The sequence below is a fragment of the Trichocoleus sp. FACHB-40 genome, from assembly GCF_014695915.1.
GTDB classification, from domain to species: Bacteria; Cyanobacteriota; Cyanobacteriia; order Cyanobacteriales; family FACHB-T130; genus Funiculus; species Funiculus sociatus.
Map to the genome: position 1 here is coordinate 287,721 of NZ_JACJPF010000098.1, position 54,787 is coordinate 342,507.

At 45.2% G+C, this 54,787-nt stretch carries 45 protein-coding genes and 1 riboswitch; of the genes, 26 read left to right on the forward strand and 19 right to left on the reverse strand.

The features are described from left to right. Nucleotides 1–250: 250 nt before the first annotated feature. The 3 genes from H6F63_RS22235 (at nucleotide 251) to H6F63_RS22245 (ending at nucleotide 5,451) form a co-directional block, all read left to right on the forward strand. A complete protein-coding gene (locus tag H6F63_RS22235) occupies nucleotides 251–3,274 on the forward strand; it encodes a tetratricopeptide repeat protein (protein ID WP_190639591.1) in 3,024 nt (1,007 codons plus the stop codon). Nucleotides 3,275–3,282: 8 nt separating this feature from the next. Further along, entirely contained in the window at nucleotides 3,283–4,755 is a 1,473-nt protein-coding gene (glcD, locus tag H6F63_RS22240) for a glycolate oxidase subunit GlcD (RefSeq protein ID WP_190639592.1), read from the forward strand. Between the two features lie 84 nt (nucleotides 4,756–4,839). Next, nucleotides 4,840–5,451 carry a hypothetical protein gene (locus H6F63_RS22245; protein WP_190639593.1) on the forward strand — a complete coding sequence of 204 codons (612 nt, stop codon included), beginning with the start codon at nucleotides 4,840–4,842 and terminating at the stop codon, nucleotides 5,449–5,451. A gap of 161 nt (nucleotides 5,452–5,612) precedes the next feature. On the opposite strand, the gene H6F63_RS22250 is transcribed toward H6F63_RS22245, so the two are convergent. The 3 genes from H6F63_RS22250 to H6F63_RS22260 all read right to left on the reverse strand — a co-directional run bounded on the left by H6F63_RS22250 (nucleotide 5,613) and on the right by H6F63_RS22260 (nucleotide 11,906). Further along, nucleotides 5,613–7,211 (reverse strand): ATP-binding protein, encoded by a 1,599-nt coding sequence (locus H6F63_RS22250; protein WP_190639594.1) that lies wholly within the window; start codon nucleotides 7,209–7,211, stop codon nucleotides 5,613–5,615. A 250-nt stretch (nucleotides 7,212–7,461) separates the two neighbouring features. Further along, complete coding sequence (locus tag H6F63_RS22255; protein ID WP_190639595.1) at nucleotides 7,462–8,910, reverse strand: ATPase domain-containing protein; 1,449 nt, start codon at nucleotides 8,908–8,910, stop codon at nucleotides 7,462–7,464. Between the two features lie 161 nt (nucleotides 8,911–9,071). Further along, on the reverse strand, nucleotides 9,072–11,906 hold the full coding sequence (locus H6F63_RS22260; protein WP_190639596.1) for an ATP-binding protein: 2,835 nt from the start codon (nucleotides 11,904–11,906) through the stop codon (nucleotides 9,072–9,074). 420 nt (nucleotides 11,907–12,326) lie between these two features. Here H6F63_RS22260 and dxs point away from each other — a divergent pair, with 420 nt between their 5' ends. Both dxs and mtnA read left to right on the forward strand, forming a co-directional pair. Next, nucleotides 12,327–14,234 (forward strand): 1-deoxy-D-xylulose-5-phosphate synthase, encoded by a 1,908-nt coding sequence (dxs, locus tag H6F63_RS22265; RefSeq protein ID WP_190417410.1) that lies wholly within the window; start codon nucleotides 12,327–12,329, stop codon nucleotides 14,232–14,234. A 127-nt stretch (nucleotides 14,235–14,361) separates the two neighbouring features. Beyond that, nucleotides 14,362–15,420, forward strand: a complete 1,059-nt coding sequence (gene mtnA, locus H6F63_RS22270) for an S-methyl-5-thioribose-1-phosphate isomerase (RefSeq protein ID WP_190639597.1) — start codon at nucleotides 14,362–14,364, stop codon at nucleotides 15,418–15,420. Nucleotides 15,421–16,000: 580 nt separating this feature from the next. Here the strand turns inward: mtnA and H6F63_RS22275 are convergent. Beyond that, nucleotides 16,001–17,011 (reverse strand): 1-acyl-sn-glycerol-3-phosphate acyltransferase, encoded by a 1,011-nt coding sequence (locus H6F63_RS22275; RefSeq protein WP_190639598.1) that lies wholly within the window; start codon nucleotides 17,009–17,011, stop codon nucleotides 16,001–16,003. Between the two features lie 800 nt (nucleotides 17,012–17,811). Here H6F63_RS22275 and H6F63_RS22280 point away from each other — a divergent pair. Then, nucleotides 17,812–19,761, forward strand: coding sequence for a patatin-like phospholipase family protein (locus tag H6F63_RS22280; RefSeq protein WP_190639599.1), 1,950 nt, complete (start codon nucleotides 17,812–17,814; stop codon nucleotides 19,759–19,761). Between the two features lie 175 nt (nucleotides 19,762–19,936). Next, the gene (locus H6F63_RS22285) at nucleotides 19,937–21,727 is read left to right on the forward strand and encodes an ABC transporter ATP-binding protein (RefSeq protein ID WP_190639600.1); all 1,791 of its coding nucleotides are present in this window, start codon (nucleotides 19,937–19,939) and stop codon (nucleotides 21,725–21,727) included. 66 nt (nucleotides 21,728–21,793) lie between these two features. Here the strand turns inward: H6F63_RS22285 and H6F63_RS22290 are convergent, their stop codons facing one another. Further along, complete coding sequence (locus H6F63_RS22290; protein WP_190435837.1) at nucleotides 21,794–22,168, reverse strand: cytochrome c; 375 nt, start codon at nucleotides 22,166–22,168, stop codon at nucleotides 21,794–21,796. Between the two features lie 287 nt (nucleotides 22,169–22,455). Here H6F63_RS22290 and petG point away from each other — a divergent pair, with 287 nt between their 5' ends. Continuing rightward, nucleotides 22,456–22,569, forward strand: a complete 114-nt coding sequence (petG, locus tag H6F63_RS22295) for a cytochrome b6-f complex subunit V (RefSeq protein ID WP_190417421.1) — start codon at nucleotides 22,456–22,458, stop codon at nucleotides 22,567–22,569. 37 nt (nucleotides 22,570–22,606) lie between these two features. Here petG and rsmD read toward each other — a convergent pair whose 3' ends face one another. Further along, the gene (gene rsmD / locus H6F63_RS22300) at nucleotides 22,607–23,161 is read right to left on the reverse strand and encodes a 16S rRNA (guanine(966)-N(2))-methyltransferase RsmD (RefSeq protein ID WP_190639601.1); all 555 of its coding nucleotides are present in this window, start codon (nucleotides 23,159–23,161) and stop codon (nucleotides 22,607–22,609) included. Nucleotides 23,162–23,366: 205 nt separating this feature from the next. Further along, complete coding sequence (hisH, locus tag H6F63_RS22305) at nucleotides 23,367–24,002, reverse strand: imidazole glycerol phosphate synthase subunit HisH (protein ID WP_190639602.1); 636 nt, start codon at nucleotides 24,000–24,002, stop codon at nucleotides 23,367–23,369. A gap of 195 nt (nucleotides 24,003–24,197) precedes the next feature. Between hisH and H6F63_RS22310 the strand changes: the two genes are divergently transcribed. From H6F63_RS22310 to H6F63_RS22345, 8 genes are all read left to right on the forward strand, one after another. Then, the gene (locus H6F63_RS22310; protein ID WP_190639603.1) at nucleotides 24,198–24,716 is read left to right on the forward strand and encodes a peptidase C15; all 519 of its coding nucleotides are present in this window, start codon (nucleotides 24,198–24,200) and stop codon (nucleotides 24,714–24,716) included. A 32-nt stretch (nucleotides 24,717–24,748) separates the two neighbouring features. After that, nucleotides 24,749–26,179 (forward strand): DUF3370 domain-containing protein, encoded by a 1,431-nt coding sequence (locus H6F63_RS22315; protein ID WP_190639604.1) that lies wholly within the window; start codon nucleotides 24,749–24,751, stop codon nucleotides 26,177–26,179. Nucleotides 26,180–26,380: 201 nt separating this feature from the next. Next, nucleotides 26,381–26,496: riboswitch (guanidine-I (ykkC/yxkD leader) on the forward strand. 88 nt (nucleotides 26,497–26,584) lie between these two features. Further along, nucleotides 26,585–27,790 carry an agmatinase gene (gene speB / locus H6F63_RS22320; protein WP_190417431.1) on the forward strand — a complete coding sequence of 402 codons (1,206 nt, stop codon included), beginning with the start codon at nucleotides 26,585–26,587 and terminating at the stop codon, nucleotides 27,788–27,790. A 3-nt stretch (nucleotides 27,791–27,793) separates the two neighbouring features. Further along, nucleotides 27,794–28,180 carry a hydrogenase maturation nickel metallochaperone HypA gene (gene hypA, locus H6F63_RS22325; protein WP_190639605.1) on the forward strand — a complete coding sequence of 129 codons (387 nt, stop codon included), beginning with the start codon at nucleotides 27,794–27,796 and terminating at the stop codon, nucleotides 28,178–28,180. After that, the gene (hypB, locus tag H6F63_RS22330) at nucleotides 28,164–28,874 is read left to right on the forward strand and encodes a hydrogenase nickel incorporation protein HypB (RefSeq protein WP_190639606.1); all 711 of its coding nucleotides are present in this window, start codon (nucleotides 28,164–28,166) and stop codon (nucleotides 28,872–28,874) included. Before hypA ends, hypB begins: the two co-directional genes overlap by 17 nt. A gap of 33 nt (nucleotides 28,875–28,907) precedes the next feature. Then, the gene (locus H6F63_RS22335; protein WP_190639607.1) at nucleotides 28,908–29,969 is read left to right on the forward strand and encodes an ABC transporter substrate-binding protein; all 1,062 of its coding nucleotides are present in this window, start codon (nucleotides 28,908–28,910) and stop codon (nucleotides 29,967–29,969) included. Nucleotides 29,970–30,120: 151 nt separating this feature from the next. Then, nucleotides 30,121–30,966 carry an ABC transporter permease gene (locus tag H6F63_RS22340; protein WP_190639608.1) on the forward strand — a complete coding sequence of 282 codons (846 nt, stop codon included), beginning with the start codon at nucleotides 30,121–30,123 and terminating at the stop codon, nucleotides 30,964–30,966. Between the two features lie 64 nt (nucleotides 30,967–31,030). After that, on the forward strand, nucleotides 31,031–31,801 hold the full coding sequence (locus H6F63_RS22345) for an ABC transporter ATP-binding protein (protein ID WP_190639609.1): 771 nt from the start codon (nucleotides 31,031–31,033) through the stop codon (nucleotides 31,799–31,801). A 94-nt stretch (nucleotides 31,802–31,895) separates the two neighbouring features. On the opposite strand, the gene H6F63_RS22350 is transcribed toward H6F63_RS22345, so the two are convergent. The 9 genes from H6F63_RS22350 to ahcY form a co-directional block, all read right to left on the reverse strand. Then, entirely contained in the window at nucleotides 31,896–33,083 is a 1,188-nt protein-coding gene (locus H6F63_RS22350) for an aspartate aminotransferase (protein ID WP_190639610.1), read from the reverse strand. 134 nt (nucleotides 33,084–33,217) lie between these two features. Beyond that, nucleotides 33,218–34,360, reverse strand: a complete 1,143-nt coding sequence (locus tag H6F63_RS22355) for an iron-containing alcohol dehydrogenase family protein (protein WP_190639611.1) — start codon at nucleotides 34,358–34,360, stop codon at nucleotides 33,218–33,220. A 140-nt stretch (nucleotides 34,361–34,500) separates the two neighbouring features. Then, a complete protein-coding gene (locus H6F63_RS22360) occupies nucleotides 34,501–35,019 on the reverse strand; it encodes a Ycf51 family protein (RefSeq protein WP_190639612.1) in 519 nt (172 codons plus the stop codon). 6 nt (nucleotides 35,020–35,025) lie between these two features. Continuing rightward, nucleotides 35,026–35,508 (reverse strand): Fe-S cluster assembly sulfur transfer protein SufU, encoded by a 483-nt coding sequence (gene sufU / locus H6F63_RS22365; RefSeq protein ID WP_190435797.1) that lies wholly within the window; start codon nucleotides 35,506–35,508, stop codon nucleotides 35,026–35,028. 102 nt (nucleotides 35,509–35,610) lie between these two features. Then, nucleotides 35,611–38,304, reverse strand: coding sequence for a CHAT domain-containing tetratricopeptide repeat protein (locus H6F63_RS22370; RefSeq protein ID WP_190639613.1), 2,694 nt, complete (start codon nucleotides 38,302–38,304; stop codon nucleotides 35,611–35,613). Between the two features lie 97 nt (nucleotides 38,305–38,401). After that, nucleotides 38,402–38,566 carry a hypothetical protein gene (locus tag H6F63_RS22375; protein WP_190639614.1) on the reverse strand — a complete coding sequence of 55 codons (165 nt, stop codon included), beginning with the start codon at nucleotides 38,564–38,566 and terminating at the stop codon, nucleotides 38,402–38,404. Between the two features lie 397 nt (nucleotides 38,567–38,963). Then, nucleotides 38,964–40,337, reverse strand: a complete 1,374-nt coding sequence (locus H6F63_RS22380) for a DUF3370 domain-containing protein (protein ID WP_190639615.1) — start codon at nucleotides 40,335–40,337, stop codon at nucleotides 38,964–38,966. Between the two features lie 250 nt (nucleotides 40,338–40,587). After that, complete coding sequence (locus H6F63_RS22385) at nucleotides 40,588–41,193, reverse strand: DedA family protein (protein ID WP_190435785.1); 606 nt, start codon at nucleotides 41,191–41,193, stop codon at nucleotides 40,588–40,590. 150 nt (nucleotides 41,194–41,343) lie between these two features. Continuing rightward, nucleotides 41,344–42,621 (reverse strand): adenosylhomocysteinase, encoded by a 1,278-nt coding sequence (gene ahcY / locus H6F63_RS22390; protein WP_190417457.1) that lies wholly within the window; start codon nucleotides 42,619–42,621, stop codon nucleotides 41,344–41,346. Nucleotides 42,622–42,882: 261 nt separating this feature from the next. Here ahcY and H6F63_RS22395 point away from each other — a divergent pair, with 261 nt between their 5' ends. The 4 genes from H6F63_RS22395 to H6F63_RS22410 all read left to right on the forward strand — a co-directional run bounded on the left by H6F63_RS22395 (nucleotide 42,883) and on the right by H6F63_RS22410 (nucleotide 46,042). Beyond that, nucleotides 42,883–44,538, forward strand: coding sequence for a mechanosensitive ion channel family protein (locus H6F63_RS22395; protein WP_190639616.1), 1,656 nt, complete (start codon nucleotides 42,883–42,885; stop codon nucleotides 44,536–44,538). A 241-nt stretch (nucleotides 44,539–44,779) separates the two neighbouring features. Further along, nucleotides 44,780–45,049: a hypothetical protein gene (locus H6F63_RS22400; protein ID WP_190639617.1), complete on the forward strand. Its 270-nt coding sequence runs from the start codon at nucleotides 44,780–44,782 to the stop codon at nucleotides 45,047–45,049. A gap of 91 nt (nucleotides 45,050–45,140) precedes the next feature. Further along, nucleotides 45,141–45,509 carry a hypothetical protein gene (locus H6F63_RS22405; RefSeq protein ID WP_190435773.1) on the forward strand — a complete coding sequence of 123 codons (369 nt, stop codon included), beginning with the start codon at nucleotides 45,141–45,143 and terminating at the stop codon, nucleotides 45,507–45,509. Between the two features lie 155 nt (nucleotides 45,510–45,664). Beyond that, a complete protein-coding gene (locus tag H6F63_RS22410; RefSeq protein ID WP_190639618.1) occupies nucleotides 45,665–46,042 on the forward strand; it encodes a hypothetical protein in 378 nt (125 codons plus the stop codon). A gap of 79 nt (nucleotides 46,043–46,121) precedes the next feature. On the opposite strand, the gene panB is transcribed toward H6F63_RS22410, so the two are convergent. The 3 genes from panB to H6F63_RS22425 all read right to left on the reverse strand — a co-directional run bounded on the left by panB (nucleotide 46,122) and on the right by H6F63_RS22425 (nucleotide 48,776). After that, complete coding sequence (gene panB, locus H6F63_RS22415; protein ID WP_190639619.1) at nucleotides 46,122–46,907, reverse strand: 3-methyl-2-oxobutanoate hydroxymethyltransferase; 786 nt, start codon at nucleotides 46,905–46,907, stop codon at nucleotides 46,122–46,124. A gap of 116 nt (nucleotides 46,908–47,023) precedes the next feature. Next, on the reverse strand, nucleotides 47,024–47,572 hold the full coding sequence (locus H6F63_RS22420) for a hypothetical protein (protein WP_190639620.1): 549 nt from the start codon (nucleotides 47,570–47,572) through the stop codon (nucleotides 47,024–47,026). 73 nt (nucleotides 47,573–47,645) lie between these two features. Next, nucleotides 47,646–48,776 (reverse strand): two-component regulator propeller domain-containing protein, encoded by a 1,131-nt coding sequence (locus H6F63_RS22425; protein ID WP_190639621.1) that lies wholly within the window; start codon nucleotides 48,774–48,776, stop codon nucleotides 47,646–47,648. Nucleotides 48,777–49,184: 408 nt separating this feature from the next. Between H6F63_RS22425 and H6F63_RS22430 the strand changes: the two genes are divergently transcribed. The 6 genes from H6F63_RS22430 to H6F63_RS22455 form a co-directional block, all read left to right on the forward strand. Further along, complete coding sequence (locus tag H6F63_RS22430) at nucleotides 49,185–50,615, forward strand: form I ribulose bisphosphate carboxylase large subunit (RefSeq protein ID WP_190417467.1); 1,431 nt, start codon at nucleotides 49,185–49,187, stop codon at nucleotides 50,613–50,615. A 137-nt stretch (nucleotides 50,616–50,752) separates the two neighbouring features. Next, entirely contained in the window at nucleotides 50,753–51,151 is a 399-nt protein-coding gene (locus tag H6F63_RS22435; protein WP_190639622.1) for a chaperonin family protein RbcX, read from the forward strand. 64 nt (nucleotides 51,152–51,215) lie between these two features. Then, complete coding sequence (locus tag H6F63_RS22440; RefSeq protein WP_190417469.1) at nucleotides 51,216–51,551, forward strand: ribulose bisphosphate carboxylase small subunit; 336 nt, start codon at nucleotides 51,216–51,218, stop codon at nucleotides 51,549–51,551. A gap of 280 nt (nucleotides 51,552–51,831) precedes the next feature. Beyond that, nucleotides 51,832–52,626, forward strand: coding sequence for a Uma2 family endonuclease (locus H6F63_RS22445; RefSeq protein ID WP_347276828.1), 795 nt, complete (start codon nucleotides 51,832–51,834; stop codon nucleotides 52,624–52,626). Between the two features lie 254 nt (nucleotides 52,627–52,880). After that, entirely contained in the window at nucleotides 52,881–54,371 is a 1,491-nt protein-coding gene (locus H6F63_RS22450) for a dynamin family protein (protein WP_190639623.1), read from the forward strand. A 39-nt stretch (nucleotides 54,372–54,410) separates the two neighbouring features. After that, nucleotides 54,411–54,787 (forward strand): helix-turn-helix domain-containing protein (locus tag H6F63_RS22455; RefSeq protein ID WP_190639624.1); only part of this gene is annotated, 377 nt, incomplete at its 3' end.

Below are 54,787 nucleotides of genomic sequence, written 5' to 3' on the forward strand. Positions count from 1 at the left end.
GTGCCGCAGCTGCTATAGAACTTTATGGTAAAATTTATTAAAATTGTGCCTAATATATTTATAATTAGCTATCGTAACTATACAATAATGCTAACCACCATAACCTACTTTATTTTTGTAGAATCTGTCTTAATATACAATAATTCTCTTATTGTGATTATTTTATAATTTAGTATCTAAAAAAGTATAATATGTATGGTTTATTTTAATTTATTTAAATAAATTTCAAGTAAGCAAGAGGAATTTGAACATGGATTATCAGAGATTTATCGACCAACTGCCTAACTTATATGAAAATTGGGGGGAAGACTCTGTTCGCCCCAAATCAGAACGATTTCAACAGGCACTAGATCAAGTTCAAGGGATGACGACAGCAAACGTGATGCAGTTGCTGAATTTTGCTGTGGAGTGCATGGAACCAGATGAAATATACTGCGAGGTTGGCAGTTATCAAGGTTCGACTTTAATTGGCGCACTCCTCAATCATTCAGAGCGAATGGCATACGCTGTAGACAATTTTGCTGAATTTGATCCAGTGGGTGAAAATCTGGAAAAATTAATTGATAATTTATCTAAGTTTAATCTTCAAGATCAAGTTTATTTCTGCAATCAAGACTTTGAAGAATTTTTATTAGAGCTTCGAGAAATCAAGCCAGAAGAGAAAATCGGCGTTTATTTGTATGACGGCGCTCACGACTATAGATCGCAATTATTAGGATTACTTCTAATTAAACCTTTTCTGGCTGAAAAAGCCCTGATTATTGTGGATGATAGTAACTGGGGAACAGTGCGTCAAGCTAATTGGGACTTTATGGCTGCTAATCCAGAATGCCAGCTATTACTAGATTTGCGGACAGCAGGAGACGGTTGTTACACTTTTTGGAATGGGATTCAGATTCTCAGTTGGGATTCAGCTAGAAAATTTAACTATCCCTGGTCTACTTTCACCCAATTGCGCCAAAAATCAGTTGTTCAGGCTATTTATAAATTACAGTTTATTGAACAAAAAGAAGAGGCGTTAGATCAGCTTTATCAAGAAGCTTTATCACTGCATCAGCAACGGCAATTTTCAACCGCAGTGAAAAAATATCGCGAGTTTTTACTGTGGCGTGATAGTGATACCCAGGCGTGGCTAAATTTGGGAATTATTTATTATGAAATGGAGCAATATCAAGACTCCATAGAATCAATTTTAACTTTACTAAATTTTGATAATTCTCAAGCTAAAGCTTACTATGTTTTAGGTCTCGCTTTGGAGAAAATTTATCAACCTAATCAGGCAATTTCGGCTTATAAAGAAGCGATCACGCTGGAACCACACCTGATTGAAGCTTACAACAATTTAGGTAATCTTCTCACTCAGTCGGGCGAAGTTGAGCAGGCCCAAGCAGTTTATCTTCAAGCGATCGCAGCTAACCCCAACCACTTCGGTAGCTACCTCAACTTGGGAAACCTCTTGATGGAACAAAACCTACTGACTCAAGCAATTGAGGCTTATCAAACAGCTCTGTCAATCAAGCCAAATGATACCGATATATTGAACAACTTGCAAATCGCATTGACAGCCCAAGCTAATCCAGCTGCGTTTCTTCTAAACTTGGGAAATAAATTTTATGAGTCAGGGAAATATGAGGAGGCGATTGAGCAATATCGAAGACTTGTAGAACTTCAAGCGGGAGAGGCAGAACTTTATTTTAATTTGAGCGAATGTTTTAGACATTTGAATCGAGTAGAAGAAGCTATCAATACGCTTCAAGAAGGTATTGTCATTCACCCGACGGCTGGCAAGCTTCACTTTTACCTAATAAAAATATTGCAAGAAAATGCCCGAATCAAAGAAGCCATATCAAGTGCTGAGATGGCATCGCGATTACTGCCTAATGAATATGTTTTTAAAATATTCAATAATTTAATATTACCAACTGTTTATAATACTCCAGAGGAAATCAGCTTTTATCGTCAGCGATTTACACAAGGCTTACAAAATTTAATTCAACAGACATCTCTAGAAACTCCTGAAGACAAAAAAAATGTTCTTGCAGGTATTGGTAGCGTCACAAATTTTCACTTAGCTTACCAGGCTCACAACGATCTGGAGTTGCAACGCCAGTATGGTAATTTAGTCCATCAAATTATGGCAGCAAACTATCCACGGTGGGTAGAGCCGCTATCTATGCCATCCCTGAAGGATAACAAAAAAATTCGTGTTGGCTATGTTTCAGGTTTTTTGCATAGTTGGAGTGGAACATTTTTGTCAACTGGCTATCTACGTCACTGCGATAAGGAAAATTTTGAAGTTTACTGTTACTACACAGGGAATGAGCCAGACGCTATTACGAAATTATTTCATAAATACAGTGATGTATTTCACCATATTCCCCATAATCTCGAAGCCGTCTGCGAACAAATTATTGCAGATAAAATACATATACTTGTTTTCCCAGAAATTGGGATGGATGCTCCAACGATGCCACTAGCTGGTTTGCGTCTTGCTCCTGTTCAATGTGTAGTTTGGGGACATCCAGTAACTACTGGCTTACCTACTATAGATTACTTTTTATCCAGCGATTTAATGGAACCGGATAATGGGCAAGAACATTATTCGGAAACTCTGATTCGTTTACCAAATATCGGAGTATCTTATCCAAAATCAGATATTTCTGGACTGACAAAAACACGAGCAGATTTTCCCCTACGGGATAATGCTGTCGTTTATTTATCTAGCCAAGCACCTTATAAATATTTGCCGCAACATGATTATATTTTTGCAGAAATTGCCCGTCGGGTTCCTCAAGCTCAGTTTATGTTTCTTCGTGCAGGTATTCCGCAGCAACGACTGCAACGAGCTTTTGCAGCAGTAGGTTTAAATAGTGAAGATTATTGCATTTTCTCACCTGTTTTACCTCGAAATGAGTATTTCATGCTGCTTTCAGTTTCAGATGTTTATCTTGATACTTTAGACTGGTCGGGAGGTAATACTACATTAGATGCGATCGCTTGCAATTTACCTGTCGTCACCTGTCCTGGAGAATTTATGCGAGGTCGTCATTCTTATGGCATTCTCAGAATGTTACGGGTAACAGAGACAATTGCTCAAACTGAAGCAGAATATATTGATATTGCTGTAAAGTTGGGTTTAGACCCAGTTTGGCGGCGCAACGTTGCAGAAAAAATTAAGGCTCGCCATGACTATCTTTATGACGACCAAACTTGTGTAGCAAGTCTTGAAGATTTTTATAAACAGGTTGTTCAAAAAGGACTTTCGCAAACGTAGAGAAACCCATGATAACCCAAGATAAACAACAGAAAAGCTGGCAACAAATTATTAAACAATTTGAAGCAGCCGTCGGCAAAAACGGTGTTATTCAACGCCGAGAAGAGTTGATTACCTACGAGTGCGATGGTTTAGCCAGCTATAAACAAAAACCCGCCCTGGTCGTGCTACCGCGAACTACAGAAGAAGTGGCGGCGGTGGTGAAAATATGCGATCGCTTCTCTCTCCCTTGGGTAGCACGCGGCGCAGGAACAGGACTTTCCGGTGGCGCATTACCCGTAGAAAATTGTGTGTTAATTGTAACCGCTCTTATGCGGAAAATACTAAGCATTGATTTGGACAATCAGCGAGTCGTCGTGCAGCCTGGAGTCATTAACAACTGGGTGACACAAGCCGTCAGCGGTGCCGGATTTTACTACGCTCCCGACCCCTCCAGCCAGATTGTCTGCTCCATTGGCGGCAACGTGGCGGAAAACTCCGGGGGTGTCCATTGCCTCAAGTACGGCGTTACCACCAACCACGTCTTGGGCTTAAAACTGGTGCTACCCGATGGCTCCATTGTAGATGTAGGGGGACAAATTCCGGAAATGCCTGGTTATGACATTACCGGGTTATTTGTTGGTTCTGAGGGAACGCTAGGAATTGCCACAGAAATTACTCTGAGAATTCTAAAAACACCCGAATCAATTTGCGTACTCTTAGCAGATTTCACCAGTGTTGAAGACGCTGGTGCAGCAGTGTCTGATATTATCAGCGCTGGAATTATTCCTGGTGGTATGGAAATCATGGATAACCTTAGCATCAACGCTGTAGAAGACGTTGTGGCAACAGGTTGTTATCCGAGAGATGCAGCGGCGATACTGTTAGTAGAAATAGACGGTTTAGAAGTAGAAGTTGCAGCCAATAAACACCGCATTGCTGAAATTTGTACCAAAAATGGGGCGCGTAACATTACCACAGCTAATGAACCCGAAATGCGTTTTAAACTATGGAAAGGACGTAAAGCAGCCTTCGCAGCAGCAGGCAAGCTCAGTCCCGATTATTATGTGCAAGATGGCGTAATTCCCCGCACTCAGATGCGATTTGTGCTGCAAGAAATTGAAGCGTTGAGTCAAAAATACGGCTATCGTATCGCTAATGTGTTTCATGCGGGAGACGGCAATCTTCATCCGCTGATTCTTTACGATAATTCCCAGCCAGGAGCGTTGGAAAAAGTGGAAGAATTAGGCGGAGAAATTCTCAAACTTTGCGTACAAGTGGGGGGGAGCCTTTCTGGAGAACACGGCATCGGTGCCGATAAAAAGTGCTATATGCCGCAAATGTTTACCGAAACAGATTTAGAAACGATGCAATTTGTGCGTCAAGTTTTTAATCCCAAAGGTTTAGCAAATCCAGGTAAAATATTCCCTACCCCACGTACTTGTGGCGAAGCTGCACACCCTCAGTCTCAAAAACAGTTTGAGTCAGTTGAGCTATTTTAATTCATTGGCAAAGAGCAAATGATTAGCTAAAGAATTTGGGGAAATATGCGATCGCGCTACGATCTAGAGCCAGAAAGATGCTTTATGCAATCTAGATGGGAGTCTTTACTACAACCGTTTCAGGCTGAACAAGAGGTTGGTCAGAAAGTGTTGCTTGACTTATTCCAGGCTTACTCTAGTGCTGGTAGATTTTATCATACGCTGGAGCATATAGAACAAGTTTTAGCAACAATTAACAATCTGCGCTCGCTATCCCAAAACTATGCAGCTATTGAATTTGCGGCTTGGTTTCACGATGCAATTTATAACCCTAAAGCTAACGATAATGAGGAAAAAAGTGCAGAATATGCAGTAAACATTTTAAAAGCACTACATATTCCCTCATCAACTATAGAGGCTGTATATTCCTTAATCATAAAAACAAAATATCACCAAGATATAGATAATATTGACAGCAAAATTTTTCTGGATGCAGACCTTTCTATATTAGGAGCATCTCCTTCTAAATACAAAATATATTCTCAATTAATTAGAAAAGAATATTTATGGCTCTCGCCAGGAAAATATCGAACGGGTAGGAAACAAGTATTGCAGAGCTTTTTAGAGCGAGAAAGAATATATTTTACTGAAAAAATGTTTTTTGCTTTAGAACAACAAGCTAGGCAAAATATTAAAGAAGAAATAGGATTCTTATGAAAATGTTATGGAAAGCGGTAAGAGCGATCGTTTAATCCGGGGAAGTTATCCTATCAAGGATGCTTCTGCTATTCAGCAAAATAAATGTCTGGAAATTTTGCTGAATCATGAGAGACAATTACCAGAATCCTATTCCTCATGTTCTAAAAGCCAATAGCTTTTTATAGCGTTGACACAATATCATTTGCGTCCATCAATACCGAGTTTTGTAATGGCAGAGTGACGGTAAAAGTCGTGCCTACCCCAATTTCACTGGTAACGGCAATATTGCCTCCTTGTAAATCTACGCACCTTTTGACAATCGCTAATCCTAGCCCAGTACCGGGAATATTTCTGACATTACTAGCTCGTTGGAATGATTCAAAAAGTTGCTGTTGATCTTCTGGCGAAATGCCAATACCTTCGTCTTGAATTTGGAAAATAGCCTGTTCATTCTGACACAGCAAGTTAAAACGAACAGTGCTGCCTTCAGGGGAATACTTAATCGCATTTGTAAGCAAATTAGTCAGGATGTGCCGCAGCAGGTTTTCGTCTAGGCAAACGCTTATACATTGACTTTGATTGACACAGGCTTCATTAGTGTGTTTTTCAAAGGTGATTATGTGTTTGCAACTTGTACTTAATTTGATTTCTTCTATTAAATTGCGGGTAAATTTTTCGAGATCGAGAGGTACTGGTTTGACTTCTAATCTTCTTTGATCGGAGCGACCGATTATCAAAACATTATCTAATAGCGCGGTCATGGTTTTGACATTTTTTTTGATTCGCTCAAAAAATTCGCGTTTTTTATCTACAGACCATTTGTCGCTATAATTTTCTAGGATTTGAGTCGCAGCTAGAATGGTGTTTAGTGGATTGCGAATCTCGTGGGATACCATTGCTACGAAACGGGATTTAAGTTCATTCAGCTCTCGTTCTTTTTCCAAGGTTTCGAGCATATCTTCTTCAGCGTGTTTGCGAATAGTTATGTCTCTTGAATTTACAACAATCCCAGTTAAAATAGTTTCAGTATTTGAAAAGGTACTTTTAGATTCCAGGTAATGCCAACTTCCATCTTGGTGACGAAAACGATATTCGGAGATTTGCGTTTCGCCGGGATTAGTTAAACTTGCCTTAAAAGCAGCGATCGCTTCTGTTAAATCATCAGGATGAATATAATCAAAAACATTTGTTCCTTCCAGCTCTTCTCTAGACAAACCTAAAACCATTTGACTTGAAGGACTGGCATAAGTGATGGTTCCATCCGCCTCTAAAACTTGAATTACATCTGAAGAATTTTGCACCAACGCCCGGAATTTGGCTTCACTTTGGGCCAGTGCTGCCTCTACTTGCTGACGGTGGGCAATTTCGCTTTGCAGTTCCTGATTCGCGGCTTTGAGATTCTGTGAATACTGACGACTTCGCAACAAAATTTCTACCCGCGCCTGCAATTCCACCTTTTCAATAGGTTTAGTAATCAAATCATCGATGGTTCGCCACAAATGTCGCGTTACCATCGTTACATCAGCGCGTGAAGTAATTAGGAGAAATGGGAGAAAGACAGGCTGCTGAAGCTCTCGTATTCGTTGCACCGATTCCCAGAATTGATTGAGCGATCGCCCACATATAATACATAAATCGAAAGATGGCGCTAGTAGAAAATCCGGCTCTTGCTTTGCGACTTTTAAATCCGGTGAAATTACCTCGTAGCGCATCGCCAGCCACTCCGACAGCAGGCGGCGGTTCTGTTTGTTTTCTACAAGCAGCAAAATCCGATCCATGATCATTCTCCCAACAGACTTTTAATAAATATAAAAAATTTTTTGATCGCCAGTGGTTTTACCTAGCATACTCCCCCCGCCTAAGCAATGCACTGTTGCCCAATAACAGCGCTTTGCTTAGGCGATATCAAAAAAGGATATTTGCCGATTCTACTGGTAGCGCCGATAGTCTGCTATCCTTCCTTAACCAAAAGTTGAGCCAACAGTTCTGTGTTGCGATGGTTGCGTCCGTTACATCAACTATTTTTCGTCATTCATTTTCCTGCTTACCGATAGACTCCGGCATACCGCTCAAGATTCCGCGCAGATTTGTCAGTGGCTTACCCACCTTGATGCCATAACGGGTCATCTCGATTTCGCGCATCGTCTTTTCAAAGTCAGACATCCGTTTCTTAAGCACCCCGATTGCCTTACGCAGCTGACCTTGAACCTCTATGTAGCGGAGGAAAATGATATTGTCTGCCATGTAGCTGATGCCAACATCCGTCGCCCGGAAGTCTCCGGTAATTGTTTCCAGTTCGTTGACTAGAATCACTGTCACACCCATGTTTTGCAAATACTTGCACAGAGAGTGCAGGTGGCTAATCAAATCTTCTCCCCGCAGGGAAAGCCGATAGCCAGCAACACTGTCAATCATCACAATCCGGGCTTTTTTCTGCTCTACCTCCTGACGCACCATGTTGGCGAACTCGTCGGGGCTGAAGTGCAGCGGCTCCACAGCAATGACTGAAAGGGTACCCAGATCGCTCATAGCATGAACCGGAATATTGACCGATTCACAGCGATGCAGCAAAATTTCCTCTGATTCCTCGAAGCAGTAGACGACAGAACGTTCACCTCTTCCCGCCGCTTCTTTCATGAACTGTAAACCAATGGTGGTTTTGCCGACACCAGTGGAGCCAGTAAAAATGGTGACAGTACCCCGCTCTATCCCGCCGTGCAGCAGTTCATCCAGTTCCGGTACGCCGGAGGGAATGCTTTGAACGGCAAATTCCCGTTTGTAAACTTCCGGCTGTAGACGGGGGGAGACTCCCATCCCTTTATTGGTTAGCCGCATCGAGTGCAAACCACTGTGGAAGTTAGAACCGCGAAACTTGGTGATGTTAAGGGTACGTCCCTCGGCATCGTGGTTGAGGTTAATTACCCCATCGCTGATAAATTGTAAGTCGTCGTCGGGTGCTGTCTCGCTGCCTTCGGAGGTAAAAATTACCGTTGTACCTTGTTGTAAAAGAAAGCGGATAAATGAAAGCACTTGCTTGCGGAACTGGAAGGCATCGGCTGACAAGTAGCGGAATTGGGTAATCGCATCCAGAACCACTCGTTTTGGTTTGAGGGTTTCTACAGATTCAATAATTTTTTGCGTGGTTGGTTCTCGTTCTACTTCAGCTGGCGAGAAGATGTCGTAGGTCTGAATTTGTGTGAAGAATTCAGAAGTGGGGCTGAGGTCGAGAAAGGTCATCCCTTTCATGTCAAAGCCAAGGCGATCGCCATTAGTGCCGATTTGCTCGGCGGATTCGCCCAGTGTGATGTAAAGAGTTTTTTCGCCATTGACTATGCCCGCGGCCAGAAAATGCAGTCCGAGCGTGGTCTTGCCGCTTCCGGGGCCGCCTCGCACTAGATAGGAGCAAGCTGGGACAAGACCGCCATGCAGAACCTCGTCTAAACCTGAAATGCCTGTGGATAGCCGATCTTGCAGCATTGATCTGTTTCTCTGGGGTTAGAATACTAATTTATTATTAGAAGCGATCGCGCCGTTTTTGTATATAAAATTCACACTAGGCTGCAAGTAGAACAATCACTCTGTCTTGATTTGTTAGTATGCGCCCTTAAACCTGCGCGATCGCTGCATGATTGCCTTTTTCATAATGGCAGCGTAACGATAAACGTGCTACCTACTCCGACTTCACTGTGAAAAGTAACTTTCCCCCCATGTAAGTCTACACACTGTTTGACAATTGACAATCCTAATCCTGTACCAGAAATATTCCTGACATTGCTACCCCGATGGAAGGAATCGAATAATTGTGCTTTGTCAGCTTCCGGAATACCAATGCCTTCATCTTTAATCCGGAAAATTGCTTCTGTTTGTCCGCAGATTAAGTCAAAATAAACCTTGCCGCCTTGGGGTGAATACTTCATGGCATTCGAGAGCAAATTGTTCAGAATGTACCGCAGCAGTTTTTCATCTAGACAGGTGGTATTGCAGTCCCCTTCACAGAGGAAATCGTTAGCAAACAGTGTCTGAAAGACAATCGCATACTTATGAACAGCAGTGAGTTCCATTTCTTCCACCAGCTCCCGACAAAATTGTTCCAGATCCATTGGTGCTGGGTTAAACTCTAGTTTCCCGGCTTCTGCTTTCCCGATCAGCAGTACGCCATCCAATAACTGAGTCATCTGATTGGTGGCTACTTCAATTCGATTAATATACATGCGTTTTTTCTCCTCAGTTGCAACTTGGCTGAACCTTTCGAGCAATTTGGCAGACATGAGGATGGTGGTTAGCGGGGTACGGAACTCATGGGATGCTGTGGTGATAAAGCGAGATTTCAGGTCGCCGAGTTGTCTTTCTTTTAAGAGTGCAGAACGAATTTCTTGTTCAGCGGTTTTGCGCTGAGTGATATCTTTGGCAATACCCACCATACGGTAAATTTCTCCAGCTTGGTTGCGAATCGGAAAACCACGATCCCAGATCCAGCGGATTGAGCCATCAGAACGCACCAGCCGATACTCGATGTTGTATTCTGTGTGAGAGTGTGTTGCCCAAGATGCGATCGCACTTTCCCTGTCTTCCGGATGAATTTTGTCTAACCAAGATTTAGGGTTCGCATACAAACTCTCGCGGCTACGTTCCCATATCTCCTCGTAAGCGGGACTAACATAGATGATTTCGCTCACATCGGGGTTGCTCATCCAAAATACTTCTTGGATATTTTCCGCCATCTGACGGAACCGTTCCTCGCTTTCCCGCAAAGCTTCTTCCGTGCGTTTATGTTCTGCGATCGCGATCGCTAATTGTTGGTTCGTGTGCAACAATTCTCCTGTGCGGTCAGTGACTCGTTTTTCCAGGGTTTCGTTGGCGATACAGATTTCGCGAAATTTCTCCTTGAGCGCGATCGCCATCAACTTGAAATTTCGCGAAAGCAAGTCTATCTCTATCACTGAACTAAAAGACCAATTGATTTTTTCTTGTTCTAATAATTTATCCGGTAAATTGCTAGTAACATAAGCTAAATTGAGGAGCGGGCTAACTAATCGCCGGCTTATTTTCACTGCCAATAGCAGTGTTAACCCGGAAATTAGTACCATGATAGTAAGGTCTTTAATATAAAAATTTTGCAGATAACTGACATGTGGTGCGGCGGGTAACTCCACAACTAAAGTCCAGGGTATGTTGCCGCTAATTAGAGTTTCCTGCACGAACAAAGATTTATACCAGCGTGTCAAAAGAGGCATATTTCCTTTGGCTGGTAGCCACTGATAAATAGTATCCGCTTTAAACTGGATTTCCCCCCTGCTGGTGTGGTCAAAAACTTGCATTGGCAACCGATCTGACTTAGTGCTGGCAACGATATTTCCTTGCTTATCAACCAGCGTGACTTGAATATCTTTATGAGCAGTATGCAATTGAAGTAGTTGGCTGATGTGACTCAAATTTAGAGAACCATAAGCGAAGCCTTCAGCTACATCGCCTATCACCACTGGTACGCTCAACTCAAGATGGGGAATCAGCAAAATCGGATCGATATGTACATTAATCTTTGAGGGTTGCAAAGTAGCCTTCGTTTGTTGCACAAGTGATTGATTAAGGACACCTACACCTATCTTTGAATTTTGATATTGATTAGTTGTTGGGTAAGAGGTAATGATAGTTTTAGAGGGATTAACCACATACAAATTATCGAAATCCGGAAACATTCGCTTCATGATTTTTGTGCTTTGCTGTAGCATATCTGATGCTTCCATATCAGACTCAAGAGCAATCTTTCCTAGTTCACTAAGCCCATTCAGATATTGGTATTGCCAATGTTGAATATCAGAAGCTATGTGTGCCGAAGTGGATTTGAGTTCGACTTGAATATTATTATCAATATCTCTGTAGACACGCTGTCCATCCAAGACCATGAGCATCAGCGCTGGCAAAAATACAAATGCAACTAACAAGTTAAATAAAGTTTGTTGGAGAGATATTTTATTGTTGACAGTTGGACGACCTACCCATTTATGAATTGGTAAATAAGCGATGATCAAACTGGCAAATAAGGCGTTAAAAACACCATTAACATAACTTTTAAGCACAATCAACAGTGTTTGAGTGGCATTTACGTGCATGATACCGAAATTAGTCAGCCACAAATAGGGCATACCAATCAGCAGCCAATAAATACCATCCAGCAGCACTATATTGTATTGCTTGCGGTGCCACAGCCAACCCACAAACATAGCTTCAAGAATCAAACTAATTGCAGCGTAGGGATTATGCCAGAGTAGAATTGTGTAACTGCTAGAAATAATGGCTGCGAGCGTTCCCCATATGGTGCCAAAAAAGCGCACCACGAGCAAAACGGCAATGCTACCGAACACACAATCTACCCCAAAAAAGAGAGGAACGCTGAAATAATTGCCTGCATATGCTGCTGCAATCAAAATAAAAAAAGCAATAATCGCTTTTTGCTTATGGTGAGATAGCGACATAAGTAATTAAAGTTTGTGAAGCTTTATGGGAGGTTAAATATATCTTTAAAACTGCCGACCTACTTTTGTTAGGTTAGGCTATGACAGGGGCTTGAAACATTAGTAAATACACTGATGACGGAAGGAAATAGCGCTACGCACCTACGCTGATAGCGATCGCTTCCTCAAAAAGCCCTCAAGGATCAACCCAGAAGGCACCTGTTCTCTTGGAACACCCGCATTACATGAAGGTGGATGAAGCACCGACCCGGCTGGGTAGACTATTTCGTTTTATACTTGCAGCATTTGATTTCCCCAAACTCGCTACAGGCTAGGATTTCGCAATCAAAAATCAAAAATCAAAAATGGTAATACCCCTAAATCCATTACAGTAAAAAAGATAAGTAAAAACCGATCCTTAAGCTTATAGGGAAACTTGGAATGCACCTGAGTGAAATAACCCATCCTAACCAGTTGCACGGTCTATCAATTCGTCAACTCCAGCAAATTGCGCGTCAAATCCGGGAAAAGCATCTCCAAACCGTAGCCACCAGCGGTGGACATTTGGGGCCAGGATTGGGTGTCGTGGAACTTACATTAGGGCTGTATCAAACTCTCGACTTAGACCGAGATAAAGTAGTCTGGGATGTCGGACACCAAGCCTATCCGCACAAAATAATTACCGGGCGGTACGACAACTTCCACACCCTGCGGCAAAAAGACGGTATTGCCGGTTATCTCAAGCGATGTGAAAGTAAATTCGATCACTTCGGTGCAGGTCACGCTTCGACCAGTATCTCAGCTGCCTTGGGCATGGCTGTAGCGCGAGACCTGAAAGGCGATAACTTCAAAGTCGTTGCCGTGATTGGCGATGGCGCACTTACTGGCGGTATGGCATTAGAAGCGATTAACCATGCCGGACATTTGCCGAAAACTAATTTGCTGGTAGTGCTGAATGATAACGAGATGTCAATTTCGCCCAATGTGGGCGCAATTCCCCGCTATCTCAACAAAATGCGCCTCAGCCCGCCGATGCAATTCCTCACAGACAACTTAGAGGAACAATTCAAACATATTCCCTTTGTCGGCGAATCCCTCTCCCCAGAACTGGAAAGGGTGAAAGAAGGAATGAAGCGGCTGGCAGTTCCCAAAGTAGGGGCAGTGTTTGAAGAACTTGGCTTTACCTACATGGGGCCAGTGGATGGTCATAACCTGGAGGAACTGATTGCCACCTTCAAGCAGGCACACAAAATGCCAGGGCCAGTGCTGGTTCATGTGGCAACCGTGAAAGGTAAAGGGTACGAAATAGCCGAGAAAGACCAAGTAGGCTACCACGCCCAAAGCCCTTTTAACCTTGCCACTGGCAAAGCTATCCCCTCCAGCAAACCAAAGCCTCCCGCCTACTCGAAAGTTTTTACCCACACGCTGGTGAAACTTGCCGAAAACAACCCGAAAATTGTTGGCATTACAGCGGCAATGGCAACAGGAACAGGTTTAGACAAACTCGCCAGCAAACTGCCCCAGCAATACATCGATGTTGGCATTGCGGAACAACACGCCGTCACCTTAGCGGCAGGAATGGCTTGCGAAGGGATGCGCCCTGTTGCTGCGATTTACTCAACCTTCCTGCAACGCGGCTACGACCAGATTGTTCACGATGTCTGCATTCAAAACCTGCCTGTCTTCTTCTGCCTCGACCGGGCAGGAATTGTCGGCGCTGATGGCCCCACCCACCAGGGGATGTATGACATCGCCTATCTGCGCTGCCTTCCCAACATAGTGTTGATGGCACCCAAAGATGAGGCAGAGTTGCAGCAAATGGTGGTGACGGGAGTAAATTATACCGATGGCCCGATTGCGATGCGCTATCCTCGCGGCAACGGCTACGGCGTTCCCTTGATGGAAGAAGGTTGGGAAGCTTTGCCCATCGGTAAGGGAGAAATTTTGCGGCAAGGGGATGATGTGCTGATGGTAGGCTATGGTTCAATGGTTTACCCAACCATGCAGGTAGCTCAAATTTTGAGCGAACATGGGATAGAAGCCACTGTGATCAATGCCCGTTTTGCTAAGCCTCTTGATACTGAGTTAATTTTGCCCCTTGCCAAGCAAATTGGTCGGGTTGTGACGCTGGAAGAAGGCTGCTTGATGGGCGGCTTTGGGAGCGCGATCGCGGAATCTCTCCTAGATAATAATGTCGTAGTGCCTGTGATGCGAATTGGCGTACCCGATGTCTTAGTAGACCACGCCACCCCAGATCAGTCTATGGCAGAATTGGGATTGACACCGCCGCAAATTGCCGAAAAAGTACGAAAATCTTTTAGTCCTCAACTGTCAGCAGTTGGCGGTTAAAAAGGTTTCTTAACGCAAAGGGAAGCGCAGAGTAAGGCAAAGATTCTTGACGTAGCTTTGCGATTACCTCAGTGACCCTTTGCGTTAAAATTTTGATTTTGCATCCCACACTAACTACCCAACTGATATGTCTATTACCAACCAAGTTTATCCGGTTATTTGGAACCAAGACCGCGTTTTATTAATCGACCAAAATCGCCTTCCCAACGAGTACACATTTGTGGAAATTACCTGCTCTGAGGATATGGGGCAGGCGATTAAAACTATGATTGTCAGAGGCGCACCTGCAATTGGTGTTGCTGCTGCTTATGGAATGTATTTGGGAGCAACGGAAATTCAAACCGAAAACCGGGATGAGTTTTTGACTAAGTTAGAGCAAATTGCTCAGATGTTGCGTCAAACTCGTCCAACTGCGGTTAATTTATTTTGGGCGATCGCGCGAATGATGAGAACCGCCTACGAGTCCATAGGAACCGTAGCAGAAATCAAAGCCATTTTACTAAAAACTGCTCAGACGATTAATTCCGAAGACTTGCAAACCTGTCAGGCAATTGGCGACAACGGTTTAAAAGTTTTACCCTCCAACCCTGATAAACTAACTATTCTTACCCATTGCAACGCCGGAGCATTGGCAACCGCAGGTTATGGCACGGCATTGGGCGTGGTGCGTTCTGCATGGCGCGAGGGGCGTTTGATGCGAGTCTTTGCCGATGAAACCCGCCCTCGTTTACAGGGTGCCAAACTCACCGCCTGGGAATGCGTCCAAGAAGGCATCCCCGTCACTGTCATTACTGATAGTATGGCGGCGCATTGTATGAAACAAGGTTTAATTCATGCTGTCGTCGTCGGTGCTGACAGAATTGCCGCTAATGGTGATGCGGCTAATAAAATTGGCACCTACAGTTTGGCATTGGTGGCTAAAGCTCACAACGTTCCTTTCTTTGTAGCAGCACCTCTTTCAACGATTGATTTTGAGTTATCTTCTGGCGAGGAAATCCCTATAGAGGAGCGCGATCCGGTTGAGATTTATAAAGTTGGGGATACCATTCTCACCCCCGCAGGCGTAGAGTTTTATAATCCCGCTTTTGATGTCACTCCTGCTGAATTAATTTCGGCAATTATTACAGAACATGGTGCAGTTGCCCCCGCTGAGTTAAAACATTTTCGGGAAAAGCAATTGGTTTAGAAAAAAGTTAGGAATTATGAGTGATATTTAATCCGATTACGCATAATTAAAAGTCACCCTACCCCGTTCTTGGCCTGTCGAAAGCAGCCACCTGAGTTTGGGGATGGGGTTCTTTTATTATGGGCAATTAGACGGATTTGATATGAAAAGTTGTAGGTTAGCTTTTATCGCTCAACTCAACAAAGGGATAAAACGTTTGGGTAACACTAAACCTCTTGCATAAATGCCTTGAACTAAAGTTCAGGCTTAAAGCTAAAACCCGTTAAAACGGGTTGAAAATCTTTGCCAGTTAGCTTTAGCTAACTTTCGCTTTCAGCCCGAAATTTATTGCAGGGCTGACTTTTGCAAGAGGTCTACTCACCTCAACCCAACTTCTACTATAGCAATCCTATTTAAGTTGTGAACGAGTATTCGCTCTGGTGTAGGGAAACGGCAGTGCCGTTTCCCTACAGGGTTTCACGAATCATTTAGGATTGCTATAGACTTATCAATTCCTTAGTAAATGTTTTAACCTATTAAAACGGGTTAAAGTTTTAAGCCGGAAACTTATTTCAAGGCAATGAATGCTGACCGTTCAAAATTACACTTCTGCTAAAAGTTTATTAATTTGACTTTGCATTTTTTCTTGTAATAGTTGTGCTTGTCGATAAGCAACTGTTCTCCCTTCTCTTACGGAAGCTTCTGGTTCTGGAGTATCTTCTATTGACCAAGTTTTATACATAGGTTGAACATAATAACGCAACTTGGTTCTCATCGCCCAAACGCCCATTGATGGGAAGAGAATGAAGGCAAACATTAAAAAAGAAATAGGCAAGAAAGGTAGGTAGAAAACTCTGGCTAACCTTTTAAGATTAACAGCCCAAGGATGTAAAGATTCATTACCAATACAAACAACTGGCAGAACTGGAATTTGGTAGCGATCGCTCAATCTAATAAAACTGGGATGAAACGTTTCTAGCTGATAGCGCTTTCGCCAACCTTTCCCAGGCCCGCGCAAACCCTCCGGCGCATAAAGTAAAATTGTGTTCTGGGCAATTGCCGCTTCAAAATCATCAGCTTGGGCTTTTACACCACCTAGAACGTTTGACCATCCGGGAGGTAGCCACCAAATCACCCAAGGATGCTCAAATAAGGATATACCCGCAAGCGATCGCATACTCCATCCCCGTGTCTGACTCAAGAGCGTACCTAATACTAGGATGTCCCAAGGGAAGGACATCCCAGCATGGTTCATCGCTACAATTAATGGGCCTGTCTGAGGCAAATTCTTTAGTTCTTGTAGCTCTCCTTGAAAATAGTATTTCACAATAGGAGCGAGAACTTCATCTCGAAAAGCTTGCTGATAGTTTGGGTCGAACTGCCCTTTTTCAAAGCGCGGAGAACGACAACCAAGACGTAACCAACGAATCAGCAACGCTAGATAAAATCCCCCAGGAATCAGAAATAATCCATACTCCAACCAATTCCAACCATCAGGATCTACATGATAGTGTTGCCAGTGACGGTTGAATAAAATCAGCCAGCCTGGAGGATACCACAGACAAAACCAATCGAACCAATTCCATCGATAATCTTGAGAACACTTAGCCATGCCATCCTCAATCTTGACCTTTTCGACATACAGCAGCGAGTCATGCTCTTAGCAAGTATACGTCTGTTGAGAAGATTCGCTATTCAACCAATCTCTGTTTTCTATATTTTTGCAAAACTAATCTGATTCCAGACAGTAAATCGACAAAAAGTTGAAAACCTTTTACACAACAGGTAATTCTAAGAATAAACAAATTTAGACTATAGATAGGCTTAGAGTAAATGTACACTTGGCAGGAATTTTTCACTATGTCTGTAGAAGCTTGACAAGGAAAGCTATCGCTAGCGCCAATAGGCGACGAAATCGCTGACAAAATATTTTTAAAAGCTCAATCCAGCTTACAGCTGTGCTAGAACCATGTTAGCGATAAGTTTGGTAAATACGGATACCAAACCAAATTTCCAGCGACTAACACATTCGGCTTATCGGCAAATAGCCATTCCCAATGCTGTTAGATAACTACAATCTAGCGAAATTGCTTAGTGTTATCTTACATGGGTTTTCCGTCAGCGTCGGGGTAGGTTAGCTCTGGCTCAACGTAACTTTGTATTTAAGATATTACTGTCGCCGCAGTGAGGAGATATTTATTTACTGAGTTTCTTCCCTTGGGGGGATGTTTTTCTATAAAAAAGTAACTTTAATTTGCCAAATATATTAAGCGATCGCTACTTTACCTGATCAACATTATTGCCAAATATAACGAAATAATAATTCTTCCGGAAGCGCAAGCAACCATAAAGGAGAGCGCATTTTACAACATCATTATTTTGTACCCTTAAATTTAGTACAAGGATAAAAACATGACAACAACCCCCAAACTCATCACCCTCAACTGCTCTGGTGGTATATCATTAGGCGCTTATATGGCAGGAGTTTTCTATGAGCTGACCAAAGAAGCAGTCCAGCCTGAACCTAAAGTCATCATTGATATTATCACAGGCTCCTCAGCGGGGGCAATGTCGGGCGCGATCGCTGCCTACTGTCTACTAAATGGAAACGTAGCGCCACCATCTAAATACATAAACTTGGAAAAAATTACCGATGAAGCTCATAAAAGCCCGTTATATCAAGCCTGGGTTGAACAAGCTGATATTGAACAAATAGACAGCTTTGCTGTGATGCTATCTAGTTTCAAAGATGGATATAAAGCTACTATAGAAAGTTTCGTAAATAGCTTTGAATCTACTTTGGAAAAATATAAGGTTAGCTCTAGCCCAATTAGGAGAGCTATTTTTAAATTGTTCAAAAAATCTCAATCCTCAGAATCTACTCCCCAACAAAAACGCAATAGAACAAACTTGAGTGTTCTATCTGGAGAAGCAATAAAGAAAATTGCTCAACTTGTGATAGATCCGCCGCAAATAACAGATAATACAAAGCCCTTAGCATTGTTGATGACGCTGACAAACTTACAGGGGCTTCTGGAGAAAGTAACTCTTGCAGACTCGCAGGGTTTGGTTGAGCAAGAAATAGAAGCGATCGCTAGTTCTGAAACTCGTCAATTTCTTTTTCATTCTAAACTCGACCAACAAAAGATGAATAAGATGTGGGAGAAAGCCGTCATAGGTGGTAGAGCTTCTGGTGCTTTTCCTCTCGCTTTTCCTCCGATTTGGGATCATTCGGATATTACTAGCCTCAATCTGAAAAATCTCAGCGATGATTACTTTGCAACTCTTAATCCTAAAATTCTGAAAAAAGAAGGATTAGGAGCTATACCAAGAACCGAAAACAGTGATACAGACTTAATGTTTTTGTACACCGACGGCGGTATTTTAGATGGGTTACCAATTTTAAAAGGAATTGACCTTGAACATGATTTACGTTTAAGAAAGATACATAATAACGGTAACTCGCGTCAACAGTTCCGTCAGGAATTTACGGCACAACAATCCTCAAGCAATACAGAAAGGTTGCACGTTTATATTCGTCCAATTCCTGTGGAGAACTTAAAAAGTGACGAAAGACTAACACAAGGATACTTCCCGATGCTGGAAGTTGGCATAAAGGGGTTAACATTGCCAAAAGCAGAACACGACTCAATGCGGCTCAAAGAAATTCAAAAACGGAATGAGTTAGTGCAAGCAAAGCAGGAATTGCTAGAAAAGCTCCAATATCAGGGTGTTGAGAATATAACCCAGATTAAGGAAAAGCTAGAGGAAGCGATACCTTATCGACACGTTAATCTTCGCCCGATTACGCCAGCAATTATTGGCAAAATTGCTGAACTAGAAAAGCATCCAAATCTGAGCCGACTGAAACCGATCTATGCGAATCTACCAAACAATATTCAAGTTTCGCTTCAGGAAGGAAGCGCAGCAGCATTATTAGCTTCAGACTTTCTGGGTGCTTTCGGGGGATTTTTCGATAAACGCTATCGCGATCATGATTTTATACTAGGTCGAATCTGCGGTATTACCTGGCTGCACGAACACTGTAATGTAGAAATTTCCGAAGCAGAAGTTGAGGAGTTGGTCAGGGATGCCCAGAAGTATCTTCTTGATAAAGATCCTCAACCCGCAGATTTGAAGTTTAGTCAAAAGATTAGAATTGCCAGGATGGGTTTACGCGCTCTGCGAATTGTGGTAACAGAGTCAAAAATTATTGGTTTGGCTTGGCTTTTCGTTTTGGGAGTTGTGAAACTTTCAGCAATTTTATTATTGGCAATTCTGGAGATTTTGGCAACTTTATTTATCGGTTTAACCGATATGGTTGAAAGAATGCACAAGATGATGTTTGGGAGTGGAAGCTGAGAAATCTGTTGTCGCCCAAAGCAAAGGCGGGTAAGATGTCAACCCTACAATAGATAAGGCTTATCTTGTGGGGTGGGCATATGGCCCGCCTTATAAGTACAAACGCTACTACTCAGAAACACCGCAAAGCTGGTAACGTCAAACAAAGGAAAAGATTGTTACAGGACGTGACGGCTTGAAAACGCGCTCTAGTTATTGGCATCTACTGCCATACATCCGCCCTCAGTGGAAAACCATTGCTCAGGCTTTTGCTTGCACATTAGGGGTTACGGTATTCTGGCCGATACAGGCGGCACTTGCAGGCAAAATCGCCAATTTCATTGGACAGGGCGATATGGCGGCGCTTGCCCAGTTAGCAGGAGTGCTGGCAGTGGTTTTTCTAGTCCAGAAAATTCTGATGTATGGACAGGATACCCTGATGGCGAAAGCCGCCCTTTTCGTGGCCTTTGACTTACGCAAACAGGTTTATACTCACCTACACCGCCTCAACTTTGGCTATTTTGAAACTACACAGACAGGCGATTTAACTTATCGTCTTACCGAAGATATCGACCGGGTTGGGGAGGTGGTGAATAAAGTTTTCCATGACTTTATTCCCTGCGTGTTGCAGCTAATAGTCGTGTTGGGCTACATGATTTATCTCAACTGGCAGCTGACGCTGGCAACTTTTTTGGTAGCACCGCTAATGGGCGTTTTAATTGGCTGGTTTGGCGAACAGATGCTGAAGTTTTCTCGCCGCAGTCAAAATCACGTATCTAATTTATCGGCTTTGCTGACAGAGGTATTTAGCGGAATTCGTCTGGTGCAAGCTTTCGCCGCCCAAGATTATGAAATTGCTCGTTTTGCCCAGGAAGCTGAAGAAAATCGGAAAGCTAAGTATGCAACTGAACGCCTGAAGGCGATTCAGAACCCTGTGGTAGGATTTCTGTACGCAATGAGCGTGTTGCTACTGTTTTTCCTGGGCGGCTGGCAAATTTCTATCGGCAATTTGACTGGGGCAGAATTTGTTAGTTATATCGCAGCTGTAGCGTTGCTAATTGACCCCATCGCCCATCTCACGAGTAACTACAACGAGTTTAAACAAGGTCAGGCATCGGTTGACCGAATTTTTGAACTGATGGCAATTCAGCCGACGGTGCTGGAAAAGCCCGGTGCAAAGGTGCTTCCGCCAGTTACTGGGAAGGTGGAATATCGCAATGTTACTTTTGCTTATCCGTCTTCAGCGGACAGGCGACTGGAGGACAAGGGGGATTTCCCAATTCCCAATTCCCAATTTCCTATTGCCAATTCCGCAGTTCTGAAAAACTTGAGTATTTTAGTCCAACCCGGTGAAATGATTGCCTTGGTGGGCGCATCTGGTGCGGGTAAAACTACTTTGGTGAATCTGCTACCCCGCTTTTATGACATTCAAGGCGGTGAAATTCTGATTGATGGGATCAATATTCAGGATGTGACGCTGCGGAGTTTGCGGCGACAAATTGGTATTGTGCCGCAAGAAACTATTCTATTTTCTGGCACGATCGCGCAGAATATTGCTTTTGGTCAAGCTGAGTTTGATTTGAAAGATGTTCAGGCTGCTGCCGAAATTGCTAACGCCCACCAGTTTATTAGCCAAATGACGCAAGGCTATTACACTTGGGTGGGGGAAAGAGGGGTGAACTTGTCGGGAGGGCAAAAACAGAGGATTGCGATCGCGCGTGCTGTTTTACTCAACCCCAGAATTCTGATTCTCGATGAAGCTACATCAGCGCTGGATTCGGAATCTGAAGCTTTGGTGCAAGAAGCTTTAGAACGGATTATGCAAGACCGGACTGTATTTATCATCGCCCACCGCCTTGCCACCGTGCGCCGCGCCGATCGGATTTTAGTGGTGGAACAGGGGCAGATTTTGGAATCTGGGAGTCATCAAGAATTGTTGGAAAAGGGCGATCGCTATGCGCGATTCTATGCCCAACAGTTTAGTTAGGAATTGGGGATTGGGGATTGGGGATTGGGAAAAAGTCCTACCTAGTCCCTAGTCCCCAATCCCCAATCACAGTTGTTCCAGATAGCGCAGCAAATCTGCCATTTCTTTGGTGCTAGGCTGGAACTGCGGCATGGGTGGGGTATCGCCACTGATGACTTGGTGAATTATTCTGACGCGAGACTTCCGCTTTGAGATGTCTTCCAGACTGGGGCCTACCCGACCTTGCGCTTCCAATCCATGACAGCCAGCGCAGTTCATTTGAAAGATGGCGTGTCCCTGCACTATATCGCCGTTTAAGGATAAAACAGTCTTTACATAAGGATCGGAGACGCGCCACAGGTGAAAGCTGACAACTGATAACAGGAGTACCAGCACAAACGCCAAAGCTATCAAGCTTAAGCGCTGCATCAAGGTTTCTCGTAGAGTGTACTGGTTATCCAATGGTTTCTTAAGGCGAAGATGTACAAACAGAGTTTTTTATCAGGGGAGAGGGTGATTAGTGTGTAATGACCGAGTATATCGATATGTGTGCTAGTGTATCGAGAAACGTTTCAATTTATATACATAGCTTAAATTTTTCTCTTAATCCAGGCAAGCGTAATTTTGCGTAGCTTTACGCCGCCAGGGATGAGATGCTGTGAAATTCTCTGGTGCCAGCCTTACCCTTTCTTTGTCTGTACCTTGTAGGATGAGAAACAGGCAAAAAACTTTAACAAAGGAGAACTGACGTGATCGAACCTCTGCTTTCAGGAATTGTGATGGGCTTAATCCTTGTAACCCTCGCTGGGCTGTTTTTCGCTGCTTATATGCAGTACAAGCGCGGTAATGACCTAGGCTTGTAGAAAAAGTGCAAAAGTGCTGAGTGCTTTATTCCTCGCCTCAGCACTCAGCACTCATAACTCTGAAGAAGGTGAGGGCTGTGTTGCCATAAACCTTTTGGCGACAGATTTCCAGGGTGGGAATTGGTTCAACTGTCCAGTTGTTGGGGCTGTGTTCTACTGCCATTTCACCAGTGGGAGCTAATATTTGGTAGTGTGCGATCGCTTCCAATACTGGCTGATACACTCCACTGGCGTAGGGCGGATCGAAGTATATGCGGTCAAACTGCTGACCAGCAAGTGTTGGCAATTGCCCTACGACATCTCCCCCCAGCACTTGAAATTTTTGCTCGCTTTGAGCAACTTGCTGCCAGTTTTGCTGTACGATGGCGCAAGCTTTACCCCATTTTTCTATTCCGACTACGCAGTTGGCACCGCGACACAATGCCTCTGCGCCCATCGATCCGCTACCAGCGCACAAGTCCAGCCAGCGACAGCCGTTGATGCTGCCCTGCCAAATATTAAACACTGCTTCGCGCACTCTTCCTAGTGTTGGTCGGGTTTCTTGACCGGGTAAGGTTTTGAGTTGGCGATTGCCGTAAATTCTTAGGGTCATTGTGAGAAAAACCGCGTTGGCGAAGGCTGCGCGTTAGCGCTTAGACGCTAAGGGCAAGGGAGGGAAGACAAGAAAAAGAGGAGTCTACTTAATACTCGGTTAAGGCTTGATACCCCCAACCCCCTTGAAAAGGGGGCTTTTCTGATCATTTTTTAAAGGCGGGATATCCTAGCCAAGAAATATTGGTAGTGTACCCAAAAATCTTTTATGCTGGCACTTTCGCCTGTACTTGGGCGACGAAGTTGGATAAAATTTGTAGTCCGCTAGTGGAAGATTTTTCGGGGTGGAATTGGACAGCCATCAAGTTGTCACGAGCGATCGCAGCTGTTACAGTTTGACTACCGTGGGTGATGGTTGCCGCCCTAATTTTCGGGTCAACTGGATCGACGTAGTAGGAATGGACAAAGTACACCCAAGCCTGTTCTGGTAATTGTCGCCACAGTGCGGCATTTGGCTGGGTAATTTCCAGAGTGTTCCAGCCCATGTGGGGAATTGTTAATCCTGGTTCTGAGCTAAATCTTCGCACGACACCGGGGACAATTCCTAAACCGGGTTCTTTGCCTTCTTCACTCCCATCAAAGAGAATTTGCAGACCCAGACAGATGCCTAAGAAGGGTTTCCCGGAAGTGATCGCGTTTTTTATCGGTTCTACTAGGTGACGCGATCGCAATTGTTGCACTGCTGGGTCAAAAGATCCTACCCCAGGCAGTACCACCGCATCCGCCCGTTCAATATCTAACGGTGAATCGGTAATTTTCGCGATCGCGCCTGCTTTCTCCAACCCCTTACAGGCAGAGTGCAGATTCCCCATGTCGTAGTCTATAACTGCAATAACTGTCATGCTCGATCTTATAACTGAGTTTTTTATTTTTTCCGCATCAACGTACAATTGTACGTTGATGCCATAAGAGAAGTTATCTCTGTATGTTTTTAATATTTATAATATAACAACCCCCTACTAAAGTCAATATATAAAATAATAATTCCCCAAAAAAACGGATTCTTTTATTAATAGTTACAGTTTCCTGAATATCCAATGAGTAAAATTATCTTATTGACCTCCTTTGACACTTGGCTACCTCACCAAAAATCCAATTCCTCGGATGATTTATTGTTAGAAGTTGCCAGTGAGCTTTCCCCGCTGTCTTTAAATTTTTTAAGACAGCTACCAGTTGATGTTGCCCAAGCAAGCGATCGCGTCATTGCCAAAATCAACGAATTGCAACCAGATGTGGTTATCTGCTGCGGCATGGCAGAGGGGAGAACCCAATTAAGCGTGGAATCTTGCGCGAATTGTGGAGATAACCGACTGTTGACACCAGTCAATTTAGAGAAAATATTAGCAGGTTGTGCGGCAACTGATATCAGCCACGATGCCGGAAATTTTGTCTGTGAGGGACTATATTATTCAGTATTGGAATATTTACAAGAACGCCAACTTAATAGCCGCTGCGTTTTCGTTCACGTTCCGGTTTTGACCCCAGAGAACTTGTCTGGTATTGTGGCAGATTTTTTGGTAGTTATTAAAAGCATGGCACTTTTAGGAGACTTATAGAGTCTTAGCGTTTATCTATAATCTTGCATCCTATGCTACCGTTATTATCTATTTTACCTCTTGCTCAAACACCGCCCCCACCACCGAAGCCAGCACCCCAAGAAATCGTGCAACCCCAGCCAGTTTTGGCTTTGCCTGGGAAACTGGATAATGTGCCGATGTTTAACAGCAACAGTCCAGAATGGGTAAAAATTGAGGGAATTTTACTCTCTACCTTTCCGCCTACAGGTAAAAAGGTGCCAGCGGCTCATCTTAATTTTCCTTTTCAGGGGAGATTTGATTTATTTGCCCACCATTTTAGCCACACTCCCAAGGATTTGCAGACGCTTTATATAGGAGTGATGTTGCATAATCCAACTAAAAAAACTGTAAGGGTGCAAGTATTGCAAGCGGCAAGCCAGCTAATGCAAAATGCACCTTATGTCACCTTGCCAACTTATGTGGAAAATCCTAAAGGGGAGGTATACTCTGGACATGGCGATCGCGCTGTGAATGATGTCCTGCGGGGGATTCGTCAGGCTGATTTTCCGGCGCAGTTAGCGATTCCACCAGGGGAAAGCCGGATGTTAATGAATCATCCGATTCCGGTGCGGGATTTAGAAAAGCCGATAAATGGGCGTTCGACGTTGATGCGCTTACGCAGTAATGGCACGGTTTATGCAGCCAGTTTAGCGATGTATGCTAAGAAAAATGCTGATGGTAGCGATCGCGCACCTACTCAACTAGAATGGAAAGCTTTACTAAATACTGGCGGTTTAGCCGGGCCGCGCGATACACCGCCGAGTCCTCCACAACAAACTACAGGAAAATTTATCTATAGTCGCGTGGCGGGAGTGTCCGCAGGTTCTGCATGGAAAGGGCGACTGGTGGATAAACCAAATGCCCAGCATTTGACAATTCCCGACTCAGGTAAAGCCATTTCTTATCCTATCAGCAGCTTGAAACTAGGAACTCTAGGGACGGGTCAAGTGCAAACAGCAAAAATGCTGGTACGCTATCCCGATACAGCTTACGAAGCGCATGGTAACTATGGAGTTGAATATAACCTCAGCTTACCTTTAATTAACTCTACGAATAAACCTGAAACTGTTAGCGTGACTCTGGAAACGCCTTTGAAGGAAGATAAGTTGAGTAAAGGTGGGTTACGCTTCCGAAAACCGCCCCAAGATTTCCCAATTTTCCGAGGAACAGTGCGGTTGCGTTACAACGACGACCAAGGTAAGCCTCAGACTCGCTACGTGCATTTGTGGCACAGAACAGGTCAGGTTTTAGACCCATTGCTAACATTGAGAATGGCACCGAAAACTCGGCGACAGGTGCAAGTTGATTTGATTTATCCTCCTGATGCCACCGCGCCGCAGGCGTTGACTGTGAGAACTTTAGACACTAACTCGGCTAATTTAGGCGCGATCGCATTTTTAAGCGCAATACCCATGTTGTATGGAATTGGGCGTTTAATTTAGATTATAGGGGCGCGCCTGTTCCGCGTCCCTACTCAAATTATTTTGATAAAGATAGCGATCGGTAATACAGGCAACCTTCCAGGCCGGGAAACAAGATAAAGTGTAGCTTTTAATACATTTATTCGGTAAATTTGTTGATAAACATATATCTAAGCTTTAAACAGCGATCCCCAAAAACTATTGCTAATATCTGCTAGAAAAATTCATAGCTTCTAGGGTTCCGGTTTAAATCTGAGGGTTTAAACGTCTGGTCCAAGAGAAGCTAATCAGCTTGATCGGATTAGCTGATGACACGGCGGGAAAAAAGCCCGGGAGAGACATCTAACCGTTACATAACTGTTAGTGCTTTCCTGGGCTTTGATATTGCAATAGTTTGGGATTGAACAATTTTTAGGATTTTGTAAGATGACTGAAGAACGCGATCGCCCCCTTTCTGAGAGTTTAGATTCTCACTCCCAAGAGCCTCCTAGTGAAGCTGAACGAGCTTTGGAAAAAGAAGCGCGACTGCCTTTGACTGGTTGGCAACAGGAGGTTTCCAGAGGATTAGACTTAGGGTTAGAAGGAGCAGACAGTATACGCGATCGCTCCATTCCCACCTTCTCGCGCGGCGAATTACCCCACTACGCCGGAATTAACACCTTCTTAAAAGCGCCTTATTTAGAAGATGTAAAAAAGGTTGGAGAATACAATGTTGCGGTTGTCGGAGTACCTCATGATTCCGGTACTACCTATCGACCAGGAACTCGTTTTGGCCCCCAAGGAATTCGGCGCATTTCCGCACTTTATACTCCCTATAGCTTTGAATTAGGTGTAGATTTGCGAGAGCAAATCACGCTGTGTGATGTTGGGGATATTTTCACAATTCCTGCTAATAACGAAAAGTCCTTTGACCAAATTTCTAAAGGTATTGCTCATATCTTTAGTTCTGGTGCCTTCCCGATAATTTTAGGCGGAGATCATTCCATTGGTTATCCGACAGTGCGTGGAATATGTCGTCACTTAGGCGACAAAAAAGTGGGAATTATTCACTTTGACCGCCACGTAGATACCCAAGAAACCGACCTGGATGAGCGGATGCACACCTGTCCCTGGTTTCATGCCACCAACATCAAGAATGCACCTCCAAAAAACTTAGTTCAATTAGGGATTGGTGGTTGGCAAGTTCCGCGTGAAGGCGTGAAATTTTATCGAGAACGAGCAAGTAACATCCTGACGGTTACAGATATTACAGAAAAGGGTCTGGATTACGCTGTAGACTTTGCTTTAGAAAGAGCATTAGACGGAACAGATTGCGTTTATATCAGCTTTGATATTGACTGCATTGATGCAGGTTTCGTACCTGGAACAGGATGGCCTGAACCCGGTGGGTTATTGCCCCGTGAAGCTCTCTATATGCTGGGCAAAATTGTCCAACGCGCACCTATCTGCGGACTGGAAGTTGTGGAAGTTTCTCCCCCCTACGACATAAGCGATATGACCGCATTAATGGCAGCTCGTGTAATTTGCGACACGATGGGACATTTGGTAGTTTCAGGTCAGCTACCAAGAAAAGAAAAACCAGCTTACATTCACGAAGAAGCTGAGCCAGAATTAGTTGCAGAGTGGAGATAAGCCTTGCACGAAACTGACATGACAAAGGCGCTCATTTTTACAGTAAAAGACTGGTGGCAATCCCAGCCTGAGCGCCCCCAGATTTCCCGAATTCACCTAATTGTTGGTAAGTTTACTTGCGTGGAGCCTGTAAGTCTGCAATTTGCTTTTGAGGTACAGACCTACAACACTTTTTTAGAAGGAGTTGAGTTGGTAATTCAAGAAAAACCCTTGATTGCCTTCTGTCATCCTTGCCAACAGGAATATAACCCAGAAATTGGGTTGCAATATTCTTGTCCTCAGTGTCACTCGCCGATGGAGGATATTCGCTCAGGACGAGAATTAAAAATTGACCGAATTGAATATAGTTTCGACGAGGCAAATAAAGAAGCTTATGCACCAAACATTTGACGCGGCATTAGGGATTAACTTGCTCCATGCTAATCAGAAAGGAGCAGAACATAACCGGGCGCATTTCGACAAGTGGGGGATTACTTGTTTCAATGTTATGAGTAGTCCCGGCGCTGGGAAAACAGTGCTGCTGGAACGCACTCTCGCTGCTTTGAAAGATGAGTTAAAAATCGCCGTAATTGAGGGCGACATGACTACAGAATTAGATGCAGATAGGTTGCGACAGTATGGAGTACCTGTGTTTGCAATTAATACAGGTCGTTCCTGCCATTTAGATTCAAAAATGGTCGCTGGGGGAATCCATCAACTAGAACATCAATACAACCCTTCAGACTTCGATTTAGTGCTGGTGGAGAATGTCGGCAATTTAGTTTGTCCTGCGGAATTTGAAGTTGGAGAACACGCAAAAATTGCTTTACTTAGTATTACGGAAGGAGAAGATAAGCCGCTTAAATATCCAGTAATGTTTCAAGAGGCGGATTGCTTGCTGATTACCAAAATGGATTTGGCTCCTTATCTGGAAGTTGATATTAATCGGATTGCCGCTAATGTTCGCCAGATGAATCCTTATGCCACAATTATTCCCGTTTCTGCGAAGACAGACGAGGGGTTAGACGTTTGGTTTGATTGGGTAAAGTCACAGCTAGCATCTCAAAATCAACCGCTAGTAGATGCAGCGATCGCTAGCAGATAAGAAGAAGCGAGAGTAGGAAAAAGGGGGATTCTCATGAAAAGGCGATCGCTACTGTCCTGTTTTGCTCTCTTTTTAATTAGTTTAAGCCTTGCCGTGGGTTGCACTAATCCCGCAGTTTACATTACCACCACTACCGATACTACTTCGTCCGCAGTGGCGGCTGACTCGGTGAATGCAGGTGTGGCGCGTTTGGGATTCAGTGCATGGCCCGGTTGGTTTCCCTGGCAGATTGCCTACGACCAGAAGATATTCGATGCTAAGCAGGTGGGAGTGGAACTGAAATGGTTTGATGGCTATTTGGAATCCATCAACACCTTGAGTGCAGAGCAAATCGATGCTAATAGCCAAACCCTAAACGATACCCTTAGCGCGGTATCTGGTGGTGCAGATCAGGTTGTAGTGCTAGTGAACGACAACTCCACAGGCAACGACAAGGTAATCGTTCGGGAAGGCATCAACTCCATTGCCGACCTGAAGGGCAAAAAAGTCGCAGCTGAAGAAGGTGCCGTCGATCACTTCCTGCTGCTGTTGGGACTGAGGAAAGCAGGCTTAACTCAGAAAGATATTGAATTCGTCCCTCTGGAAACAGGGAAAGCAGCATCAGCATTCGTAGGCGGACAAGTTGATGCGGTAGCAGTATTTGCTCCCTTCACAACCCAAGCGCTGAAACTCCCAGGCAGTAAGGAACTTTTCAGTTCTAAAGACTTTCCAGGGGCAATTCCCGACCATTTGGTAGTCACTCACAAATTTGCAGACGAACACCCAGAACGAGTACAGGCAATGGTCGATGCCTGGTTTGCCACCCTGGACTACATGAAGAAAAACCCTAAGACTGCGATCGCAATCATGGCAAATCGGGCGGGAGTCAGCGTTGAGGAATACAAAGAGTATGCCGAAGGCACGAGGATATTCTCAGTGGAGGATAACCTGAAAGCCTTTCAACCGGGCAACGATATGACCTCCCTGATGTTTGCATCTCAGGAAATGATTAAATTTTTGGAAGAAGTGGGTCTAGCGAAGACAAAACCAGACCTTAGAAAGCTATTCGATGACCGCTTCATCAAGGCTTATGCCCAAAAAACCATAAAAGCATAGGTATCCGGCAGTTCTTGCCAGTCAAACTGCATAACCCTTAAACTTCCTTCAAAATCCTAACTTTATGAACTTTTCCCCTTCCTCCTCCTCTGCGCCTGTGCGGTTCGTTTAAAAGCTAGCCACAATGCCGAGGATTGCCACGGAGGAATTTATGAGTCAAAGCCCTAAATCGCACGAGTCTTCCACCGAATCAAAAATGTTGCCTTCCACTGTTTTCTGGCGCATTGGCGAAGACATTCCCAAACCTCTGAATACAGCATTGATCGCCACTTCCATTGCACTACCCCTACTACTGTGGTGGCTGGTGACAATGTTCGGGAACATCGATCCGAAATTTTTGCCCTCTCCTGCCCAAGTTATGGCAGCATTTGGACGGCTGTGGAGTACCCGCGAACTCCTCAAGGACACAGTGGCTAGCTTGTGGCGGGTTGGTGTTGGGTTTTTGCTGGCGGCAATTTTTTCCATCCCCGTTGGAGTCCTGATGGGCAGTTTTCCCAGTATTCGGGCATTGCTGGAACCGCTGTTCGGGTTGATGCGCTATATGCCTGCGCCCGCTTTCATTCCTCTTTTCATCCTCTACCTGGGAATCGGGGAAGCACCGAAAATTACCCTGATCTTCATCGGTGTCTTTTTTTTCAATTCCCTGATGGTGATGGATACTGTGAAGTTCGTGCCTAAAGAATTGATTGAAGCTACCTACACGCTGGGGGGGAACCGTTGGCAGACGTTGTTTCAGGTAATTTTTCCGCACGTCTTGCCCGGAATCATGGATGCGTGTCGAATTAACTTGGCAGCAGCTTGGCAGCTGGTGATTGTCTCAGAATTGATTGCCGCAACGGAGGGGTTGGGTCGTCGGATCAGCGTGGCTGGTAGGTTTCTCAACACTGATGAGATTTTTGTCGGGCTAATTGTAATCGGGGTTATCGGGCTGTCATTCGACCTGTTATTTCAGTACCTAATGCGGGTTTCTTGTAACTGGGCAAGCCAAAAACGATAGATTTCCTGCTATCAGGCTGTGTCGCTCCTAAATATCCATTTAACGATTTAGAGGTTTTAAAGTTATGTACTTGCAAATCAATAATCTGCACAAGCACTTTAATACAAAACAGGGAAATTTAGTTGTCCTCAAGGACATTAATATGACGATTAAGGAAGGTGAATTTATTTGTGCTGTGGGAGCATCTGGATCTGGTAAGTCCACGCTGCTACGGCAGATTGCCGGACTGGATACCCCGACGACAGGGGAAGTTAAGATTGATGGCGTGCGCGTCGCTGGGCCAGGGCCAGATCGGGGGATGGTGTTTCAGCACTACACGCTTTACCCGTGGATGAACGTGCAAGAAAATACAGAATTTGGACTAAAACTTCAGGGAATATCAAAAAAGGAAAGACGCGATCGCGCCAGTTACTATCTGAATATAGTCGGGTTGACGGAATTTGCTAGATCGCTGCCCAAGGAGCTATCCGGCGGAATGAAGCAACGAGTAGCGATCGCCCGCGCCCTTGCTTCGGAACCTAAAGTGCTGTTGATGGATGAACCTTTTGGTGCATTGGACATTCACACCAAAGAATCTATGCAACAGTTTATGCTGGAACTTTGGGAACGCAATCGTCTCACGGTTTTCATGATTACTCATGATGTAGAAGAGGCAGTTTTCCTTTCTAATCGGATCTACGCCCTGAGTGCGCGTCCCGGTACGGTGAGCAAAGAAATCCCCATCGAATTGCCCAATCGCACCCATGCTGTTAAGCGCCACTCTATTTTCCACGATTACAAGGATGAATTGATGAACTTGCTGCGGAGAAATTCCTTGGAGGCGGTGGCTGCATAGATATCCATACGGTTCAATTAAACAGGCAATTACCTGTAGGGCGGTCATCTCGCCTACAGGTAATTCAATTTATTGAGTGCTAACCGGAGATGATTTACGGCTGATAGCGGATATTCGCTTCTTTAAAGCGGCGCAAGGCTTCACCCAAGCGATCGCATTCCGCAATCAAACTTACTCGCACGTAACCTTCACCCCCAGCGCCAAAAGCATTCCCTGGCGTTACAACCACACCAGTCTGCTGCAACACTGATAAGGCAAAATCTGTGGAACCCATCCCCACTGGACAAGGAACCCAGAGATACATTGTGGCTTTTGGTTTGGGAATATTCCAACCCAATTCGCCTAAACCTTGAATTAGAAAATCGCGGCGACGACGATAGCGATCGCATACCTGATTGACATATTCATCTGGCAATTCCAACGCTGTTTGGGCAGCAGTTTGCAAAGCGGCAAAAATGCCATAATCCAAATTAGTTTTCAGCGTCCGCAAGCCTTGAATAATGTGTCTATTTCCAACCACAAAACCTACGCGCCAGCCAGCCATATTGTAAGTTTTTGACATGGTGTGAAACTCGACACCGATATCTTTGCCGCCGGGAATTTCTAACAAGCTAGTCGGCTGATAACCATCAAAGGCTAACTCTGCATAGCACAAGTCATGCACGAGTAAAATTTCGTACTTTTTAGCAAAGGCAACAATATCTTTGAAAAATTCACGGGGTGCTGTTGCGCCAGTGGGGTTACTGGGATAATTGAAATAGAGAATCTTAGCTTGTTCTGCTACAGAATCTGGAATCGCACCGATATCGATTACCCAGTCATTTTCTGGTTTCAAAATCAGCTGGTGAATTTTGCCGCCGGCGATCGCTGGCCCCCGAAAATGAGCCGGATAAGCCGGAGAAGGTACTAAAACCAAATCTCCCGGATTGATATAAGCAAGCGCCAAATGAGTCAACCCTTCCTTAGAACCCAATAGCGGCAAAGCTTCGCTATCCGGATCGAGGTCAACATCATAACGACGACGATACCAGTTAGTGATAGCGCGACGGAAACTGCTAGTACCTTCAAACGGGGGATAGCCGTGATTTGCGGGGTTGTGCAAAGCTGCGATCGCTGCCTCTATCACTGGCTGCGGTGCAGGCCCATCTGGATTCCCCATTCCCAAATCAATTAAATCCAACCCCTGCTCCCGCGCCCTAGCTTTCAGTTCATCCAGGCGGGCAAATACATAGGGCGGCAGGGCTTGCAGCCTGTCGGCTGGGCTAATCCAATCTAACGTCATCAGACCTATCCGTAAACTGGTGTATATTTTCAGCGAGGCAGCGCTCTAAATCCTTATTAGGAATTGGAACATGAAATGCCACCTCGTAACTCAATCAAAACATTTTTAAAAGATAGCTAATTAATCGCCAGCCATTAGCCATTAGCTATTGACAAATGACCAATTGTAGTAGAAACCATTGCCGCCATCAGTTCGTCAGGCACAACTTTAAAGGGTAGCCGATGGATATCAGAATTAGCAGCGCAGGCAATTTCAGCCGCTTGCCGCAACTGAGCTAAAGTGATGTCACCCAAATTCAGATCCTCCAAAGTTTGAGGAAGTCCAATGTCAGCGTAAAACTTTAATAACTGTTGTCTAGCTGTAGCAGCTAATTGGTTGCCTTGTACCATTTCTTCCAAACGCAGCTGTGCAAGAATACCATAAGCGACTTTTTCCCCATGTATGGCACCATGAGCTGCCGGGATGTGAGTCAAACCATTGTGTACTGCATGAGCTGCTACTGTACGACATTGAGCGCCGCCCAATCCACCAATTACCCCAGCTAGTAAAATTGTGGCATCGACAACATCGCGCCAGACTTCACTACCTGGTTCAAGGAGGGCGGCCGCACTCTTTTGAAACAAGAGATCCCGCAAGACTCTCGCTTGTTGGACTGCGGCAATTAGCAAACTTTGCTCAGAATGACCGCTACTCACAGAAGCTTCGTACCACTTTGCCAAAGCGTCACCAATACCAGCTACTAGGGTGCGTTGCGGCGCAGTCTGAATCAGATCGTAATCCAGCACCAGCAAATCTGGACAGCGGTCGAGGCTGACATCGTACAGAAAAGCTCCGGTGTCAGAATAAACGTTCGATAGAGCTGTCCAAGCAGCGCAGGTAGCTGCTGAGGTAGGAATCGTGACTACTGGCAACCCGCACTGATAAGCGAGTAATTTGGCGGTATCTAATGCTTTTCCGCCGCCGATGCCGATAATCAGATCGGCTTGAGAATCTGTGGCTGCTTGTCGCAGAGATCCTAGGCTGGCTTCGCTACAATCTGGGCTGTAAGATGCTGTTGCAAAGCTTAATTGCTCTAGAACGGCTTGCAATTGGGGCAGTGTGACGGCAAGGGTGCGATCGCCTCCCACAATTAAGGGACGATCCCCCAAACGCGCGATCGCTTCTCCCGCTTGCGAGAGCGCCTTCTGACCCCGCAGCACCCGACCGGGAGCCACACAGAGTGAAAACAACGAAGTAGCGGTTTGAGTAGACAAATCTGGCAAAGATTGGTTGGGCATAGAACGAACTATTTTATTCTAAATAGGGGTATCTCTCAAGATTTTTCTTAAAAAAATTTACAGCGAATAAATAGAATTTTCCTGAGGCGGTTGCTTCCAGTATCAGGAAGCAACCGCCTCTATTTCATAATGACAAACGCTCAAGCGTTGGGTTTTGGCAGTTGGGCGATATTTTCCGGATAAACTTTAATAGCCAACTGGTCATCATCGCGGGTGACGAGACTCCGCTTCACCTCACCCAAGTAAAGCGGTTTAGAAACCCCTGGTTCTGGATGGATGACGGTGCGTGCGCGAATAGTGAGTTGATTGTTTATCTGACCTAAACGACCATAAGAAAACAAGTTGCTGGCGGCTTGACGCAGGGTTGCGTCCAATTCTGTTTCGGTAATTTCTGGGGGAACCTTGATTACTGTCTGCGCGCCCCCAGTGTCATAAACCAGCTTATAGCGCACCGCACCCGGAACCACCGCGTGGGTTAACGGCACCAAACCCAAGGCAAACAAACCACCAGTCAGTACGCCCATAAAGCCAGTGATACCCACTAGGCGAAACCGGATACCCCATTGCAAAATAAACCCCAGCCCTGCCAAGACACCGCAGGCTAGAGTGAGGATACCCGCCCACTTGGCATAGTTTAAAAAATCAGCAGTCGTTAGCATGGCAGATCAAGCGTCTTCTTTTTCATTACTGATAAAGCCATTTCCTGAATTGCCATTGGGCAATTCCAGGGCAGCTTTTAAAGTATGCCAGGTAAGGTTAGCGCATTTGATTCTGACTGGGAACTGAGAAACACCTTGCATGACGTTTAGCTTTCGCTGTTCTTTAGGAAACTCAGCTTGCCCTTTCATCATGTTTTGGAAGCGTTCAACCATTTCCAGGGCTTCGCTTACACTCTTTCCTCGTAAGGCATCCGCCATCAAGTCAGCAGAAGCCATCGCGATCGCGCAGCCTTCTCCTTCAAACTTTACTTCTTCTATGGCGTTGCCTGCATCGTTTAGATGCAACGTCAGCTCAATCGTATCGCCACAGGAAGGATTATGTCCTTTCTGATACCGATGCACCGGATTAGTTTTGCCTTTGTGCCGTGGCTTCTTGTAGTGTTCGAGAATGACCTGTTGATAAAGGTCGCGCAGGTTGCCCAGAGTCATGAGTGGATAAGTATTAAAATTTATGAATCCTTCTCGATCCTATCAGTGTCTCTCATTTTGGCAGGGCTGGTAAACCTCACTCCCAGATATGTATCCTTATTTCTACTGGGCTTCCCCAATTAGGGTAAATGCTGCCCAGTCTAACGGTTCTGGATACTGTTTCATCGTTGCTAACATTGCGCTTCGCAATGCTTGGGCTTTATTAGGGTTTGTTTGTAGAGTTCGATAAAATTCTGTCATTAGAACGTTAGTCGGCTCATCAGGCACCGCCCACAAGGATACGATCGCGCTGGGTACCCCTGCTGAAATCAGCGATCGCGATAGCCCGATGACACCATCTCCGGTAATTTCACCGCGTCCCGTATTACACGCACTCAGTACCACAAGTTCAGCATTTAGCTTCAAGTCAAAGATTTCTCCTGAAGTGAGGAATCCATTATCATTCTTTGATGGAGCCAGAGCGATCGCGCCGGGAACACCTAATTCTTGAATATCATCAAGTAATCCGTGGGTTGCTAGATGAATCAGCCGCGCTTTAGACATCTGCGGCACAATATTAACCTTCGTTGCCTTGTCGCCAATAATCGCCGTGGTGTTCAAAAGTTTAGCAATCGTCTGCGCTTCCTGTTCTGCACCCGGTAATGGGTCTAGTTGCTGAGGCGTTTGCCCAGGCTGTTTTGCGGGCATTGTTGGCATTGTCGGATTGCCCACCACTAGCACATCTTTGCTATGTTGAGACGTTCTATGCAACGTTGCTATACGTTGCTGTTGCTGGCGCGTTAAGTCTAGCACCTCAATAGATGGAGATGTTAGGATTGTGTGTTGCTCGACTAAATATTTGCCATTGGGAGCTTTTAGCGCCGGGAAAGGCAGCAGAAACAACCTGTCTTGCGGGATAAATATTACGTGGGAATTTGGGTCTTTGGGCAGGAATTCAGCAATCGGCTGAATCAGCACTTGATGAAGTTTCTCTCTAGCAGCTTCTCCTTGGCCAAGATTAGGTCCGTGTAAAATACGACTGTCAGCCAGCAAATCTTCAAACGAATTTTTTTGCCGCCGTAGCTGTTTAAGGTCAACTGAGCGAAACGCCACTTTACCTGTAGGCTGAACTACCCAAATAAAGAGTTCAGAGGCCTTACCTCTGAGTTTACCTTGTACTTTGAATTCTTCTTCAGGAACAATTGAATATTCAATCAGTGTGGCATTTTGTTCTTTAGCAATTTTTTTGATTTGCGCGATTGTTGGAGGGTTTAAATTAGTTTTAGATCGAGCAGATTTTTCAGGAGATAACCGCTGTTGCAGTAACTGTACAAAAGCACGCGCTCGTCCCCGTTCGGAAATTTCTAAAGCAGAATCTTCTTTCTTCTGAGCGATGAGGATTTGTTGCAGCAGGCTGTAGGTAAGAACTTGCGTATCAAAAAGTGAGACATTGTGGATATCATTTAATCCCGGTCGCAGAGATTCCAAAACTTCAACTGCATCGCGAAGTTTTTTTTCTGCTTCTGGGAGTTTGCCAGAGGTAAATAGGGTATGTCCTAGATTATTCAGAGCCATTCCCTCGCCGCGTCTGTCACCAAGCGATCGCGCGATATCTAAACTTTTCTCGTGATGTTCAATTGCTTTGGCGTAGTCACCTAAATCTTCGTAAGCAATTCCTAAATTCGAGAGTGCTTTCTGCTGCAACTGGCGATCGCTAGTTGTGAGAGCGATCGCTAAACTCTGGTGATAGTAACCAAGCGCTTTGACATGATCCTCTTGAACGTAGTAAGCAGATCCAAGATTGTTTAGGGAACTTCCTTGTCCTTCCTTGTGGTTAACTTGTTGGGCGAGCGCTAAACTCTGTTCGTAAGATTTAACTGCTTCGTCATACTTGCCCAAATTAGCGTAAATAGCTCCCAAATTTCCTAATGCTATCCCTTCTCCTGAACGATCTTTAATTTCCCGTACAATAGTTAAACTCTGCTGATAAGATTTAATTGCTTTGTCATATTCACCCAAAGCTTCATAAGTATTGCCTAAATTTGTTAAAACCTGACCCTCTCCCTGACGGTCTTTGGTTTCTTGCATAATTGCCAAAGCTTGCTGATGGGATGCAATCGCGTTTGCATAATTTCCCAAAGCTTTGTATGCAATTCCCAGATTTGAGAGTGCTTGTCCTCCTCCGCTAGAATTGTCATTTTCCCGCTCCATAGTCAAAAATGGCTGTAAGAGCGCGATCGCATCCCTGTAGTTTTCCTGAACCAGAGAAGCCGCACCCAGAACACCTCTAGCAGCAACTTCCCCCGGAACGTCTTTGAGTTCCTGGTAAATTCTTAATGCCTGTTGCCAAGACTGGACAGCAGATTCAACCTGATTCGGCTGATACTGTTCAAAACCTTGCTGTAATAGTCGATCTGCCGCCAGTTTACGGCTATTTTGCGCTGACGCTGATGCTACTGGTGCGGCGGGTTGTTCTTGCAAACAACGCGGATCTCGTAGTTGCAGATTTTGCGATCGCGGATCTTGCAGTTGTGCAGCGCACACAGCAGATGTTTCAGCCGTTGACAATTTCAGCGTTCCATCGCTGTTCCGCATCACGCGGTTAGCATGACGTGCATTTAACCTGTTTTTAAGGATGTCATCGACACCAAGAATATTATTACTATCAAATCCATGCGAGGCAGAAATACCATTGCTCAACGAAATCAACTGTATATCTGTTGTTGTTAGTCTGTCAGCTTTATCCGTAGCCGTATCAGTGGCACCAGTATTAGTAGTAACAGTAACAGGGTTAGTGCCAGTAACACTCACAGTCACATTAACAGGATTAGTACCTGGGTTAGTGACTGGTTCGGGTTCGGTAATTATGGGTATAAAGGGTCTATCTTGAACCGATATGTTGACTGTTTACCCGTTAGTTATAGGGCGAGGGACAAAAGCTAGATTGTCCTTCCCAGATCCTCAACAAATCCGCCGTTACCGGACTTGGTGCCGCCTTTGCTGCTAATATTTCCGGAAAAATCTGTCGTCTTATCTGTCCAAAAAATAACTCTACCGCCATTGCCATTGCTAATAGCATCAGCTTTGATAGTTGCGTCTTTGCCTACGAATGTTTGGGTGGCATAGTGCCGTCAGCCCCTGGAACAATACTAGTTTGTGCCTGTATCAATTTACTGCTGATAACTCCTAACAACGGAAAAACTACCAGCAGACAACGCAGGCTTCTGACAGCATTATTCATATAAATCTTGCCAAAATTATTATTTTTACCGAACTCAAACCCTTTCTCGCTGCAATAATTACCCTGAAGTTTTTTCCATAATTTGGGTTTGTGCAGCTTGCACCTATTTTTTAATTACTGTTTTAGTATCATATACTAGTATTTTTCGATCAATACTTATACGTAATCTAATTAAATTTTTATTAAAATTTCATAAAAAAGAATATTAAATTTGTTGTAAATGTTTAGTGTTGCTTCATTTAACAAGAGTATCTTCGGGTGAATTTGCTTGCGTTCTCACAGTCAAAACCTGGGGCGGGGTAGCATCTGGGGGATAGAGAAAGTCTACTTGCACCAAACGTGTATCTCCTGGTGGCATCTTCAAAGTTACCAAAGGTTCTCCCTGTTGACCACGACGCTGTACTAAATGCACGTAACGAATTTGCGGCAAACCTCGGTCATTGTTGTAGCGGAGTTGGACAGTACCACGGAAAAAGACTTGTGGTGCAGGTGGTTCCAAAAAACGCAGTCCCCCTTGCAGCTGATCCTGTTTAATCGGTGTTTGGATAGCCACAGTCACAGTTTGGGTGTCGCTGGTGTCATTGATTAACGGTAAACTCAGGCTGTACTGAATGCCGTAGTTGCCGTGAGCGCGATAGGCGGTGTCTGGATAACGCACTTTCATCGGCGCACTTTGACTCTGGTAGGTGCCTAGCGTGCCACGAGGCAGGGTATTCAAAGCATAGGAAAATGCTGATCCTCGCGGGGGAATGCTGCGATGCTGGGCAGATGGAACTTCCACTAGCCTAGCTTTCCACACAGAACCTTGGGCAACACCAGCAACACGACCGTAGAGAAATTGGCCGTTGCTTCGTTCTGGTGGTGTGGGAGCGCGATCGCGCGGCCCTGCTAAACTACCAGTATTTAACAGCGTCTGCCATTCTGACAAAGTTGGCGCTCTTTCACTGCCATCAGGATTTTGCCGCGCATACATCCCTAAACTAGCAATATACACATTCGCGTCGCTGTGCAGCCGCATCAACGTAGAGCGACCATTCAACGGCGGCGTTAGCGTCTTCACCGGAATCGGCTGATTAAACAACAGTTTACTTTGCCCTGGTGGAATGACTAACTGAGCGGGAAAACCTGCCTGACGAATGCCTCGCAAGATGTCATTACTTACGCGATCGCCTGGGCCAGCGTAAACTCTACCCAAGGGATTCTCCTGCACAGAGGGCATCGGTACAAATGGCGCATCCGGCTGACTCAGATAACTCGCCGCCTGCAAGATATCCACCGTCACCGCCTTCGTACCGGGATTATGCACTATTATCCCCAGATAAAGAGTCCGCAAGTCTTCTGGAGTCGCCGCCTTAGCGATGTGGTGGGCAAACACATCAAAGCGTCCCTGGAGTGGCAAATTTAAGTGAGCATTTGGAATTTTGCCAGTAGGGGGAAATGTAGACAGCAAAATCCCCTCTGTCTGCACCAATTCCGGGCTATTGCTATTAAAAACTGGAACCTTATCCAGTTTTCCTGGTAATGGGAAAACCTCTTGAGGTTGCACCACTTCTTTTGGTGCAGGTGTTGGTTCTTGGGCAAGAAGAAAAAGTAGTAAAAATGGCAGCAATTTTACCTCGACACAGATTAAATTTACGATTTTTTATAAACTGAAATTTTGCATCCCTATCAAATCGAGACTCTGCCTCCCGATTGTTTACAATGGTGCATTTCAGTTTATCAGAAGTTAAGATTTACCTTTTACCGCATGGAGATTGTACACCAAATACGGTAAATTAAAAGGCATTTTACATTTCCCTAATTAATATTATTAGGAGGATAAAATCCGGTTTAATTCAATTTCAAACGCCTTTATGTCTTTAAGTTTGTTTCTTCTTCCGTTTCATCACAAGCCAGATAACAAAGGCAACAACTAGAACCACAAACACAATTTTAGAAACCGGGCCAAGATACTGCTCCACAAGTTCATAGTTGTCTCCCAGGGCGTATCCGGCATAGGTCAGCAAACCCACCCATAATGTAGTGCCAAGGGTTGAGTACAGTAAAAAAGGCACCAACGGCATACCGCTGATGCCTGCCGGAAGCGAAATTAAAGTGCGAACACCCGGAACCAAGCGGCCGTAAAACACTGCTTTACCACCGTGCTTATCAAACCAATTATCTGCCTTGTCGATATCCTTGCTGGATAGCCCAATCCACTTGCCATACTTGTTGGCTAATCGCTTTAAATTTTCCTCGCCTACGAGTTTGCCCACATAGTACCAGGGCAGTGCGCCCAACATAGTTCCCAACACTCCTGCTGTAACCGCCAGCACAAAGTTCATATTCCCTTTTGCCACCGTAAAACCTGCTAGCGGCATGATCAATTCTGAGGGAATAGGAGGGAATAGGTTCTCCAAAAACATCAGCAGTCCTATTCCGACATACCCCAGAGATTGCATTGTGTTGGTTATCCAATCAACCATTGAGTGAATTCCTTTGATTAATGGCGTTATTACTGAGATAGTGCACTAAAAACTGAGGCAGAGCCTCTATATCTTCGTTCCCAGGCTGAACCTGGGAACGAGGGAAAGCAGGCTCTGGCTCCCAAATAACTAATGACTACTGGCTACCTTTTATGTGCCTGAAGTCCAAGAGTTGATGTACTCGATTTGATCTGGGGTCAGGCTATCAATTTGAACGCCCATTGCTTGCAACTTCAGGCGTGCAATTTCTTTGTCAATCTCGACTGGAATGGAGTGCAAACCGGGTTCCAGCTTGCCTTTGTTTTTGACGAGGTGTTCGCAAGCTAAAGCTTGGTTAGCAAAGCTCATATCCATCACTGCACTGGGATGTCCTTCCGCAGCCGCCAGGTTAATTAAACGTCCTTCGCCCAGAACAATTACAGATTTACCATTCTGGAGGCGGTATTCTTGGGTGAAGTTCCGCGCTTCCTTGACTTCAGTCGCTTTGGCACCCAAGGATTTTAGGTCGATTTCGATGTCGAAGTGACCGGAGTTGCAAACCATCGCCCCGTCTTTCATGACATCGAAATGCTCGGCGCGAATGACGTGCTTGTTGCCAGTGACAGTAATAAACAAATCGCCTACAGGGGCAGCTTCTGCCATTGGCAGCACTCGGAAACCATCCATCACCGCTTCAATCGCTTTGGTCGGGTCAATTTCGGTGACAATCACGTTGCCACCCATTCCCCGCGCCCGAAGTGCCGTGCCTTTGCCGCACCAGCCGTAGCCAGCAACCACAATGGTTTTACCAGCTAACAGAACGTTGGTGGCGCGGATAATGCCATCCAGGGTGGATTGCCCGGTGCCGTAACGGTTATCGAAGAAGTGCTTGGTGTCAGCGTCGTTGACATTGATGGCGGGGAAAGTGAGAACGCCATCTTTGAACATGGCGCGCAGGCGGACAATGCCCGTTGTGGTTTCTTCAGTGGTGCCAATCAAATCGGCAATCTGGTGTTGACGTTCCTGAATCAGGGTAGCAACCACATCGCTACCATCGTCAATGATGATGTTGGGTTTGTGGTCGAGGGCGATTTGCACGTGGCGAGTGTAAGTCTCGGCGTCTTCACCTTTCATAGCAAAGACAGGGATGCCATGATCGGCGACGAGGCTGGCAGCAACGTCATCCTGAGTAGAGAGGGGGTTGCTGGCAATTAGCAGGGCATCAGCACCAGCGGCTTTGAGAGCGATCGCTAGATGCGCTGTCTCTGTCGTCACGTGGCAGCAGGCAACTAAACGAATACCTGCGAGGGGCTTTTCTTGGGCAAAGCGATCGCGTATTTGCTTCAACACGGGCATCTCCCTACCTGCCCATTCAATGCGTTGTTTGCCAGATGGCGCGAGGGAGAGGTCTTTGACTTCGTGCTTGGGCTGAGTAACAGTTGCAGTCATTAGATTGGCTTCTCAACAAAAATTAAACTTGCAGTTCTCACTAGATTACTCGACTGGGCAGGTAAAACGGTAGCCTCAGTCCTCAGATGGAAGTCCTGAATGCTTTTAAATGTTCAATCTAAAAGAACTTCTTGATTCAAAATTCAAAACTCAGACTCAAAATCACACGCATCTGGAGATGAATGACTAACATAGGCAGTTGTACTTAGTCTGCTTCAGACTGATGTACTTGTGTTCAAAAGCATATTCCGGAGGTTGGAAATGCGTTCTAAATCTGATTGGGCGATTCGCCCAAAGGCATTGGCAAGTCTAGCTGGATCAATTCTGCTCGCTGGGTGGGTAGTATCTCCAGTTCAGGCACAAACCCCACTGCCGCAGAATTTGCAACTGCCCATTCCCAGCTTGCCGCTGAATGACTCGCAAAGCAATGTGGTTGCTGGTTGCATCCGTTTGGATGGTCGCTGTCTGTTTCAAGTTGCAGCACCAAAATCGGAGTTACCAGCGCGGATTCAAGATATTCAGCAGAGATTGGAAAATATTAGCAACAAATACTTGCAGGATGATGCCGCTAAACTGCAAGTTGAGATCACAAAGCAAAATAATTTGCCAGTTATTGTTGTCAACGATCAACCTGTGCTGACGGTTACACAACCGGATGCGAACTTGCAAGGGGTAGATTTGGATACACGGGCCCAAAAGCTGAGAGAATCGCTGCAAGAGGGTTTGGTTCGGGCGAAAAAGGAACGAGAACCCCAGTTTATAACTCGATCTAGCGCGATCGCTGGTAGTTTGATTTTGGGGATGGTGGTGGCTAGCTGGAGTCTAGGACGTTGGCGCAAGCGATCGCAAATACGGTTAGCAGCATCCGCTAGTCCCCCAACAGCCCATCCAGTTACCACCCAGTTGACTCAACAGCAAAAGGGAAATTTACAAGAAGTTCAGCGCCGTCTGTATCAACTGGCTCAATGCGGCATTTGGGGCGGTGGAGGGCTGATTATCCTGGGTTTGTTTCCCTACACCCGTATAGTCCAGGTTTTAGCCCTCTCTGCCCTACAAGTTCCTTTGCTGGTGGGAATTGTCGGACTGGGTACTTACCTGGTAATTCGTCTGTCCTACGTCCTGAATGACCGATTCGCCGCTGCTTTAGCCAGTAGTTATTTACTCACCCCAGAAGCTTCTCGCCGCGTGCAACTGCGAGTTTCTACCATTTCTGCCGTCACCAAAAGTATTACCACCCTCGGCTGCATCGGGATTGGCATCTTGGTTGCCCTGACTACGTTGGGAGTGAATATTGCCCCCTTGCTTGCTGGTGCTGGCTTAGTTGGCGTTGCCGTGTCTCTTGCCTCCCAAAACCTGATTAAAGATGCGATTAACGGCTTTTTAATCATCGTAGAAGACCAGTATGCAGTCGGCGATGTCATCGCTGTGGGAGATGTCGGCGGCTTAGTGGAATACATCAATCTGCGAATTACCCAAGTCCGCGATGCTGAAGGGCGATTGATCACAATTCCCAACAGCGAAATCAAAATCGTTGCCAACCTTTCCAGCAACTGGTCGCGGGCTGACTTAAATATCCCTGTTGCTTACGACACTGATGTGGATCAGGCGTTGAAGCTGATTGATGATATTGCCCAACAAATGAGCCGCGACCCGATTTGGCTACAGCAAATCTTGGAGGCACCCCAAGTGCTGGGAGTTGATAATTTTGGAGAACGGGGCGTAATTATCCGCGTTTGGATTAAAACCCAGCCCCTGAAGCAATGGGACGTAGCGCGGGAGTTTCGCCGCCGCCTGAAAGTGGCGTTTGATGAGGCTGGCGTGCCGATTCCGTTACCTCAGCAAGAGATTTGGTTTAACCAATCTTTACCAGCCAAAGCTCAGATGGATGGACACGAGTCTAAAATGCTAATCCGGTAGTTGCTGATGATTGCTGGTTCATGACGCTCAACTCTTGATTGATCAAGCGTTTCACAGATCCCCCCTTGCCCTTTTAATCATGAGAAGGCAAGGGGGGATCTGTTTGTAGCCGCACATTAAAAAAAAGCGTATAAATCGACCCTATAACAGCCACTTTTAGTACAAATATACTATAATAAAGAGGTGGGCTAATCAAGTCGAGCAAATGCCTGAACCCCATATGGAGTCAAGTTTTTATCCCATGACCAAGCACTACATTCTCACCCTCAACCCTTCCGCGCAGCATGAATGGGATCGTTGCACCTTGAGGAACCCGATCACTGCTGAACGCCCCGACTTGGCGGCCTTGATTGCCGATGCAGTGGGAGAGGAGGCTGGTTCTTACCTGGTTGCTGTCCATATCGAAGTTCAGGTTTTGGAGAAAGCCCCAATTGCCCAGCCAGAGAGGGTTTCCGTGGATGTGTCAGCAACGCAAAAGTTGCAACGCAAGGAATTAGTGGCGAAGCCTTGACAACAAAAGTCAAGAGCGAACGAACTCTCGCCCGCCTGCGCGGGCTAGTACAGAATTTTCTATATAAGTATTCTCCTCACGTAAGATGCAAATGAAACTGAGTCAATATCCAGCTCTGATCGCTCAAGCTGCACAAACTGTTAATGAGATTGATTCTCAGCTTACCGCAGCGCAAATGGTAGTTAATCGGATGGAAGCGAGTGCTGATAAAAGCGTAGCATTCGAGCCTGATTTGAAAAACGACAATCAACGCAAAGGTCGGCGCTTTGAATTGTTAATGGTGAATCTGGAGTACCAACACGCACTAAATACGGTGATGCGCTTAACTGCTGAACGGGCTAACGCCGTAGCTCATCTAGAGTATCTCCGCAACCAGTTTAGCGTTGCCAAGCTAGAAACGCGGATGGCGATCGCTAGGCAGCTTGCTGGTTCCGAAGCCCTTGAATTAGTGGGTGTCTAACCGCTAAAAGCTTCACCGATTACCGGAAGATGGAATAAATCGGTGTTTCTACAAACAAGTAAGGTGGGCTTTTGCCCACCTTTTTCTTTGGGTGAGGCACAATGGTTGTAATTGCCTAGCTGAGTTTTAGCTAGACTACTTTTAAGAACAATCCCATGACTATAGTTACATCCGAAGACATTGCAAAATTTCGCTCTGATTTGGCAGATTATCCCGATGCTCTGATATCTCTGGATGTGATAGAAGATTGTGAAGGAGATTTAGAAGATGCGGCGATGGTGCTGGCAATTCGAGTGGGACAGCAACCAGATATAGCTAATGCAGAATGGTTCGCCGGTTTAGCTAAAAAATGCCGTGCTGTTATCTGTCAAGAAGAATTTCGCGACGATCTGGTAAATGGACAATTTGCCTTAATGATGGGACATTTGGCAGCAACGAAACTTTGCCCAAGTCTCCTAGTAACGCCCGTTTTGATGTATGTGGCTCAACTTGGTGTAAACAATTTTTGTGAGCCTCTTGACCCGCTATTATGATCCGAATTCATTTTTAAACGCAAAGAACGCCAAGGATAGCCCAAAGTTACGCAAAATAAAACTTTGCGTAACTCTACGTTTAAGGTTGCTGCGATGGAAATTGACGCGATCGCACTTCGCCGCTAAACTCCTGTACTGCCTGGGTAATTGTTTCTCGCAGATTGGCGTAAGATTTAGCAAACGGCGGTTGTCGGGAGGAAAGTCCTAATAAATCGGCGGTGACGAGTACCTGTCCATCGCAGTGAACGCCAGCACCAATCCCAATGGTGGGAATCGACAACTTTTGCGTAATCTGCAACGCTAACTGGGCGGGGATATGTTCCAACAAAACGGCAAAGGCTCCAGCTTGTTCAAGAGCGATCGCTTCAAGTAAAATTCTTTCTCTATCTTCTGGTGTTTTCCCCTGTTGTCGGTAGCCTAGCTGATGTACTGATTGCGGCGTTAAACCTACATGAGCCATCACCGGAATCCCAGCTTGCACGACTCTAGCAATAGTTTCTACCATTGCCGGATATCCTCCCTCCATTTTCACCGCTTGAGCGCCCGTTTCCTTCAAAATTCTTCCGGCTGAGTGAATCGCTTGTTGGGAACTTTCTTGATAAGTCAAAAACGGTAAATCGCACATTACTAACGCCCGGTTGACACCGCGACACACCGCTGAGGCATGGTGTATCATATCATCCAGCGTTAATGGGAGCGTTGTTTCATATCCTAGCGCCACCATCCCTAGCGAATCTCCCACCAGGATGATATCCACCCCAGCTGCGTCTAATAGTTGCGCGATCGCATAATCCCAAGCTGTCAGCGTCACAATTGGACGATGTTGCTGTTTCCACTGGATTAATTGCTGGGTGGTGATTGCCATAAACAAGTTAGAAGTTTTGTTCTAGACGCGATTTATAGCGTCTTGAGGTTTGATCTTGTTAGCTAATAGTAGGGTGGGTATGACCCGCCCTACCTAACTACTAACTAAAAACTATTTCAGCGCTCTGGTCTAATACTTTGCACAAATCTCAGGAAATCTCTAGTTTCCCTGCCGTCTTGAATATCTAGGGTACGCACTTTGAAAACCCCTATAGAGCCGTCCGGAAGCTCTACTTCCATTGGTACTGATCTACCAAGACCATAGGCGCTTACTGTCTGCTCTACCAACGTGCAGGGCATATTAAAAGTACCCATGTTGATTCTACCGTTGTTGGCGCGGTAGTCCCACACCATTACCTTTTCAATTCCAGCAGAGTAGGGTTGCTGGCAGTAAAATTGATGACTCAAGGCAATCATCCGCGCCATGTGAGCATCATACAAGCGCATCCGACCACCGAAGGCAGAAACGGTAGTATTTCGGTTAGGAACTTCAAAATAACCCTGGCGCACTCTAGCACTGGCATCAAGGGTGCTTTCGATGCGGATGGTATTAATTGCAATGTCTCCGGGATTGGTAGCCTGTGCGATCGCGCTTTGACCGATAGTAGATACAGCACCAGCAGCACCAGCAGCAATGGCAATTGTTTTGGCAAGTTTTTTCAGCATGGAAGTGTCAACCTTAATTAACTAGAAGTCATCGGTATTAAACTTCAACTTCCTGCTGAATTATTCCGTATAGCTACGGAGTGAACACTTGCTGGTTGTCCTCGCCACGAACAAAGGCTAAATGCGGTGTGACGCGCCCGGTTGTCAAGCTGATCCAAGCCAGTCCTTCGCTGGTTCCTACCCACAATTTATTACTGACATCAGCTGCTAGGGAAAGAATCCGGCTAGAAGGCAGGTTGGCAACTTGATCCAAGACAGCGCCAGTATTGGGATTCAATCTCAGCAGGCCGTTCTCTGTACCTACCCAAACACTGCGATCTTGTGCAAAGCGCACAGAGGTAACGTTGCGTCCCCGCAATGGGGTTACAGAACGCAACACATCACCTGTTTTGGGATCAATGACTAACAAACTGTTGGGTGTTCCTGCCCAAATCTTCCCGTCGGAATCTAGGGTGAGGGCTTGTACTGTGGTGCCTGGGATATCTTTCACTCGCTTGAGGATAAAGGCGTTGGCGGTATTGATTCGCACTAATCCTTCAAGCGTTCCTACCCACAGATGACCTTCTCGATCTAGGGTGAGGGCGTTAGCAGATACTCCGGGTAGCTTTTGTACCGTTGTCATCAGTAATCCCTGGTCGGGACTGATCATGGCAAGACCGCGATCGCTTCCTACCCACAAATAGCCCCGACGGTCAATTAACAGCGACAATACTCGATTAGAAGGTAAGGTGAAATTTTGCGCTGTCACTTCATTACTACGAGGGTCTACCCGTACCAGCCCTTCATAGGTTCCTACCCAAACTCGTCCTACTCGGTCTTGGGCGATCGCGCCGATGGTGTAGTTGGGCAGACTAATTCGCGCCAAAATGTTGCCAGTGCTGGGATTAATCCGCGTTAAACTCTGCCAGGAACCAACCCAGAGACTGCCAGTATACCCAGGCTGCAAGGCAGTGATGCGAAAATCGGCAGGCATTGGGGTTGCCTCTTGTCGTCGGCGTTCCGGAGGCAAGGGTCTGCGTCCAGGTGGTGCTGATGATGGTGGATAGGTGCGGAGGTCGTCTCCCCGGTCTATCTCGACGGGTTGTTGAGCCAGTACGCGGCTATTATTGGTGTGCTGTGATTGGATGATTCCCCACAGTGGCAGGCTCACAGAAAGCAGTGTGGCACTGATAAACAAACCAATACGCCTACTCAAGAATGCCATTGCGATCGCGCCTCTCTTCATTTGGCTGATATACAGGATTGAATTTACTCTATTTAATCTTGCCTCAGCTACACAATGCTTGCTTTAGTTCCGATAAGTGTCTACCGTTCGGCTCTTTTGAGCATTGTTATTTTAAAGAAAGTTTATTAATATACAACATTTGGTGCGCGATCGCTTGGCTTGGCTCATAAAAAAAAATATTGAAATTATTCATTTAGCCAATATGTCAAGGATTTATCTGTAAAAAAATATTACGAATTGTTTTAATAAATAAAAGTTATGGAAGTCAGAAAAAGATTGGAATTTCAACTTATTACCTTACTGGTATAGTTAAAAAACAATAAAGAAAGATGTACGGGATCGCTCAAAACCCGTAACTACCTTCAGAATTCCCTCAGGAAGGAAGACATGGCTTACTCTCAAACAAAAACTCAGACGAAGACTGGGTATAAGGCCGGAGTTCAAGATTACAAACTCACCTATTACACCCCAGACTATACCCCCAAAGATACTGATGTCTTGGCGGCTTTCCGGGTTACGCCTCAGCCTGGTGTTCCTCCAGAAGAAGCTGGAGCTGCTGTTGCTGCTGAATCTTCCACAGGTACCTGGACAACAGTATGGACAGACCTGCTGACAGACCTGGATAGATACAAAGGTCGTTGCTACGACATCGAACCAGTACCAGGCGAAGACAACCAGTATATTTGCTATATTGCTTATCCCCTGGATTTGTTTGAAGAAGGTTCTGTTACCAACTTGTTGACCTCTCTGGTGGGCAACGTGTTTGGTTTCAAAGCCTTACGTGCGCTGCGCTTGGAAGACTTAAGAATTCCTGTGGCGTACCTCAAAACCTTCCAAGGCCCTCCTCACGGGATTACCGTTGAGCGCGACAAACTGAACAAGTACGGTCGTCCTTTGCTGGGTTGTACGATTAAGCCGAAGCTCGGTTTATCAGCCAAGAACTACGGTCGTGCCGTCTATGAAGTCCTGCGCGGTGGTTTGGACTTCACCAAAGACGACGAAAACATTAACTCCCAGCCTTTCATGCGCTGGCGCGATCGCTTCCTGTTTGTACAAGAAGCCATTGAAAAAGCTCAAGCTGAAACAGGTGAAATCAAAGGTCACTACCTAAACGTGACTGCTCCCACCTGCGAAGAAATGATGGAACGGGCTGAATTCGCTAAGGAAATCGGCACCCCAATCATCATGCACGACTACCTGACGGGTGGCTTCACCGCTAACACCACCCTCGCCAAATGGTGCCGCCGTAACGGTATTCTGCTGCACATTCACCGCGCTATGCACGCCGTGATCGACCGTCAGAAGAACCACGGTATCCACTTCCGCGTATTGGCTAAGTGCTTGCGGATGTCTGGTGGCGACCACCTCCACTCCGGTACCGTTGTCGGTAAACTGGAAGGCGAAAAAGGCATCACGATGGGCTTCGTAGACTTGATGCGCGAAGACCACATCGAACAAGACCGCGCACGGGGTATCTTCTTCACTCAAGACTGGGCTTCTATGCCTGGTGTGATGCCCGTAGCTTCCGGTGGTATCCACGTATGGCATATGCCTGCGCTGGTTGAAATCTTCGGCGATGATTCCTGCCTGCAATTCGGCGGCGGCACCTTGGGACACCCTTGGGGTAATGCTCCTGGCGCTACTGCCAACCGTGTTGCCTTGGAAGCTTGTGTCCAAGCTCGTAACGAAGGACGCAACCTGATGCGCGAAGGCGGCGACGTGATCCGCGAAGCTTGCAAGTGGAGTCCAGAGTTGGCTGTTGCTTGCGAACTTTGGAAGGAAATCAAGTTCGAGTTCGAGGCAATGGACACTCTGTAATCAATTTTGGATTACGGATTTTGAAGCGATTTTTGGGGAGATTGATTCTTCCCAAAAGATCGCGTGATTTTGGATTAACCTAATAGAATCCAAAATCCAAAATCTAAAATCTAAAATTGCTGTGGCTGGGGTCAAAAATGGATCTCAAACAAGTTGCCAAAGACACTGCTAAGACGCTGATTAGCTACTTGACTTATCAAGCAGTGAAAATTACTGTCGCTCAGTTGAGCGAAACAAATCCTCCTTCGGCAATCTGGCTGAGTAACTTTTCCTCAACGGGCAAAATCCAAGATGGAGAAGCTTACTTACTGGAATTAATCCGGGAGAAACCAGACATCGCATTGCGGATTCTGACCGTGCGTCAGCATCTAGCAGAAGAAGTAGCAGACTTTTTGCCTGAGATGGTTCGTGCTGGCATTCAGCAGTCTAATGTGGAATATCGGCGTCAGCATTTGGAGCGAATTACGCAATTCAATTTACCTGATCCCAGTTCCCAGCCCGAACCGCAAACCGATGCACCAGGCGAGCCTGGATAACCTCGATTGTTAGCTGACAGAACTTTCAGCAGACATACACACAAGGAAACTATTCACACCAACCATGAGAACTTTACCTAAAGAGCGTCGTTACGAAACCCTCTCCTACTTGCCACCGCTCAGCGATGCCCAAATTAGCAGACAAGTTCAATACATTCTCGACCAAGGTTATATCCCAGCCGTAGAATTTAGCGAAGAGTCTAACCCAGAACAGCACTACTGGACGCTGTGGAAACTGCCTCTGTTCAATGCAGGCTCCACACAAGAAGTTCTCAATGAAGTAAAAGCTTGCCGTTCTGAGTATTCCGCCGGCTACATCCGTGTAGTAGGTTTTGATAACGTGAAGCAGTGCCAAGTTCTCAGCTTCATCGTTTCCAAGCCCAACCAAAGAGGCTATTAATACGGCAATCATGTAAAAAGAAAAAATCATTTTAGATTTTTTCTTTTTGCTTTTGCAATGCGCTCGTAAATTATTCAAGAAAGGAGAGGTAGATAAGTTTACCTCTCCTTTTTGTTGGAAATTAGGAGTGCGCTTCCATATAAGGGTTTTGGGTGTTTGTGGGAATTAATCTACAAATATGTTGGGTAGGCTGCATTATCTTATAAGAAACCGTATTGCGATCGCCCTCACTTCCAACAGTTGATATCCTGTAAAGTATCCGTAGCGCCAGATATCAGTCGTGACTAGCTTTCCTCACTCAATAGCTCAATCCGATCCGCCTCTTTCACCCCGGCAAACTTTGCCGACGATGTACGATCTGCCTAGCGAAGACCCAGAGGAACCTGGTTTGCCTGACGAATATCACGAATTTCAGCCCCCGATGCTGCCCCAAACCTTCCAGCCGTCTAACTACGATCCGGAGGAGGTTTTTGTTGGTGCTGACCTAAACCTATACTATGACTGGCATCATCCCAACTGGTACAAACGTCCCGACTGGTTTGCAGTTGTGGGAGTTTCTCGACTCTACGAAGGTCGCGACTTGCGGATGAGTTACGTTATGTGGCAAGAACAAGTCAGTCCGTTTGTCGTAGTTGAATTATTGTCCCCCGGTACGGAAGATGATCGCGAAGCGTATGCCCAAAGGGCTATAGACTTGGGTAGGACATTCCAAACAGGAAAACCGCCGACTAAATGGCAAGTTTACGAACAAATTCTCCGCGTTCCTTATTACTTTGTTTTCAGTCGCTACACGAATGAAGTTCAAGCCTTTCATTTAGTTGGGGGTCACTACGAATCCATGACCCCAGAAAGCGATCGCTTTTCGGTTCCAGAACTAGGACTAAGTTTAGGTTTGTGGGAAGGTAGTTACGAACGCATCAACCGCGTTTGGTTGCGCTGGTTTACACAGTCTGGTGAAATGATTCTAACTCCAGAAGAGAATGCGATCGCTTCTTTTCCAGCCGCCCAAACTAAAGCAGAACTGCTAGCAGCAAAACTACGCGAGTTGGGTATTGATCCAGATCAATTGAGTTAAATAATAGGCGTAATATCCCTTATTTAAACAGGAAAAAATAGATGCGATCGCTATTTTTATTGATGAGAAGATGAGAGCGATCGCATCTCCATATGATTATTTTTAGGTTATGGAGCGAAAACGCGATCGCCTTGGAGTGATTATAAAAGTGCGATCGCGCCTTTTCATCTCAGTAAAAATACCCTTCCCATACTTTTTGGTGTCGTTTAAGCTGTTGCTAACGTTCGCTCTTCTCACTTAAAAATCATCAAAGTATGTCTTCTCAACAGTTTCAGGAAACACACGAAAGTATCTACAGGGCTGGTACGCGCCTGTGGCAGTACCTTCAAGAACTTCGAGCTGGACGACTCAGTGAAGGATATGATACGAAAGGATTACAGAGTGTTGAGGATGATATCAAGAAAGCCCTGAATGCTTTAAAGGAGCAGAAGTATCAGGTAGCTGTTATTGCAGCCATGAAAGCTGGTAAGAGTACCTTTCTCAATGCTCTAATTGGGGCTGATATTTTAGCAAGCGAATCAGAAGCCTGTACCGTATGTCGCACAGATATTCGTCCGATTGATCCACAGGCTACGCCAAGACTTTTGGAGTACAGAGAAGGGCAAAGGAAATCAATTGCGATCGCTGAAGGTGAGGCTGGAGTAATTCGGCAAAAATTCCTAGATCGTACCCACGAGCTTAGGACTACAGCTAATAGCGATAATACAACACGCTTTGAGCTACAGCATCCTATTGAAGCAATTAGCAAACTTTCATCTCTGACGGGCTTTACTTTAGTTGACACTCCTGGCCCTAACGAGTGGGAATCTGCGAGTTTCAGCACAGTGGCACTTAAGCAGACAGCTTTGGAAGCACTGCGAACCTGTGATGCGATTTTATTTGTTTTGGATTACTCCTCATTCAAGGACAATACTAATTCTGAGCTACTTCAAGACTTAATCGAACAGCGCGGAGAGTTTCTAGCACAAAATACTGGAAAAATTTACTTTATTCTGAACAAAGTTGACCGAAAAGCAGAGGGCGATCGCGATATAGAAAACGTAATAGCAGATTTGAGAAAAGCTTTGATTGGTTTTGGCATTCCAGAGCCAATCATTTATCCAGCAAGTGCATGGCAAGGATTGTTAGCCAAACTCATCTTGCAAAATACAGCAACAGATAGTCACATAAAGAATTTCAAAAGATTCTTTAGTGCCAGATATGCTACAGAAAATGAGGAAGGCGATCTAGTAACCCCGGCTCCTCGTAAAATTGCACCACAAGCTTTAGAAGATAGTAACATCTCTCGAATTGAACAGTCTGTAATTCAAACTGTTGTTCAGAACTCTGGATGGAACCTTTTAAATGATGTTTTGGCAAAACTTGATAAAGCTGCTAAAGCGATAGAAGATACTCTAAATACACAAATCAGCGGTTGGGAGATGGAGCTGGAAACTCTCAAAGAAAAAGTAGAAGAGTACCGTAAACGTGCCGAGTCTAGCAAAAGAAAAGTTGAAGTTGTAAAGAAGTCCGTAGATGGACAAAAACAAATACTAATCAAAGGATTTGAGCGAGGAATCAATATTTTCGCTAAGGGTGCTAAAGCCAATATACAAGAGGAATTTGAGAAGATTGCCGATTCCAGGTCTAGCAAATCTGTAAAACCCACAACAAAAAAAACTCGTCAACAAGTATCAAATCGGACAGATAACGATATCAACTGGGAAGTTATTTGGCGAGAGATAAGCTGTTCAGCATTTAAATAAAGTATAATCCGAAAGTAAATTTAGTCTAACAAGTGAAAGATGCCAGCGAAAAATTATCTCAATCAAGAGCAAGTAGAGAAACTACAAAAAGCATTAAAGGAAGAGGATAATGGACATATCCGAGAAAGAATTCTCATGCTATTGCTGCTTAATGATGGAAAAACGCAAGCTAAAATTGCCGAGTTTTTGGGTTGTTCAATAAATAAAGTGTCTTACTGGTGTATTCATGGAGATCCAGACAATTTAGAAAGTTTAAAAGATGAGAGGATGAGGGGGAACCATAAAAAAGCTACAGATAAATATATAGAAATCCTCTTAGAAACTATAGATAAAGAGCCAGAAGAATTAGGATACGACTTTGGCAGATGGACAGCGCAAAGATTAGCAACATATTTAGAAAGCATAACTGGGATTCA

Bases quoted from the DNA above. Each gene is read 5' to 3' on its own strand.
- H6F63_RS22235 (WP_190639591.1), top strand. From the start codon at position 251: ATGGATTATCAGAGATTTATCGACCAACTGCCTAACTTATATGAAAAT.
- glcD (WP_190639592.1), top strand. From the start codon at position 3,283: ATGATAACCCAAGATAAACAACAGAAAAGCTGGCAACAAATTATTAAA.
- H6F63_RS22245 (WP_190639593.1), top strand. From the start codon at position 4,840: ATGCAATCTAGATGGGAGTCTTTACTACAACCGTTTCAGGCTGAACAA.
- H6F63_RS22250 (WP_190639594.1), bottom strand. From the start codon at position 7,211: ATGGATCGGATTTTGCTGCTTGTAGAAAACAAACAGAACCGCCGCCTG.
- H6F63_RS22255 (WP_190639595.1), bottom strand. From the start codon at position 8,910: ATGCTGCAAGATCGGCTATCCACAGGCATTTCAGGTTTAGACGAGGTT.
- H6F63_RS22260 (WP_190639596.1), bottom strand. From the start codon at position 11,906: ATGTCGCTATCTCACCATAAGCAAAAAGCGATTATTGCTTTTTTTATT.
- dxs (WP_190417410.1), top strand. From the start codon at position 12,327: ATGCACCTGAGTGAAATAACCCATCCTAACCAGTTGCACGGTCTATCA.
- mtnA (WP_190639597.1), top strand. From the start codon at position 14,362: ATGTCTATTACCAACCAAGTTTATCCGGTTATTTGGAACCAAGACCGC.
- H6F63_RS22275 (WP_190639598.1), bottom strand. From the start codon at position 17,011: ATGGCTAAGTGTTCTCAAGATTATCGATGGAATTGGTTCGATTGGTTT.
- H6F63_RS22280 (WP_190639599.1), top strand. From the start codon at position 17,812: ATGACAACAACCCCCAAACTCATCACCCTCAACTGCTCTGGTGGTATA.
- rsmD (WP_190639601.1), bottom strand. From the start codon at position 23,161: ATGACCCTAAGAATTTACGGCAATCGCCAACTCAAAACCTTACCCGGT.
- hisH (WP_190639602.1), bottom strand. From the start codon at position 24,002: ATGACAGTTATTGCAGTTATAGACTACGACATGGGGAATCTGCACTCT.
- H6F63_RS22310 (WP_190639603.1), top strand. From the start codon at position 24,198: ATGAGTAAAATTATCTTATTGACCTCCTTTGACACTTGGCTACCTCAC.
- H6F63_RS22315 (WP_190639604.1), top strand. From the start codon at position 24,749: ATGCTACCGTTATTATCTATTTTACCTCTTGCTCAAACACCGCCCCCA.
- speB (WP_190417431.1), top strand. From the start codon at position 26,585: ATGACTGAAGAACGCGATCGCCCCCTTTCTGAGAGTTTAGATTCTCAC.
- hypB (WP_190639606.1), top strand. From the start codon at position 28,164: ATGCACCAAACATTTGACGCGGCATTAGGGATTAACTTGCTCCATGCT.
- H6F63_RS22335 (WP_190639607.1), top strand. From the start codon at position 28,908: ATGAAAAGGCGATCGCTACTGTCCTGTTTTGCTCTCTTTTTAATTAGT.
- H6F63_RS22340 (WP_190639608.1), top strand. From the start codon at position 30,121: ATGAGTCAAAGCCCTAAATCGCACGAGTCTTCCACCGAATCAAAAATG.
- H6F63_RS22345 (WP_190639609.1), top strand. From the start codon at position 31,031: ATGTACTTGCAAATCAATAATCTGCACAAGCACTTTAATACAAAACAG.
- H6F63_RS22350 (WP_190639610.1), bottom strand. From the start codon at position 33,083: ATGACGTTAGATTGGATTAGCCCAGCCGACAGGCTGCAAGCCCTGCCG.
- H6F63_RS22355 (WP_190639611.1), bottom strand. From the start codon at position 34,360: ATGCCCAACCAATCTTTGCCAGATTTGTCTACTCAAACCGCTACTTCG.
- H6F63_RS22360 (WP_190639612.1), bottom strand. From the start codon at position 35,019: ATGCTAACGACTGCTGATTTTTTAAACTATGCCAAGTGGGCGGGTATC.
- sufU (WP_190435797.1), bottom strand. From the start codon at position 35,508: ATGACTCTGGGCAACCTGCGCGACCTTTATCAACAGGTCATTCTCGAA.
- H6F63_RS22375 (WP_190639614.1), bottom strand. From the start codon at position 38,566: ATGCTATTAGCAATGGCAATGGCGGTAGAGTTATTTTTTGGACAGATA.
- H6F63_RS22385 (WP_190435785.1), bottom strand. From the start codon at position 41,193: ATGGTTGATTGGATAACCAACACAATGCAATCTCTGGGGTATGTCGGA.
- ahcY (WP_190417457.1), bottom strand. From the start codon at position 42,621: ATGACTGCAACTGTTACTCAGCCCAAGCACGAAGTCAAAGACCTCTCC.
- H6F63_RS22395 (WP_190639616.1), top strand. From the start codon at position 42,883: ATGCGTTCTAAATCTGATTGGGCGATTCGCCCAAAGGCATTGGCAAGT.
- H6F63_RS22400 (WP_190639617.1), top strand. From the start codon at position 44,780: ATGACCAAGCACTACATTCTCACCCTCAACCCTTCCGCGCAGCATGAA.
- H6F63_RS22405 (WP_190435773.1), top strand. From the start codon at position 45,141: ATGAAACTGAGTCAATATCCAGCTCTGATCGCTCAAGCTGCACAAACT.
- H6F63_RS22410 (WP_190639618.1), top strand. From the start codon at position 45,665: ATGACTATAGTTACATCCGAAGACATTGCAAAATTTCGCTCTGATTTG.
- panB (WP_190639619.1), bottom strand. From the start codon at position 46,907: ATGGCAATCACCACCCAGCAATTAATCCAGTGGAAACAGCAACATCGT.
- H6F63_RS22420 (WP_190639620.1), bottom strand. From the start codon at position 47,572: ATGCTGAAAAAACTTGCCAAAACAATTGCCATTGCTGCTGGTGCTGCT.
- H6F63_RS22425 (WP_190639621.1), bottom strand. From the start codon at position 48,776: ATGGCATTCTTGAGTAGGCGTATTGGTTTGTTTATCAGTGCCACACTG.
- H6F63_RS22430 (WP_190417467.1), top strand. From the start codon at position 49,185: ATGGCTTACTCTCAAACAAAAACTCAGACGAAGACTGGGTATAAGGCC.
- H6F63_RS22435 (WP_190639622.1), top strand. From the start codon at position 50,753: ATGGATCTCAAACAAGTTGCCAAAGACACTGCTAAGACGCTGATTAGC.
- H6F63_RS22440 (WP_190417469.1), top strand. From the start codon at position 51,216: ATGAGAACTTTACCTAAAGAGCGTCGTTACGAAACCCTCTCCTACTTG.
- H6F63_RS22450 (WP_190639623.1), top strand. From the start codon at position 52,881: ATGTCTTCTCAACAGTTTCAGGAAACACACGAAAGTATCTACAGGGCT.